The sequence below is a fragment of the Xenorhabdus thailandensis genome, assembly GCF_037996785.1.
Taxonomy (GTDB): domain Bacteria; phylum Pseudomonadota; class Gammaproteobacteria; order Enterobacterales; family Enterobacteriaceae; genus Xenorhabdus; species Xenorhabdus griffiniae.
In genome coordinates this window covers 1-57671 of the sequence record NZ_JBBMXF010000004.1, presented here as the reverse complement: position 1 = coordinate 57671, position 57671 = coordinate 1, and the positions used below count along the sequence as shown (strand labels likewise).

General features: G+C 42.5%; 53 protein-coding genes, 1 other RNA gene and 1 pseudogene (1 of these 55 running past the window's edge). 28 read left to right on the top strand and 27 right to left on the bottom strand.

Going from position 1 to position 57671, the window contains the following annotated elements:
- The 3 genes from AAC853_RS01285 to AAC853_RS01275 form a co-directional block, all read left to right on the top strand.
- Positions 1-1360, top strand: partial view of an efflux RND transporter permease subunit gene (locus tag AAC853_RS01285; RefSeq protein WP_340613455.1) — the 3' end only. It extends 1790 nt beyond the left edge of the window; 1360 of the gene's 3150 nt are visible here — the last part of the coding sequence; its start codon lies beyond the left edge, outside the window; it ends in the stop codon at positions 1358-1360.
- 622 nt (positions 1361-1982) lie between these two features.
- Positions 1983-2351, top strand: coding sequence for an Hha toxicity modulator TomB (tomB, locus tag AAC853_RS01280; RefSeq protein WP_338883218.1), 369 nt, complete (start codon positions 1983-1985; stop codon positions 2349-2351).
- 49 nt (positions 2352-2400) lie between these two features.
- Positions 2401-2604, top strand: a complete 204-nt coding sequence (locus tag AAC853_RS01275; protein ID WP_047766794.1) for an HHA domain-containing protein — start codon at positions 2401-2403, stop codon at positions 2602-2604.
- Between the two features lie 87 nt (positions 2605-2691).
- On the opposite strand, the gene ffs is transcribed toward AAC853_RS01275, so the two are convergent.
- Positions 2692-2788: signal recognition particle sRNA small type (gene ffs / locus AAC853_RS01270), an RNA gene on the bottom strand.
- Positions 2789-3332: 544 nt separating this feature from the next.
- Here ffs and tesB point away from each other — a divergent pair.
- Positions 3333-4187 (top strand): acyl-CoA thioesterase II, encoded by an 855-nt coding sequence (tesB, locus tag AAC853_RS01265; RefSeq protein ID WP_340613454.1) that lies wholly within the window; start codon positions 3333-3335, stop codon positions 4185-4187.
- A gap of 73 nt (positions 4188-4260) precedes the next feature.
- On the opposite strand, the gene amtB is transcribed toward tesB, so the two are convergent.
- The 5 genes from amtB to AAC853_RS01240 form a co-directional block, all read right to left on the bottom strand.
- Positions 4261-5541: an ammonium transporter AmtB gene (gene amtB / locus AAC853_RS01260; protein ID WP_340613453.1), complete on the bottom strand. Its 1281-nt coding sequence runs from the start codon at positions 5539-5541 to the stop codon at positions 4261-4263.
- 13 nt (positions 5542-5554) lie between these two features.
- Entirely contained in the window at positions 5555-5893 is a 339-nt protein-coding gene (gene glnK, locus AAC853_RS01255) for a P-II family nitrogen regulator (protein WP_047766799.1), read from the bottom strand.
- 167 nt (positions 5894-6060) lie between these two features.
- A complete protein-coding gene (locus AAC853_RS01250; protein ID WP_340613452.1) occupies positions 6061-7830 on the bottom strand; it encodes a SmdB family multidrug efflux ABC transporter permease/ATP-binding protein in 1770 nt (589 codons plus the stop codon).
- Positions 7823-9571: a SmdA family multidrug ABC transporter permease/ATP-binding protein gene (locus AAC853_RS01245; protein ID WP_340613451.1), complete on the bottom strand. Its 1749-nt coding sequence runs from the start codon at positions 9569-9571 to the stop codon at positions 7823-7825. The genes AAC853_RS01250 and AAC853_RS01245 overlap by 8 nt, the downstream gene beginning before the upstream one ends.
- Positions 9572-9628: 57 nt before the next feature.
- Entirely contained in the window at positions 9629-10102 is a 474-nt protein-coding gene (locus tag AAC853_RS01240) for an Lrp/AsnC family transcriptional regulator (protein ID WP_338883224.1), read from the bottom strand.
- 122 nt (positions 10103-10224) lie between these two features.
- On the opposite strand from AAC853_RS01240, the gene AAC853_RS01235 reads away from it, so the two are divergent.
- Together AAC853_RS01235 and queC are read left to right on the top strand one after the other, a co-directional pair.
- Positions 10225-11277 (top strand): PLP-dependent cysteine synthase family protein, encoded by a 1053-nt coding sequence (locus AAC853_RS01235; RefSeq protein WP_340613450.1) that lies wholly within the window; start codon positions 10225-10227, stop codon positions 11275-11277.
- A gap of 32 nt (positions 11278-11309) precedes the next feature.
- Complete coding sequence (gene queC / locus AAC853_RS01230; RefSeq protein WP_340613449.1) at positions 11310-12008, top strand: 7-cyano-7-deazaguanine synthase QueC; 699 nt, start codon at positions 11310-11312, stop codon at positions 12006-12008.
- A 75-nt stretch (positions 12009-12083) separates the two neighbouring features.
- Here the strand turns inward: queC and AAC853_RS01225 are convergent, their stop codons facing one another.
- The 9 genes from AAC853_RS01225 to bolA form a co-directional block, all read right to left on the bottom strand.
- Positions 12084-12491, bottom strand: coding sequence for an acyl-CoA thioesterase (locus AAC853_RS01225; protein ID WP_338883227.1), 408 nt, complete (start codon positions 12489-12491; stop codon positions 12084-12086).
- A gap of 146 nt (positions 12492-12637) precedes the next feature.
- Positions 12638-13012, bottom strand: a complete 375-nt coding sequence (locus AAC853_RS01220) for a ComEA family DNA-binding protein (protein WP_338883228.1) — start codon at positions 13010-13012, stop codon at positions 12638-12640.
- Positions 13013-13160: 148 nt separating this feature from the next.
- Complete coding sequence (gene ppiD / locus AAC853_RS01215; RefSeq protein ID WP_340613448.1) at positions 13161-15041, bottom strand: peptidylprolyl isomerase; 1881 nt, start codon at positions 15039-15041, stop codon at positions 13161-13163.
- 174 nt (positions 15042-15215) lie between these two features.
- Positions 15216-15491, bottom strand: a complete 276-nt coding sequence (gene hupB / locus AAC853_RS01210) for a nucleoid-associated protein HU-beta (protein ID WP_479715115.1) — start codon at positions 15489-15491, stop codon at positions 15216-15218.
- A 395-nt stretch (positions 15492-15886) separates the two neighbouring features.
- Positions 15887-18241 carry an endopeptidase La gene (lon, locus tag AAC853_RS01205; RefSeq protein WP_338883230.1) on the bottom strand — a complete coding sequence of 785 codons (2355 nt, stop codon included), beginning with the start codon at positions 18239-18241 and terminating at the stop codon, positions 15887-15889.
- Positions 18242-18444: 203 nt separating this feature from the next.
- Positions 18445-19716 carry an ATP-dependent protease ATP-binding subunit ClpX gene (gene clpX, locus AAC853_RS01200; protein ID WP_338883231.1) on the bottom strand — a complete coding sequence of 424 codons (1272 nt, stop codon included), beginning with the start codon at positions 19714-19716 and terminating at the stop codon, positions 18445-18447.
- A 143-nt stretch (positions 19717-19859) separates the two neighbouring features.
- On the bottom strand, positions 19860-20483 hold the full coding sequence (gene clpP, locus AAC853_RS01195; protein ID WP_338883233.1) for an ATP-dependent Clp endopeptidase proteolytic subunit ClpP: 624 nt from the start codon (positions 20481-20483) through the stop codon (positions 19860-19862).
- Between the two features lie 273 nt (positions 20484-20756).
- Positions 20757-22061, bottom strand: a complete 1305-nt coding sequence (gene tig / locus AAC853_RS01190) for a trigger factor (protein WP_338883235.1) — start codon at positions 22059-22061, stop codon at positions 20757-20759.
- A 394-nt stretch (positions 22062-22455) separates the two neighbouring features.
- Positions 22456-22779 (bottom strand): transcriptional regulator BolA, encoded by a 324-nt coding sequence (gene bolA, locus AAC853_RS01185; RefSeq protein ID WP_340613447.1) that lies wholly within the window; start codon positions 22777-22779, stop codon positions 22456-22458.
- Between the two features lie 249 nt (positions 22780-23028).
- On the opposite strand from bolA, the gene AAC853_RS01180 reads away from it, so the two are divergent.
- From AAC853_RS01180 to AAC853_RS01140, 9 genes are all read left to right on the top strand, one after another.
- Positions 23029-23616, top strand: coding sequence for a lipoprotein (locus AAC853_RS01180; RefSeq protein ID WP_340613446.1), 588 nt, complete (start codon positions 23029-23031; stop codon positions 23614-23616).
- A gap of 71 nt (positions 23617-23687) precedes the next feature.
- On the top strand, positions 23688-25217 hold the full coding sequence (ampG, locus tag AAC853_RS01175) for a muropeptide MFS transporter AmpG (protein WP_340613445.1): 1530 nt from the start codon (positions 23688-23690) through the stop codon (positions 25215-25217).
- A 278-nt stretch (positions 25218-25495) separates the two neighbouring features.
- Positions 25496-26263 carry a nucleoside-specific channel-forming Tsx family protein gene (locus tag AAC853_RS01170; protein ID WP_338883240.1) on the top strand — a complete coding sequence of 256 codons (768 nt, stop codon included), beginning with the start codon at positions 25496-25498 and terminating at the stop codon, positions 26261-26263.
- A 350-nt stretch (positions 26264-26613) separates the two neighbouring features.
- Positions 26614-27579: a cytochrome o ubiquinol oxidase subunit II gene (gene cyoA, locus AAC853_RS01165; protein ID WP_338883241.1), complete on the top strand. Its 966-nt coding sequence runs from the start codon at positions 26614-26616 to the stop codon at positions 27577-27579.
- A 4-nt stretch (positions 27580-27583) separates the two neighbouring features.
- A complete protein-coding gene (gene cyoB / locus AAC853_RS01160) occupies positions 27584-29566 on the top strand; it encodes a cytochrome o ubiquinol oxidase subunit I (protein ID WP_338883242.1) in 1983 nt (660 codons plus the stop codon).
- Positions 29566-30177 (top strand): cytochrome o ubiquinol oxidase subunit III, encoded by a 612-nt coding sequence (locus tag AAC853_RS01155; RefSeq protein ID WP_338883243.1) that lies wholly within the window; start codon positions 29566-29568, stop codon positions 30175-30177. Before cyoB ends, AAC853_RS01155 begins: the two co-directional genes overlap by 1 nt.
- Complete coding sequence (locus AAC853_RS01150; protein WP_074019286.1) at positions 30177-30509, top strand: cytochrome o ubiquinol oxidase subunit IV; 333 nt, start codon at positions 30177-30179, stop codon at positions 30507-30509. The genes AAC853_RS01155 and AAC853_RS01150 overlap by 1 nt, the downstream gene beginning before the upstream one ends.
- A gap of 12 nt (positions 30510-30521) precedes the next feature.
- Positions 30522-31406, top strand: a complete 885-nt coding sequence (gene cyoE / locus AAC853_RS01145; RefSeq protein WP_340613439.1) for a heme o synthase — start codon at positions 30522-30524, stop codon at positions 31404-31406.
- A 141-nt stretch (positions 31407-31547) separates the two neighbouring features.
- A complete protein-coding gene (locus AAC853_RS01140; protein ID WP_340613437.1) occupies positions 31548-32915 on the top strand; it encodes an MFS transporter in 1368 nt (455 codons plus the stop codon).
- A gap of 80 nt (positions 32916-32995) precedes the next feature.
- On the opposite strand, the gene AAC853_RS01135 is transcribed toward AAC853_RS01140, so the two are convergent.
- A complete protein-coding gene (locus tag AAC853_RS01135; RefSeq protein ID WP_189758908.1) occupies positions 32996-33487 on the bottom strand; it encodes a YajQ family cyclic di-GMP-binding protein in 492 nt (163 codons plus the stop codon).
- Between the two features lie 125 nt (positions 33488-33612).
- On the opposite strand from AAC853_RS01135, the gene panE reads away from it, so the two are divergent.
- From panE to AAC853_RS01120, 3 genes are read left to right on the top strand one after another with little or no spacing between them, the layout of a single operon-like run.
- A complete protein-coding gene (gene panE, locus AAC853_RS01130; RefSeq protein ID WP_340613435.1) occupies positions 33613-34524 on the top strand; it encodes a 2-dehydropantoate 2-reductase in 912 nt (303 codons plus the stop codon).
- Positions 34487-35101, top strand: a complete 615-nt coding sequence (yajL, locus tag AAC853_RS01125; protein WP_340613433.1) for a protein deglycase YajL — start codon at positions 34487-34489, stop codon at positions 35099-35101. Before panE ends, yajL begins: the two co-directional genes overlap by 38 nt.
- Positions 35102-35150: 49 nt before the next feature.
- Complete coding sequence (locus AAC853_RS01120; protein ID WP_340613431.1) at positions 35151-35912, top strand: IS5 family transposase; 762 nt, start codon at positions 35151-35153, stop codon at positions 35910-35912.
- A gap of 141 nt (positions 35913-36053) precedes the next feature.
- On the opposite strand, the gene thiI is transcribed toward AAC853_RS01120, so the two are convergent.
- Positions 36054-37502 (bottom strand): tRNA uracil 4-sulfurtransferase ThiI, encoded by a 1449-nt coding sequence (gene thiI, locus AAC853_RS01115; protein WP_340613429.1) that lies wholly within the window; start codon positions 37500-37502, stop codon positions 36054-36056.
- 254 nt (positions 37503-37756) lie between these two features.
- Here thiI and xseB point away from each other — a divergent pair, with 254 nt between their 5' ends.
- The 10 genes and pseudogenes from xseB to AAC853_RS01065 all read left to right on the top strand — a co-directional run bounded on the left by xseB (position 37757) and on the right by AAC853_RS01065 (position 48805).
- A complete protein-coding gene (gene xseB, locus AAC853_RS01110) occupies positions 37757-38014 on the top strand; it encodes an exodeoxyribonuclease VII small subunit (protein ID WP_338883251.1) in 258 nt (85 codons plus the stop codon).
- A gap of 4 nt (positions 38015-38018) precedes the next feature.
- The gene (gene ispA / locus AAC853_RS01105) at positions 38019-38951 is read left to right on the top strand and encodes a (2E,6E)-farnesyl diphosphate synthase (RefSeq protein WP_189758903.1); all 933 of its coding nucleotides are present in this window, start codon (positions 38019-38021) and stop codon (positions 38949-38951) included.
- A gap of 108 nt (positions 38952-39059) precedes the next feature.
- On the top strand, positions 39060-40925 hold the full coding sequence (dxs, locus tag AAC853_RS01100; protein ID WP_340613427.1) for a 1-deoxy-D-xylulose-5-phosphate synthase: 1866 nt from the start codon (positions 39060-39062) through the stop codon (positions 40923-40925).
- A 34-nt stretch (positions 40926-40959) separates the two neighbouring features.
- The gene (locus AAC853_RS01095; RefSeq protein ID WP_340613551.1) at positions 40960-41193 is read left to right on the top strand and encodes a 2OG-Fe dioxygenase family protein; all 234 of its coding nucleotides are present in this window, start codon (positions 40960-40962) and stop codon (positions 41191-41193) included.
- A 17-nt stretch (positions 41194-41210) separates the two neighbouring features.
- Positions 41211-42437, top strand: a complete 1227-nt coding sequence (locus AAC853_RS01090; RefSeq protein ID WP_340613426.1) for an MFS transporter — start codon at positions 41211-41213, stop codon at positions 42435-42437.
- A 343-nt stretch (positions 42438-42780) separates the two neighbouring features.
- Positions 42781-43455 carry a helix-turn-helix transcriptional regulator gene (locus AAC853_RS01085; protein ID WP_340613425.1) on the top strand — a complete coding sequence of 225 codons (675 nt, stop codon included), beginning with the start codon at positions 42781-42783 and terminating at the stop codon, positions 43453-43455.
- A gap of 129 nt (positions 43456-43584) precedes the next feature.
- Positions 43585-44586, top strand: a complete 1002-nt coding sequence (locus AAC853_RS01080) for a LacI family DNA-binding transcriptional regulator (RefSeq protein ID WP_340613423.1) — start codon at positions 43585-43587, stop codon at positions 44584-44586.
- A 40-nt stretch (positions 44587-44626) separates the two neighbouring features.
- Positions 44627-46066: a Na+/H+ antiporter NhaC gene (nhaC, locus tag AAC853_RS01075; RefSeq protein WP_338883259.1), complete on the top strand. Its 1440-nt coding sequence runs from the start codon at positions 44627-44629 to the stop codon at positions 46064-46066.
- 1 nt (position 46067) lies between these two features.
- Complete coding sequence (locus AAC853_RS01070; RefSeq protein ID WP_340613421.1) at positions 46068-47246, top strand: MalY/PatB family protein; 1179 nt, start codon at positions 46068-46070, stop codon at positions 47244-47246.
- An 877-nt stretch (positions 47247-48123) separates the two neighbouring features.
- Positions 48124-48805 (top strand): annotated as a pseudogene (locus AAC853_RS01065) (helix-turn-helix transcriptional regulator).
- Positions 48806-48994: 189 nt separating this feature from the next.
- Here AAC853_RS01065 and pgpA read toward each other — a convergent pair.
- The 10 genes from pgpA to tgt form a co-directional block, all read right to left on the bottom strand.
- The gene (gene pgpA, locus AAC853_RS01060; RefSeq protein WP_338883262.1) at positions 48995-49486 is read right to left on the bottom strand and encodes a phosphatidylglycerophosphatase A; all 492 of its coding nucleotides are present in this window, start codon (positions 49484-49486) and stop codon (positions 48995-48997) included.
- Positions 49479-50525: a thiamine-phosphate kinase gene (gene thiL / locus AAC853_RS01055; RefSeq protein WP_338883264.1), complete on the bottom strand. Its 1047-nt coding sequence runs from the start codon at positions 50523-50525 to the stop codon at positions 49479-49481. Before thiL ends, pgpA begins: the two co-directional genes overlap by 8 nt.
- Before the next feature lie 101 nt (positions 50526-50626).
- A complete protein-coding gene (gene nusB, locus AAC853_RS01050) occupies positions 50627-51043 on the bottom strand; it encodes a transcription antitermination factor NusB (RefSeq protein ID WP_338883266.1) in 417 nt (138 codons plus the stop codon).
- Between the two features lie 29 nt (positions 51044-51072).
- The gene (ribH, locus tag AAC853_RS01045; RefSeq protein WP_189758896.1) at positions 51073-51543 is read right to left on the bottom strand and encodes a 6,7-dimethyl-8-ribityllumazine synthase; all 471 of its coding nucleotides are present in this window, start codon (positions 51541-51543) and stop codon (positions 51073-51075) included.
- Between the two features lie 87 nt (positions 51544-51630).
- Positions 51631-52737, bottom strand: a complete 1107-nt coding sequence (gene ribD, locus AAC853_RS01040; RefSeq protein WP_340613418.1) for a bifunctional diaminohydroxyphosphoribosylaminopyrimidine deaminase/5-amino-6-(5-phosphoribosylamino)uracil reductase RibD — start codon at positions 52735-52737, stop codon at positions 51631-51633.
- A gap of 81 nt (positions 52738-52818) precedes the next feature.
- On the bottom strand, positions 52819-53268 hold the full coding sequence (nrdR, locus tag AAC853_RS01035) for a transcriptional regulator NrdR (RefSeq protein ID WP_338883268.1): 450 nt from the start codon (positions 53266-53268) through the stop codon (positions 52819-52821).
- 122 nt (positions 53269-53390) lie between these two features.
- A complete protein-coding gene (gene secF / locus AAC853_RS01030) occupies positions 53391-54359 on the bottom strand; it encodes a protein translocase subunit SecF (RefSeq protein ID WP_189758893.1) in 969 nt (322 codons plus the stop codon).
- Positions 54360-54369: 10 nt separating this feature from the next.
- Positions 54370-56217: a protein translocase subunit SecD gene (secD, locus tag AAC853_RS01025; RefSeq protein WP_338883269.1), complete on the bottom strand. Its 1848-nt coding sequence runs from the start codon at positions 56215-56217 to the stop codon at positions 54370-54372.
- Between the two features lie 28 nt (positions 56218-56245).
- Entirely contained in the window at positions 56246-56584 is a 339-nt protein-coding gene (yajC, locus tag AAC853_RS01020; RefSeq protein ID WP_189758891.1) for a preprotein translocase subunit YajC, read from the bottom strand.
- A 124-nt stretch (positions 56585-56708) separates the two neighbouring features.
- On the bottom strand, positions 56709-57671 hold a 963-nt coding region (gene tgt / locus AAC853_RS01015; RefSeq protein ID WP_340613415.1), incomplete at its 5' end, for a tRNA guanosine(34) transglycosylase Tgt.

Sequence of the window (57671 nt, the reverse complement as noted above, 5' to 3'; positions counted from 1 at the left end):
CTATACCAAAGAAAAAGATGTTGTTAAATCTGTATTTACAGTTAATGGCTTTGGTTTTAGTGGTCAAGGGCAAAATACTGGTCTAGCATTTATCAGCTTAAAAGATTGGAAACTACGTAAGGATTCGAAAGATAAGGTTCCAGCCATTGTTGCTAGAGCAAATGCGAATTTTGCTCAAATCAAGGAAGGTCTCGTCTTTGCGTTCAATATTCCTTCAATTGTGGAATTGGGTTCTGCCAGCGGATTTGACTTCCAGTTGATTGATAAAGGAAATTTGGGGCATGCAGCACTGACAGAAGCACGTAACCAATTACTTGGTATGGTTGCACAACACCCAGATATGCTGACGAGTGTCCGCCCTAATGGACAAGATGACACACAACAGTATCGTATTTATATCGATAAGGAAAAAGCGGAAGCCCTAGCTGTATCCACGACAAATATCAACTCGACCTTGAGCACAATGTTTGGTGGTGTTTACGTCAATGACTTTATCGACCGCGGTCGAGTCAAAAAAGTCTATATTCAAGCTGATGCTCCTTACCGTATGTTACCAAGCGATATTAGCAAGTTGTATGTTCGTAACTATCATGGGGAAATGGTGCCGTTTTCTGCGTTTATAGATGCATCAAAAGAGCCTTGGATTTATGGTTCACCACGTCTGGAACGCTACAACGGTCTTCCTTCTATGGAAATTGTGGGCGAAGCTGCACCTGGTCAAAGTACTGGCGATGCAATGGCTTTTATGGAGCAACTCGCATCACAATTACCTTCAGGAATTGGCTATGACTGGACAGGAATGTCTTATCAAGAACGTCTATCTGGTAATCAGGCTCCTGCTCTATATGCACTATCATTAATTGTTGTATTCCTTTGTCTGGCAGCATTATATGAAAGCTGGTCTGTTCCGTTCTCGGTCATGCTAGTCGTCCCTCTAGGGGTTATTGGTGCATTGCTGGCAACATCAATACGTGGACTGGGTAACGACGTTTACTTTAAAGTTGGTTTATTAACAACTATCGGGCTATCTGCGAAAAACGCCATTCTTATCGTCGAGTTCGCCAAGGATTTGATAGAAAAAGAAGGTAAAGGATTGATAGAAGCGACTCTTGAAGCAGCCAGAATGCGTTTGCGCCCAATCCTAATGACTTCTCTCGCCTTTATGCTTGGCGTTATGCCTCTGGTATTGAGTAATGGCGCAGGTTCAGGTGCACAAAATGCCGTAGGAACAGGAGTATTGGGTGGTATGATTGCTGCTACATCGTTAGCAATTTATTTCGTCCCTGTATTTTTCGTTGTCATTAAGCGGCGGTTTACGAAAAAAAATGAGGAACTTGAACATATCTCGACCCCTCATTAAATTCAACTATGTTAAAAAGGCCACTTATGTGGCCTTTTTAATGGATAAAAACGCCTTCGAACAACAAATTACAAGATGACAATATCTGTGTTAAAAATCACCCATAACCTAATTAAAATAAATACTTATGAATGAACAGGTAGGTTTAAAAGACAACACTTTCTATTTTTTTATAATAAACAAAAGTTAACTTGGTAATTTTCCTTGTTTTTCTCTTAATTACATCTTTAATGTTAAAAAGTGTTCCATCTAGATAGTGACATATGTAATAATGACGCTATATTGATTTTGAAAGTCGCAATACAATCACCTATAATGATTGCTGTGCTATTGCTACAGCATCTACTGTATTAGTATAATTTAATATAATCATGGTATATGTAGATATTGCTATCTTTCATAGTAGAATGTTAGCACATATCAGAAACGGAACTTTTTCATAACCAAACGTAAATGGGGCATTGTTAAAAAAAACCTAGTTAGCAAGATATGTAAAATAGGGCGTTAACATTAATAAATAATAATCATGTTTTGATAGGCTCTATTCTAAAATAATGACTATAATAATTAGCATGTATAAGCCTTGGTTCAAATAAGCTGTGCGTCGTTTACGGAGGTGATTATGGATGAATATTCACCAAAAAGACATGATATTGCTGAATTAAAATACTTATGTGAAAATTTAATTCATGAGGCGCTTTCTGTCCTGAATCGCACTGATAATCATTGGATTCTCGACCTAACCTCCGAGAAAAGTTTAGAACTAAACGAATTGATTGAACACATTGCAGCTTTTGTTTGGAACTTTAAAATTAAATATTCAGACAATCACACTCTGAACACCTTAATTGATGGTTATCTAGATGAAACATATAATTTGTTTGGAAGCGATAAGATAAGCTTCCCTGAACTTACAAAATGGCAAAAAACAAACGAACACTTAACTAACGTTCTGTTACATGATTTGAACGCTTCTCTAAGCAAAATCTGATAAATATATTTCTAACTATTTTTTATACACCAAATAAGATAAGGCGATTATGACTAAAACTGACTATCTGATGCGTTTAAGAAAATGCACTTCTATTGAAACACTGGAACGTGTAATCGAAAAAAATAAATACGAGCTTTCGGAAGATGAACTCGAATTGTTCTATTCCGCAGCTGATCACCGTTTGGCCGAACTTACCATGAATAAACTCTATGATAAAATTCCATCGTCTGTTTGGAAATTTGTCCGCTAAGCTGTAATGTTCAGATAGAAAGTGACTTGGGCCGGTAGCTATTATCGGCTGACATATAAGCTCATGATGGGCTAGAATTGGTGAGGGCTCTGCCAGCTACATCCCGGCACACGCATCCCTTGCTATGGCTGCTTCTTTCCAGACCTGACCAAGTTAACAAGTTAACGTTGCGGGAGAACCAACAGAGCCCCCATTGATGTTAGCTTCTCAAATTTTGAAGCGGTGGCCATTATCTTTCAAACATGATGAAATAGCAAGAAAACTTCATTTGAATGCTGCTTTATCATCCATAACGTTGTAAAAAACATCAAAACCCTAATGATTTTACTTAACAGAATATCTTTAGCTTTTTTAAATCAAAAATCATAGTAAACAAACAGTAAACAGACTCAATAAACAATAGATATAGTTAATAACTCTAATGAATCATTGTCATATCATATAAAAATCACATAATTTCACAATTTCAACCTCTAAGTTAAATAACAATCTCCCTATCCTTAAAATTTAAAATAACCATACAAATCAAAAGATAAAATTACAAAGAAGCATATTCGCATTATTCGACAATGCATTGATGAGATTAACAGTGATAATTCACATCTAAAATAAAAACTCATGGATAATTTTATTTACAATTTAATCTATTTATTTTCAAATAAATAAAAACTTATTACCCATAATCTTTCATTTATACTTTTCAAATGCTCTAAAAGTAAAGGCATGTTATGAGTCAAGCATTACAAAACTTAATTAACTTGATACATTTAGAAAAAATAGAAGAAGGCATTTACCGAGGACAAAGTGAAGACTTAGGATTTCCTCAAGTTTTCGGTGGGCAAGTCATAGGCCAAGCGCTATATGCAGCAAAACAAACCGTTGCGGATGATAGAATGATCCATTCCTTTCATAGCTATTTTCTACGTCCAGGTGATAGCCATAAGCCCATTGTTTACGATATTGAAGTATTGCGTGATGGAAAAAGTTTCAGTGCACGCCGCGTTAGCGCAATACAAAATGGTCATCCTATCTTCTACATGACCGTGTCCTTTCAAGGACATGAAGAAAGTTTTGAACATCAAAATACTATGCCCTTGGTTCCTTCTCCGGAAGAGTTAGATTCCCAAGAGGAAATGGTAAAAAAAATGGCTAGCTCCCTCCCGGCAAAGTTAAAAAAAGTTTTTTCCACTCCCCCCTTGGAGATGAAATTCGTTCCTCTTAAAAATCTATCTAATCATTCATCCCCAGTCCCTGTGCGTTATATTTGGTTCCGTAGCAACGGAAAAATGCCAGAAGATCCCGTCATTCATCATTGTTTGCTGGGTTATGCGTCAGATTTCAATTTCCTACCCACGGCACTACAACCCCATGGCGTAAAATTCATGGCGGAAAATATGCAAATAGCCACGATTGATCACTCAATGTGGTATCACCGTCCTTTCAATATGGATGACTGGTTACTCTATTCAATCGAAAGCCCATCAGCATCAGGGGCACGTGGTTTTGTCCGTGGGCATATCTATAACCGTGCAGGCGTACTTATTGCTTCTGCGGTTCAGGAGGGAGTAATTCGTAAGTTATAATGAATTGACACCGTATGCCGTAATCAATTTTTCTGTTATTACGGCATACCTATTTTCAAATAGATAAAAATGCTCAATTATAAGCACTTTCACCATGTGAAGTAATATCAAGCCCCTCTCTTTCTGACTCAAGATTAATACGTAGCCCAACCAATTTATCAGCGATCTTAAATGAAATATAAGCCGCTATTGATGACCAAACTATGCAGACCAATATACTAATAGCCTGAATCCCGAGCTGCCTTAACATTGTCATTCCTTCAGTAAATCCTGTTCCACCTAAAGCGGATGCAGTAAAAACACTGGTCAACAAACAACCAACAATGCCGCATACTCCATGTACACCAAACACATCACAAACATCATCAACATGTAGCCATTTCTTCAGTATGACTACTCCCCATAAGCCAGCAATACCTGCAATCAACCCCATCACCAATGCACCACCGATACCCACTGTTGCAGCAGCAGGCGTAATGACTACTAAACCCGAAATACACCCGGAACATGCTCCTAAAAGCGAAGGTTTCTGGCGAAATAGCCACTCACAGAAAACCCATGACAACACGGCTCCCGCCGTTGCTGCCATCGTATTCACTAGGGCCAGCGCCGAAATAGCATTTACTTCACCAGCGGATCCCACATTAAAACCAAACCACCCAATATAAAGGATCGCTGTTCCAATAAAGGTCATTGGTAGGTTATGAGGTTTAAATGCTTCCCGCCCAAAACCTGAGCGCTTCCCAAGTAAATAAGCACCAACTAAACCTGCTGCTGCCGCATTAATATGAACAACCGTCCCACCAGCAAAATCCAAGGCTCCATCCTGAGCTAACCAGCCGCCACCCCACACCATATGTGCCATAGGAATATAAGATGCTGTCAGCCATAACACACTAAAAATCAGCAATGCAGAAAAACGAATTCTTTCACATAACGCGCCTACCACCAAAGCAACCGTAATACACGCAAATGCACCTTGGAAAACAACATGAATTAACTGATAAAAACTACCAGTTAGATCAGTTATGGATATATTTTTTAACATAACCTGACTAAACCCTCCCCAAAAAGAGTTACCCGTCTCAAAGGTCATGCTGTATCCATAAATAATCCAAAGCACACACACCAATGAAAAACTGACAATCACCTGTGACATTAGTGACAACACATTTTTGCTGCGTAGTAATCCCCCATAAAATAAGGCAATGCCCGGTATTGTCATAAAAAGTACAAGTATCGTATTGATTAACATAAAGACCGTGTCTGCTTTATTGGGATTACTTTCCGCAGCAATCGCAAACGAAGGAAAACTGGCTGCAATACACGCTATGGATAAAAATTTATTCTTCATTTTCCCCTCCCATTTACAGTGCTGCATCATTCGTTTCACCCGTCCTGATCCGGACGGCATGCTGCAATTCAAAAAGAAAGATTTTTCCATCCCCCATTTTTCCGGTGAAAGCCGTCTGCTGAACAACATGGATAATTTCTTCAACCCGTTCATCATTGGTCGCAATATCAATCTTAACTTTGGGCAAAAAATTAACGTTGTATTCAGCACCCCGATAAAGTTCGGAATGGCCTTTTTGACGTCCAAATCCCTTTACTTCTGTTATAGTCATACCTTGTATACCTATATCAGCAAGTGCTTCCCGCACTTCCTCCAGCTTAAATGGCTTTATGATGATGGTGATAAGTTTCATATTTCCCCCGTTTTTCACTACGTTGGTACAAGGAAATATGTGCAAGGGATATGCCAAAAGTTAAAAACGATGTGTAATCAGTCTGTTATCGAAAAACATCTTTAAAGAAGGAATAAAAAGGGAACAGAAAATACATCTGCTCCCCCTGTACTGCCTAAATATGCACGCTAAACGTGCACTGATTCATTCAACGTCTCACCAACTTGCTGAAGTTGGTACATTTGATAATAGCGTCCACGTTTTTCCAATAGCTGTTGATGCTGACCTTGCTCAACAATTGCACCACGATGTAGCACTAATATGGAATCAGCGTCAGTAATGGTTGAAAGACGATGAGCAATCACCACCAATGTCGTCTGTTTGCGGATCATTCTCAATGCTTTCTGTACTGATTGTTCTGTCCCAGAATCGATATTCGCGGTTGCTTCATCCAAAATAAGGATCTGGGGCGTTTGCACTAAAACTCTAGCCATTGCTAACAACTGTTTTTGGCCGGCTGAAAGTGTATTCCCTTGTTCTCCCAAAACGAAATTCAAACCATCGGGTAAATGACGAACAAAGTCAGCTAATTGAACTAATTCTAGTACTTCCCATATTTTCTCTTCGCTGATATCCCGCCCTAGCGTGATATTGTTGAGGAATGACGCGGCCAAAACAACAGGATCTTGCTGCACCATTGCCACTCCATTACGCAGCACTGAATGAGAAAGCGAAGATATGGAACGCCTGTCAAGATAGATCTCACCGTCTTGCCACGGATAGTACCCCATAATCAAATTAGCCAAAGTGCTTTTTCCACTCCCTGTATGCCCAACCAAGGCCACAAACCCATGTGGAGGAACATGCAGGTTAATATCGCTTAAGACAAGTTTGTCATCGCGATACGCAAAATTTAAGTTTTCAATATCAATTCTGCCACTTTCTAACGCCCGCAGATCATTGCCATATTGCTGTTGTGGACTATCCATCAATTCGAAAACACGTTCTCCTGACACCACCGCTTGCTGCAATACTGATTGCTGTGAAGTTAACTCAATCAGTGGCTCATTTAATCGCCCAAGATAATTAATAAAGGCATACAGTACACCAACGCCAATAACCTCAGTGCCTTTGATACCAAACAATAAGAGCAAACCACACAATATTGCGGCAGAAAAGAAACTCAATAATGGCCTTAATAACATGCCATCTAACCGTAAAGCCTGCATACGAGCCTGATAATGTGCTCGGTTGGTAGCCAACATTTTCTCGCCAAAACGAGCTTGCTGACGAAACTGCTGAATCACACTCATTCCATTAATGGCTTCATTGAAACCATCATTAATGTCAGCCAGATAACCGCGAACCCGCCTAATTATTGGGGTACTAAGACGCTGATAGATCACCATGACAAGAAAAACTGCCGGAAATATTACAATCGCAACACATGCCATACGCCAATCTAAAACAAACATGGCTATCAGCATGGCACCAATTAGTGCAACACAGCGAAATACCATTGGAATCACATTAACAAACAGATCTTTAATGACTTCAGTATCATTTGTTACGCGGGATATCAGTTGTCCAACGGGTTGATTATCAAAAGCGCTTAATGGTTGACGTAATGCTGAATCCATCACATCAGTACGAAGTTTCTGCACCACGCCCACGGATGCTTGATTAAAAAGTAATGTTTGATAGTAGTGTAAAGCGGCAGCAATAAACTGCAAAATCAAGAACATTGCGGCAAGCCCACCGACAATATCGAGCGGTAAGTTTCCCGTTGCAACCATATTGTCGATAAAATAGCTCACAAGCAGAGGTCCGCTTACCTCTGCCAATGCAGCAATCCACAACATCAATACAGCAATGAGCATCGGTTTACGGTAATTTTTACCATAAGAAAGCAAGCGCTTTAATGACGGCCATAGCTTACCTATATGAGTTTTAGTCATTTTCCCCACCCAATGCAGCTTCTAGTTGTTGGTAATGGTACATATCGGAATACCAACCTGATTGGGAGATAAGCTGTTTATGCTGGCCGTGTTGTGTAACCGAGCCATGTTGCATAACTAAAATATTATCCGCTTCCGTTAATGCCGACAGCCGATGCGCACTGATAATAACAGTGCGCTGTTGCCGCCATTGGCTAAGATTTTTCATAATCTGGTGTTCCGTGTGACCATCAACGGCTGATAGGGCATCATCAAGGATTAAAATCTCCGTCTCTAACAACAAGGCCCTAGCAATGGATATACGCTGTTTTTGTCCCCCGGAAAGCATCACACCGCGTTCTCCAACTTCCGTTTGATAACCTTGAGGTAATCGCAAAATATCATCATGTACACTTGCTAAACGAGCGACTTCTTCTATTTGCTCTTGAGTTGCATCAGGTCGCCCCAACGCAATATTACCTGCAACCGTATCCGAAAACAGGAAAGGAATTTGATTGACAATAGCCAATCGTGAACGCCATTCTTCTATTCGAAGCGCCGAGATATTTTTTGACTGGAAAAGAATAGTTCCATCGGTTACATCAAACTGCCGTTGTAACAACGCCAATAAAGTACTCTTCCCTGCCCCCGTTGATCCACAAAGCCCCAATAACTGACCAGGTTCTAGTTGGAAATGGATATTTTCCAAAACAGGTTTATCACTTTGGGGATAGGTAAATGTGTTGATATTTGCCTGAAAACTCCCTCGCTCTGAAGACAAAGACAACACACCATCTTCGGTTACCAGAGGTTCCTGCAACAAACTGCGGATACGTGTATAAGCAGCACTTCCTCTCTCAACAATGTTGAACATCCACGCCAACGCCAACATAGGCCAGATCATCAATCCCAGATACATGACAAAACTGGTCAGTTCACCAAGGGTCATGGAACCATTCACCACCATCCAACTCCCTCCGCCGACCGCTAAGAGGTTTGCAACAGTAATAGCAATGAAAATGGTAGGGTCAAAACGCGCATCTACACGCGCAACATGCATATTCTTACGCCCAGCTTCAATAGCAACTTCTTCGAACTGATTAGATTGCAGTTTTTCCAATCCAAACGCTTTTATCATGCGGATACTCGTCAAACTTTCCTGCGCATGGTTATTCAGTACAGAGAATGCGCCTTGCGCAGATTTAAAACGATGATGAAGCTGATTACCATAATGCTTAATCGCCAAGGCCATAATGGGCATCGGCGCGAGGGATAACAAAGTTAATTGCCAACTGATCTCCACGCTCATGACAATGAGGACAGAGCACCCCATGACTAAAGCATCAACCAAAGTAAGGACTCCCTCACCTGCGGCAAAAACAACTCTGTCAACATCATTTGTTGCGCGCGCCATGAGATCGCCTGTTCTGTGACGCAAATAAAACTCAGGGTTCTGACTACTCAGGCGCTTGTAGAAGTCACCACGCAGCTTAACAGCTAGCCGATAAGAAGCACCGAATAGCCATACACGCCAAACATATCGCAGGCCATAGATAACCAAAGCAATGAACAGCATTAACCCCAGCAACATGAAGAGCTGACGAAAAGTCATTGTTTTTGTGCTAATGCCATCAACGATAATCCCAACTAAGTAGGGAGGAATGAGTTGCAGCACCGCAATCAAAACGAGAAAAATGACAGCTCCCAGATAACGCCGCCATTCACGAATAAAATACCAGCTTAATTGTGAAAATAATCTCACACACCTATTCCCAAGGTAAAAAATGAAAGAGTTAGCACCTACCGACCAAAGGGATCTTTATGATGTTATTGAATCTGGTATTGGCAGCGCCGTTGTATATTTGATCTTTTCCATGGCAAAGTTAGAAGTCACATCAATCAAACCAGAAACCCCATTTACCATACGTTTGTAGAAATGATCATAACTCTTCATATCAACAACTTCTATATGCATCAGGTAATCATATTCACCCGCCATGCGATAAAATGTTAAGACTTCTGGCATCTCTTTTATAAAGCTGACAAACTGTTCATACCACTCACTGCTATGTTGCTGGGTTTTAATCATCACTATCACTGTCAAACCCAGACCGAGTTTTTCCCCATTTAACAAGGCAACCCTGCCAACAATATAACCTTCATCTTCAAGTCGCTTAAGGCGCTTCCAGCAAGGTGTCGAAGTCAAATTAACGGCTTCAGCCAGTGCGTTCAAGGATAGACTACAATCCTGTTGGAGCAGTTCCAGTAGCTTACGGTCTATTTTATCTAACATATCTATATCCTATAGAAATATTTTCCAAATATAACGGATAATTACAGAAAAATAACAACCTATTTCTCCAAACGTAAGAGTAATCTATATGCCACTACAGTATTATTATTTAGGGTCAATTTATGTCGTCTTTATGGGCTAAAAATGCCATAAAAGCTATCCAAGCTGATTATCAACGCAGCGCTGATACACATCTCATTCGCCTGAATCTCCCAATGTTTCCGGGTATTCATCTTTATCTCAAAGATGAGAGCACTCATCCCACCGGTAGCCTCAAACATCGGCTTGCACGTTCCCTATTCCTGTATGCACTCACGAATGGTTGGATCCAGGAAGGAACACCTATTATTGAAGCTTCATCTGGAAGTACCGCTGTTTCGGAAGCTTATTTTGCCCGCTTACTGGGTTTACCATTTATTGCAGTTATGCCTTTCTGTACTGCTAAACGCAAAATTCAAGAGATTGAGTTCTATGGTGGTAAATGCCATTTTGTAGAGCATTCTGCCTTGATTTATCAAGAATCAGAGCGCCTGGCAAAAGAGCTTAATGGCCATTACATGGATCAGTTTACCTATGCCGAACGAGCAACTGACTGGCGAGGAAACAATAATATTGCAGAAAGTATTTTCCGCCAGATGCAACTAGAGCCCTTTCCTGAACCAACTTACATCGTTATGAGTGCAGGAACGGGTGGCACATCTGCGACACTTGGTCGTTATATCCGCTACCAAGGATATGACACTAAACTCATTGTTGTCGATCCAGAGAACTCCGTCTTCTACGATTGCTACCACCAGAACCGCCATGATATTTGCAGAGGTACGGGCAGTAAAATAGAAGGAATTGGCCGTCCACGCGCAGAACCTTCTTTTATTCCTACGGTTATCGATGACATGATCCAAGTTCCCGATCTTGCCACAATGGCTACCATTTATTGGCTTGAAAAACTCATTGGTAGAAAAACGGGAGCCTCAACAGGGACTAACGTCTGGGGAGCTTTACAACTCGCCAAGCAGATGCACGATAACAACCAACAAGGGGCAATCGTGACATTAGTCTGTGACAGTGGGGAGCGCTACCTTGATACTTATTACAACCCAGAGTGGGTTCGCAATAATATCGGGGATATCACACAGTATCTAACACAACTACCCAAGTTAAACGGTTATGAGTAACATATCTCCTTCAATTTATTGAGGTAAATATCATGAAACGAGCCGTTGTTGTATTCAGTGGTGGACAGGATTCCACCACTTGTTTAATTCAGGCACTCCACCAATATGACGAAGTTCACTGTGTCACCTTTGATTATGGACAGCGTCATCGTGCTGAAATTGATGTAGCTTGTCGTATAAGCAAAGAATTGGGTGCTGCCGCCCACAAAGTACTTGATGTGACTTTATTGAACGAGCTCGCAATCAGTAGCCTGACAAGAGACAGTATTCCTGTACCCGATTTCTGTGAAAGTGAAAAAAGTGGCCTCCCAAGTACTTTTGTACCTGGCCGTAATATATTGTTTTTAACTCTGGCAGCAATTTATGCTTATCAGGTTGAAGCTGAAGTCGTTATTACTGGCGTTTGTGAGACAGATTTTTCGGGCTATCCAGATTGCCGTGATGAATTTGTCAAAGCCCTTAATAAAGCAGTTAGCCTTGGTATCGCTCGTGATATTCGTTTCGAAACTCCTCTGATGTGGTTAAACAAGGCGGAGACTTGGGCATTGGCCGATTATTATCAAAAATTAGATTTTGTTCGCAATAGAACCCTTACATGCTACAACGGTATCCAAGGTGACGGATGCGGTGAATGCGCTGCCTGCCACCTCAGAGCTAAAGGATTAAATGATTATTTAAGCAATACCCAAGCCACGATGTTAGATATGAAATCCAAAACACATCTCAGTTAGTCAAAACATTTTATTTCATTAATATTATCCATGAGAGGTTCCCCGAGCCTCTCATTCCACATTTTTGTCTTATCGTTATTCGGCATTGTTTTTATAAAATTCCATTTTTTCTCGTAATTCGCCTTCTAAAACTAACGCTTTTTGCGTTTTCAAATCAATACAAGCAAATGTAGTTAAAGCATCTACAATAATTTGGTTATCACTTCTACGTATAATTTCCTGGAAAAATGTACCGCTTTTGTTACGTAACTCTCGCATCGAAGATTTCACTTCAAGTTCATCTGTAATCATGGCTGGATGGCGATAATTAATATTGATATTCACCACAACAAAACCAATATTCTTACGATTTAACCATTCCAACGTGTTATTTTCAGTAAGTAAATCCCAGCGAGCGGCTTCCATAAATTCCAAATAACGGGCATTATTCACATGCTGAAAAATATCAATATGGTAACCTCTGACTTTGATAATTGTGCTCATTGCTATTTCGCCCCACACTCATCCGACCAGATAAAATGTAACAATAGCAAAACAATTCAATTACAATAGTATTTAATCAATTATTCTTGATCGATATCACAGCCCTCTTGATTAAATGACTGGCAATACACAAGAGGGCACCACACTTAGTAAGTCAATTTATCTCTATTTTTCTCTATAAAAATCGGACCAATACCTTGTACTTCCTGTAATTGTTCTATTGCTGTAAAAGGACCATATTTTTCACGATATTCAATGATCGCCTGTGCTTTTTTAGTGCCAATCCCATTGAGTTCTTTCGCTAACTCTTCAGCATTGGCTGTATTAATATTAATTCCTTCTTTTCCCTGTATCTGCTGGCCTGAAACTTGCTCTCCCCCTTCTTTCACCTTACCGTTTTCAACGGTGGTTTTAACAGGTTGTTTCACAGTAGACTCATTAACGGTATCGGCATGGGTTAATGGTATGCTGATACACAATGCCATCATGAGTGAATTAAATAATATCCTTAAATTTTTCATGTAAATCTCTCCATGTTTTGTTGGTGAAAGAGAGATTGCCACAACGATATTTCCAGGCAACAGGCAAAGTTTAGATATGCGAAAGGCCACGAAAGTGGCCTTTTTCAATTACTATTTTGCAAAAACAGATGCGAGTAACTTCGCAAGTTTATTCAAGTTGACCGAATTTAATATCCGCATCATCACGTAAATTCATTATTAGTGACTCCAGCATGATATTGCCGGTCTGATACTGATAACCCGCCATATATTGTTTGAGCAGATCATCTGTAACAGTTCCAGGAACAACTTTATCCAATTGGATAAGCACAGCGTTACCAAGTTCATCTTGAGCTAACCCATATACTGGCTTACCCTCTTTAGGATGAGGTAAAGTGAATGCCACATCGGTAGCCTGATTAGTTTGTGGCAGATGTTTTATCACGGTAGGTTGCTCGAACTGAATTCCCTCGGTTTTCAACGCTTGCTCACCTTTGCCTTCTTTCAGGGCAGCCAGTAGTTTTTCACTTTCAACCTGAATTTGTTTTTCTGCTTTCTGGCGTTTCACCAATTCAGTAACTTCAGGTTTAGCCTGTTCAAACGATTGGACTGTCTCAGGCTTAACACTATCAACACGCAGAATAAAAGCCCTATCGCCTTCAACCGAAATGACATCAGAGTTAATGCCTGTCGCGCCTTTATCATCAATCAAATTACCAGAGAAAATAGCCTGAACAACTTGGTTGAAATTAATATCAGCGGGAACATGATCGCGATCAAACCAGTCCGTAGTCACAGCTTGATAACCAGCCGCTTTTTCTGCAGCTTCTAAAGACTCATTATCATTAGCGGCAGCATCACTCACTTTCCGTTGTAATGCATAGAAAGCATCAACCGCTTTTTCCTGCTTAACAATTTTTTCTATTTCCGAACGTACATCCGCCAACGGTTTGACTTCCTGAGATTTAATATCATCTAAACGGAAAATGGCATATCCATTAGACAATTTGACCACATCGGAAAGTTGCCCTTTCTGAGTCAAATTCGCTGATTTGAGCTCCTTAGGCTGAGAACTTTCTTCCATCCACCCCAAATCTCCCCCTTTTTGAGCAGAAAATTTGTCAGTCGATTTTTCTGACGCCAATTGGCTAAAATCAGCCCCTTTCTTTAACTCATCCAAAACCGATTTAGCGGCAGAGTCTAAATCCTGTTGAATAAAACTATACTTCTTCTGTTCAGGTTTAGTGTATTTTACCAAGTTGCTTTTATAATATTTCTCAATATCAACATCAGATACAGTGACATTTTCCAGTTCGTTAGCAGCATCCATTTTGATATAACTGACTTTCACTTTTTCTGGCACAGTGAAATGCTGACTATTTGTGTCATAGTATTTTTTCAGCTCTTCATCGGTAACTGTTTGCTTCTCTTCAATTGACTTCAATTCAAGAGTCGCAAAACGCACTGTCCTTTCTTGCAGAAGTAATGCCACTTCCCGTTTTATTTCTGACGGTAATGCAATTTCCGCATCTATAACAACTTGCTTCAATTGACGATTAATCAGCTCCTGACGAACCTGTTCCGCAAAACTATCAGGACTGATGTTTGAATGGGCAAGCCAGTTTAAATACTCCTGATATTTTTTATTATCAAATTGGCCGTCAGTCTGGAGAAACGGTAGATTACGTATCTCTTGTGCAACCTGATTATCGCTTGCTGATAAACCCAGCTTACGGGCATATTGTTCAATCAAAGTAGCATTGATAAGTCTTTCCAATGATTGGCGCCGAAGCTGCTGTAGCATCTGTTCATTGCTTAACAAAGTTGAGAATTCATCTCCCAGCTTCTCCTGCTGAGCATTTTTTTCTTGCAAAAATGCCTGCTCTAGCTGAGCACGACTAATGGTTTGGCCATTCACTTTGGCAGCATAATTACCCCCTTCGCTTGACAAGTAACCCGTTACACCCGTCACCAAGAAAGTCAGGATAATTAGAGCCAACACAATTTTGAGCACAGGACCGTTCGCCGCCGTGCGTAGGTTGTCCATCATAAAGACGTAAAACTCCGCTTTAGTGAAAAAGAAACTGTCATATTACGACAATTCAAACGCTAAGAGAAAAAAAGCGCACCAATCAATTGATGCGCTTATATTCTAGCCTATCAACACGACCTAGTCAGTTGAAGTTTATTGCAATAACAAAAACTAAGGCCTGTTTTTTGCTCATTAACCATTAACAGCGTCTTTCAAACCCTTTCCAGCCCGGAAAGAAGGTAATTTCGCTGCTGCGATCTTGATTTCTTTGCCTGTTTGAGGGTTACGCCCTATACGCGCAGAACGCTTACGCACAGTAAACGTACCGAACCCTACTAAAGCGACATCATCACCGTTTTTCAATGTACTAGATACGGAAGAAATGAATGCATCTACTACACGTCCAGCTGCTACCTTAGAAATATTGACATCAGCCGCAATTTTGTCGATCAGTTGTGACTTATTCACTCTTATCATCCCCATTTTAGTATTACCATCGTAACGGAACCAACTTACAACGGATAACACGACAGTTCTACTGCCATATCAATCCTTTTCCAGTATTAGCAAGAAATCATGGAACGGCAAAAAATTTAAACAAATAATTAGCAAAATCCTTGTATCTTAAAATTTGACTACACTATTTCACACAATGGCTTGTACGCTTCAGGCTGAGTTAATGGGGTGAATCGTATCATCCTATTAACTCATAAAAATATCGCTTAAGACAATTACTCACCCGATAGGACGAGGAACAGTCACATTAGTCTAACTTGATAATAAAAAAGGCTGGTGAGACTGAATTTACTCACCAACCTGAATTTTATATACAGTTATTATCGAATTAGCTCACTATTCTTGTATTATTTTAGTGATACTACTTCTGCGCCAAATGCTGGTTCCTGCAAAGCAATAGATAAAACATCTTCTATACGCTTAACGGGATGGATCTCCAAATCTTGGATTACGTTCTGCGGGATCTCTTCTAGATCTCGTTTATTATCATCTGGGATCAAAACCGTTGTAATTCCCCCACGATGCGCTGCCAGCAGTTTCTCTTTCAGGCCACCGATTGGCAGGACTAAACCACGCAGAGTAATTTCCCCTGTCATAGCTACATCAGCACGAACTGGGTTACCTGTCAGGCAAGAGACCAACGCTGTGCACATTGCAATACCTGCACTTGGGCCATCTTTTGGAGTCGCTCCTTCCGGTACATGAACATGAATATCACGTTTCTCATGGAAATCAGAACTGATACCCAGTTTATCAGCACGAGCACGAACAACTGTCAATGCCGCCTGGATGGATTCCTGCATCACTTCACCCAATGAACCGGTATAAGTCAACTTACCTTTACCTGGTACACTGGCTGTTTCGATCGTCAGCAAATCTCCACCTACTTCTGTCCACGCCAAACCCGTTACCTGCCCAACTCGATTCTCTGTATCAGCACGGCCATAATCCACTTTCTGCACACCCAGATAATCTTTCAAGTTATCCGCGTTAATTTCAATGTGCTTCAGTTTCTTATCCATCAGTAATGCTTTGACCGCTTTACGACACAATTTAGAGATTTCACGTTCCAAACTACGAACGCCAGCCTCACGCGTGTAGTAACGGATAATGCCAATAATTGCACCATCATCGATAGTTAATTCATCTTTCTTCAGTGCATTACGCTCGATCTGTTTTGGCAACAGATGACGTTTGGCAATATTCAGTTTTTCATCTTCGGTATAGCCCGATAGGCGAATGACCTCCATACGATCCAACAGTGGAGCAGGAATATTCATGGAGTTAGATGTTGCCACAAACATGACATCGGAAAGATCGTAATCAACTTCAAGGTAATGATCGTTAAATGCTACGTTTTGTTCAGGATCAAGCACTTCTAACAATGCTGAAGCAGGATCACCACGCATGTCGGATGACATTTTGTCGATTTCATCCAACAAGAATAATGGATTTTTAACCCCTACCTTGGACATTTTCTGGATTAATTTGCCCGGCATTGAACCAATATAAGTACGACGGTGCCCACGAATTTCCGCTTCATCACGTACACCACCCAATGCCATACGCACATATTTACGCCCTGTTGCACGTGCGATAGAACGACCCAATGAGGTTTTTCCCACACCAGGAGGCCCCACTAAACAAAGTATCGGCCCCTTAAGCTTACTAACGCGACTCTGTACCGCAAGATATTCAAGAATACGCTCTTTGACACGCTCCAAACCATAATGGTCTGTATCCAGCACTTCCTGAGCTTTTATTAAATCTTTTTTTACCTTGCTACGTGACACCCAAGGAACTTGCACCATCCAATCAATGTAACTACGAACAACCGTTGCTTCAGCCGACATCGGAGACATCATTTTTAATTTCTGCAATTCTGCTTCAGCTTTTTCGCGTGCCTCTTTCGGCATGTTCGCGTCTTCGATCTTGCGTTTCAGCGTCTCATATTCATCAGGTGCATCATCCATCTCACCCAACTCTTTTTGGATCGCTTTCATTTGCTCATTCAGGTAATACTCGCGCTGGCTTTTTTCCATCTGTTTTTTAACGCGATTACGGATACGTTTTTCTACCTGTAGCAGATCGATTTCTGATTCCATCATTGCTATCAGATATTCAATACGTTCAACAACATTAGACATCTCTAAAACTGTTTGCTTGTCGTTGATTTTCAAAGGCATATGTGCAGAGATGGTATCTGCTAATTTTGCCGCATCTTCAATACTGTGCAACGATGTCAATACTTCTGGCGGGATCTTTTTATTCAGTTTGATGTAACCTTCAAACTGATTAATAACCGTTCTTACCAGAACTTCTTGCTCACGTTCATCAACCTCAGGGGATTCAAGGTATTCAACTTGTGCATAAAAATACTCGCCATTATCCGTCAACGTGGTAATGCGAGCGCGCTGTAAGCCTTCAACCAGAACTTTCACTGTGCCATCTGGCAACTTTAACATCTGTAAAACAGAAGCCACTGTACCTACGGAGAAAAGATCATTGACTCCCGGCTCATCAGTAGATGCTTCTTTTTGCGCGACCAACATGACTTGTTTGCCATGCTCCATTGCTGCTTCTAGGCAATGAATCGACTTCTCACGCCCAACAAACAGAGGGATCACCATATGTGGGTAAACCACTACATCGCGCAAAGGCAATACAGGGATTTCTATGCGTTCGGAACGCTCAGGATTCATAGAGCTCTCTCTTCGTTTAGCTTTCGCCAGTTTTAGGAATCTCGTGAAACACGGTTTTCACGAGTTTCACTTCAAAGAATATAAAATATATGGGGACGGGAATCTGACATTCAATAGCCTATGTTTGTAAAAAACAAAATGAGGGAGAACCCCTCATTTTTTTACAATGCGTATTGATAATCAGCACTTACTACCCCATTTCTTCACTCACCAGAAACTTGGGCATCCGGCTTGCTATATATCAATAATGGTGCGGAGTTATCTTCAACAACTGTTTCATCAACAACAACTTTCTCTACATGTTCCATCGATGGCAGATCGTACATTGTATCCAGTAAAACACCCTCAACAATTGAACGAAGACCACGAGCACCTGTTTTGCGTGCCATTGCTTTTTTCGCTATGGCAGTCAATGCTTCTTTTCTGAACTCCAGTTCCACACCCTCAAGGTTAAACAGGGCCTGATACTGTTTGGTCAGTGCATTTTTCGGTTCCTGTAGGATCTGGATCAATGCATCTTCATTAAGTTCAGTCAGTGTCGCTACCACTGGCAGACGACCAATAAACTCAGGAATTAACCCAAATTTAATTAAATCTTCCGGTTCAACCTGAGCCAGCAATTCACCTTCAGTTGCTTTCTCCGATTCTCCCCTAACTGTAGCACTAAAACCGATACCTGAACTGACGTTCAAACGCTGGCTGACAACTTTATCCAAACCGGCAAACGCCCCTCCACAGATAAATAGGATCTTGGAAGTATCAACTTGTAAGAATTCCTGCTGTGGGTGCTTACGACCACCTTGAGGAGGAACCGCTGCCACAGTACCTTCAATCAGCTTCAGCAGAGCCTGCTGAACCCCTTCTCCCGATACATCACGAGTAATTGACGGGTTATCAGACTTGCGGGAAATTTTATCTATTTCATCAATATACACGATACCACGTTGTGCTTTCTGCACATCGTAGTCACATTTTTGCAGAAGTTTCTGGATAATATTTTCTACATCTTCCCCAACATAACCCGCTTCGGTTAATGTCGTGGCGTCAGCCATAGTAAACGGAACGTCTAAATAGCGAGCAAGTGTCTCTGCCAACAATGTCTTACCGCTACCTGTTGGGCCAATCAACAGAATATTACTTTTGCCAAGCTCCACACCGTTAGTGGAGTCACCATTACGCAGTCTCTTGTAATGATTATAAACCGCAACCGCTAACACTTTTTTCGCTGCTTCCTGGCCAATAACGTAATCATCCAGATGTTGGCGAATTTCGTGAGGAGTAGGTAATGCGCTACGTTCACGATGTGGTACCAGTTCTTTAATTTCTTCGCGAATGATATCGTTACATAAATCGACACATTCATCGCAGATATACACTGACGGGCCGGCTATTAATTTCCGTACTTCATGTTGGCTTTTTCCGCAGAAAGAGCAATACAGCAGCTTTCCTGAACCGTCTTTGCGCTTATCTGTCATCAGTCAACCTCACTTTATGAACTGTTATCCCAGTCTGTCCGGCATAACAGAAAAAACGCTATTACTCCACCTAGTTTGGCATCAAAATCAAGCTTAGAGAAAAGGCCAGCATTGTTCGGAGTAATAAAGTAACTATTAAATAATTAGCTGCGTTGGGTAAATATACTATCAACCAGCCCGTATTCTACGGATTCTTCGGCTGACAAGAAACGATCGCGTTCTGTATCCTTGACGATCTTCTCAAGTGGCTGCCCAGTATGTTTCGCCATCAATTCGTTCATACGCGCTTTAACCTTGAGTATTTCCTGCGCATGAATCTCAATGTCAGTTGCTTGTCCTTGGAAACCACCTAGTGGCTGGTGAATCATAACCCTGGAATTTGGTAGACAGAAACGTTTCCCTTTTGCTCCAGCAGTCAACAAGAATGCCCCCATTGAACAAGCCTGCCCCATACAAATAGTACTCACTTCTGGTTTGATAAACTGCATAGTATCATAAATAGACATACCTGCTGTAATAACCCCACCAGGTGAGTTAATATATAAATGAATGTCTTTTTCTGGGTTTTCTGCTTCCAAGAATAGCATTTGGGCAACAATCAAGTTCGCCATATGATCTTCGACAGGCCCCGTCAGAAAAATAATACGATCCTTTAATAAGCGGGAGAAGATATCAAATGCACGTTCGCCACGTGCTGTTTGTTCAACCACCATCGGCACCAAAGACATGTTAGGTGCATATTGATCTTGCTTGCCACTGTATGACATTTCCGTCTCCTAATAGAACTCACGCTGGTGCCATTCATAACTGATTCTACTTGAGATAAGCGATGATGACCATGATCCAAAGTTAACTAACAAGGGGCATTCCCCCCCTCTAAAAAGTAGTAAGCTCTTACATAATAGTAAGAAAGGATATGCGGTTAAATCTGTTTTTTTCAAGAAAAATAAAAAAACCCGCAAGCAGAGCCTGCGGGTTTACTTTAGTTCACTTCATTGAGAATCGAGGTTTTATCATCTCAGGTAATCAATAAATGAAACTTATGCCAACTGATTTTGATTCATAAGTTCATTGAAGCCAGTTTCTTTTTCAGAAACTTGCGCTTTACTCAGAACAAATTCAACAGCCTGCTCTTCCAGAGCAATGTTGCGAATGTTGTTCATCATTTCTTTATTTTTGCTGTAGTATTCAACAACCTCTTTCGGATCTTCATAAGCTGCAGCCATATCTTCAATCAACGCAGTAACGCGATCTTCTTCGACTTTCAGCTCATTGCCGCTGATAACTTCACCTAACAGCAAGCCAACAACAACACGACGTTTAGCCTGCTCTTCGAACAGTTCACGTGGCAGTTCCAGGGCTTGTTTTTCACTACCGCCAAAACGCTGAGCAGCCTGGCGACGCAGTACATCGATTTCACTATCAACAACAGCCGCAGGAACTTCAATTTCGTTAGCCTTAACCAGACCATCCAGAACCTGAGTTTTGATGTTGTTACGAACAGCGTTTTTCAGTTCACGTTCCATATTCTTGCGAACTTCAGCACGCAAACCTTCAACAGTACCATCAGCAATACCAAAGCGCTTGATGAACTCTTCAGTCAGCTCCGGTAATTCACGCTGCTCAACTTTTTTCAAGCTGATCGCGAACTTCGCAGCTTTACCTTTCAGGTTCTCTGCATGGTAATCTTCTGGGAAAGTCACATCGATAGTAAATTCTTCACCTGCTTTGTGACCAACGATACCGTCTTCAAAACCTGGGATCATGCGACCCTGTCCCATTGCCAGAACGAAATCAGTTGATTTACCGCCTTCGAATTCTTCACCATCAATGGAGCCTGTGAAATCAACAGTGACACGATCTTCCGCAGTCGCTGCTTCATCGGTTTCTTTCCAATCTGCCTGCTGTTTACGCAGCGTTTCCAGCATGTTGTCAACGTCTGCATCTTTTACTTCAACAACAGGTTTTTCAACTTCGATTTCTTCCAGACCTTTCAGTTCAATTTCTGGATATACTTCAAACTCAACTGCGTAAGCGAAGTCTTCACCTTCTTTAAACTGTTCAGGTTTGTAGCTTGGTGCACCTGCTGGATTGATTTTCTGCTCAATGATCGCATTGATGAAATTGCGCTGCATCAAATCACCCAGAACATCTTGAAGAACAGAAGCGCCATAACGCTGCTTAACGATCTTCATTGGGACTTTGCCCTTACGAAAGCCGTCGATACGGACTTTCTTTGCTACATTAACCAGTTCACTGTCAACTGCTTTTTCGATATCGGCAGCAGGAACGGTGATTGACACACGACGCCCAAGGCCTTGAGTGGTTTCAACAGAAACTTGCATCTTGTTACCTCAAAAAAATCATAGTGCTCGGTCAACTTCAGAACGGCTGCAAGGCTTGAAAAAAGCTGATTGCAGTACTCTTTAAGAACCGGGGCGGTCGCATTTAAAAACCGAGAATCCCTGTGATCAGAAGCGTCCCGAAACCATTCTAAAAATTTAGACGCAGCATTATAGCGGCGCAGACAGTATGAGTCGAGAATTGCAGACAAAAGCCTGCATGATTCGTTGACTTATGTGATAAACGTTGCTCAATGACTGCGTCATAATATTGTTTATGATGATACTGCTTATGCAATATGCATATAAACAAAAATACAGCCCAAAGGCTGCTAGCTAAAATTAAATCCAGATTAATAAAATAGAGACAAACAAGCTATGAGATTAACTCGAAAAATCATAAAGTTGATGTCGTTGTACTTCCGCCTCGACACGCCGGAGAAACCAGAATAGTATCTGCTAATTCTGTCCACTCCTTCTCCGTATAAGTATGAAGAGCCAATGCATGTACACCTTCCTCTAATTCTTTAGCCAAGACACTATATACTGAGCGGTGACGGCTAAGCATTCTTTGTTCAACAAATTCATTGCTTATGATAACAATTTTAAAATGGCTTTCAGAACCCGCTGGCACATTGTGACGATAACTTTCATCGGTCACTTCCAGATGAGAAGGCTTAAATGCCGCCTGTAACTTTGTTTCTATTTCTTGACGAACCATCCCACTCTCCTAAATCACCAAAGGTTATTTATCAACCATATCATTGATTCTAGTTTATTTCCCGTAACTTATAACATCGGGATAACCAAATCGCTTTAACAGTATTTATGTCAGGTATTTCTCACGATATTTCAAACTGTGTTTCAATCATCAGGGATATGCCGCTACCAATGGCGATGCTATGATTACAGCGGTTTAAACTACCTGTATTAGTATTGAATATCCGAATCTTGAATTGAGAAAACCTAAATGCTAAAGAAAATATTTATTCCATTGATCACGCTTTTCTTTTTATCTGGGTTATCTGGCTGTGCAGACTCAGGTAATACATTAGCCATTCAACCCAAAATTACCCTGCCACCAGCAGATCCAACCATGAAAGCGATCACAGTCAGTATTAGTGGGGTCGACCATCGTCAATCTCAAGCCTTGGCCCAAATTAACCGTAATGCACGATTAGTCACCTTGGTTCCTTCCCGTGATTTACGCTTCTTACTACAAGAAGCGCTAGAAAAACAAATGGTGGCTCGCGGCTATATGATAGGCTCTCCTGCTAATGCCAACCTGCAGGTCATTGTTAATCAACTCTACGCTGATGTGAAAGAAGGTAGTCTGCGTCATGAGATTTCAACCAAAGCTGAAATCTCTATCATTGCTTATGCTCAAGACGGTAGTAAACAAATTAAAAACTATCGTACCAGCTACAATGCCCAAGGACCATTAGCAGCAACAAACGCAAAAATTGCTGACGCAGTCAATACTGTCTTATCTGATGTAATTGCAGATATGGCTCAGGATGCGTCAATCAGCACCTTTATCAAACAAAACGTCCACTAATAGGATAATGAACAAACTTTCTGCCTAATTCTGACAAAATTAGATAGTATGCAGAAAGTTTTGGGAGGCCCATGACTAACCACCGTTATTTAAACCTGTCTGCATTACGCAACTATCGAACCCTTCTATTACTGGGCTTTGCCTCAGGTCTGCCTCTTGCCCTCACGGCTGGAACACTACAAGCATGGATGACCGTTGAAAACGTCGACATCCGAACTATCGGTTTTTTCACTTTGGTTGGTCAAGCCTATGTTTTTAAGTTTCTTTGGGCGCCCACAATGGATCGATATACCCCCTCCTTTTTAGGTCGCCGACGAGGGTGGATGCTCACTACGCAAATTTTATTGATCGTCAGTATTGCAGCAATGGGGTTCCTTCAACCTTCCCAGCATTTATGGTGGCTTGCTGCATTGGCTGTTGCTATTGCATTCTTTTCAGCTTCCCAAGATATTATTTTTGATGCCTACAAAACCGACTTGTTATCACAAGAAGAACGCGGATCAGGTGCCGCCATTTCCGTATTGGGTTACCGGTTGGCTATGCTGGTTTCTGGTGGATTAGCTTTGTTACTTACCACCTATATTGGCTGGCAAAGTATGTATTGGGTTATGGCTGGACTGATGCTGATCGGTGTATATGCCACGTTTAAAGCCAAAGAACCAGAAATCAATATAGCACCACCAAAAACATTACATCAGGCAGTATTCGAACCATTGTTTGATTTTTTCAGCCGTAACAATGCCTGGCTTATCCTGCTATTGATTGTACTGTACAAACTGGCAGATGCCTTTGCTCTCTCACTCAGCACACCTTTCCTTATCCGTGGTGCTGGTTTCAGTCCGGCTGAAGTCGGTATGATCAACAAAACTCTCGGACTTGCGGCAACCATTGTCGGTGCATTGTACGGCGGTTACTTGATGCATCGATTGAGCTTGTTTCGTGCCTTGATGATCTTTGGCATTCTCCAAACTGTTTCAAACTTCGGTTATTGGATACTTGCGGTTACCCCTAAAGATATCTACCTAATGGGGGCTGCGATTTTTCTGGAAAATATCTGTGGCGGCATGGGAACAGCAGCTTTTGTTGCTCTTCTAATGACCTTATGTAATAAATCATTTTCAGCAACACAATTCGCGTTGCTTTCTGCATTATCAGCAGTTGGCCGAGTTTATGTTGGCCCAGTAGCAGGATGGTTTGCAGAATCCTATGGTTGGCCAATGTTTTATCTATTTTCTGTTATTGTCGGATTACCGGGGCTCGTGTTGTTGTTCGTCTGCCGTAAGACACTGACTTACACCGAGAAAAATGATGATTTTCTACCTCGAACACTATTCAAAAACGCTTATAAATTTGCCTTCACGATAATGATATTGTCCGCCCTGATATTCATAGTTTGGTTAATTATCAATAGCGTACTATTTATCATCATTCATTTAGTGTCTCTGGTATACACGATATCGTCAGAATACATGCTATATCTGCATAAAATCAGTGAGTGGATATCTCCACTATTATCCTGGAGTGTAATCATTGGAACCTTGGGCTTTCTTTTAGGTGGAATACTAGATTATTTGGCTTTGAAGAAAAGTAAGCTCACTTAGGTTACTGTTCCCATTCAACGCCCCTTTCGCACTTGCCTACAGCAGAAGGTTGACACAGCTCAGCCTTCTGTTACCAGTTTATATTGCTGGCTTATCGGGTTTATATAGTGACAAACTTCACAAGAAGAGTAAAAACCTACAATTAGGTAGCCTGAAAAACATTTTTTTCAAAGTGAGATTATTTATATTTGAACTAACAAATATTATTATTTGAATGCATATTATTTCGAATTATTCGAAATATCGTTAACCACCTTAAAATTATATAAAGGGAATTTATGAAAAGACGTATTTTGACACTCACCGCAATTGCCGCAGCCTTAGTTTCTGCTTCAGCTAGCGCGGAATACCAGTGGGGATTTGGCAATGTCAGCATGAACTACCTTGACTGGAGCAAACATACCACTCATAAGACTGGACAAACCTCACATAAGGATGATTTTGCTTATTTAGAACTGGAAGGTGGAGCAGGATTTAGCTGGGGCGAACTCTATGGCTTCGCTGATCTAGAGAATCCTTTTAACAGTAAAACAGCTCAGCCGGGTGATAACCAACGTTATACTTTCAAGACAACAGGCCGTTTCTATTTGGGTGATACAGGTTTCAACCTTTATGGTCATGTTTATGGAACCTATTCATTACCAGGAAAAGCAAACGGTGGAAACTTCCATGAAGTTAATACACTCTATGGATTAGGCTATAACGCTAATATTGCTGGCCTGTGGTTCAAGCCTTTTGTCGCATTGCATTATGTTGACCAAACTTTCTATTCAGGAAATAACGGTTATGTCGTAGGCTGGGTTGCAGGATACGATTTCAATCTTTGGGAACAAAAATTCAGTGTTACAAACTGGAATGAAATTGAATTGAATCGCAATGAACGCTACGGTAACGGCGGACGTAAAGGCATTAATGGCGCTATTGCATTATGGTGGACTCCACATCCTTCTTTTACAACTGGAGTACAATACCGCTATGCGGATAACAAACTAGGGGAAGACTTCTTGCAGGATGGTATTGTTTATAGTGTGAAATATAACTTCTAATAATTAGTTTAATCGGTGAGTAGCTTGATGCTGCTCACTAAAACCGATAAATAATAGTTATCTCATCGATAATAAAGCCTGTTTTGAGAGTTTTTATTTGATTATTATCAACTTTTTTCTTTTTAAAATAGAGTGTTATTTGAAATTAATTGTCAATTCTGATTTTTTGGTTAAAATAACCAGCCGAAATTAACGTTTTGTTAAATTTAGAATTACATGTGATCCCTCTAACATAAAAAGCCTACAAGCCAACCTGCTTCTATTACAATTGTTTACACTCCGGTAACCTTACCGTAGAATGCCCGCACTGATGAAACGACAATAAAGCTTTTGTTATCTGGGGTCGCTCAATGAGACTTATGAAATACAAAAAAACTATTGGGTTATCGTCATTACTCGCAGCCACTTTAATGCTAAGTGGTTGCGATATGGTATTGATGAATCCCAAAGGAGCAATCGGCGTCGAACAAAAAACGCTGATACTGACAGCGTTCGGTTTAATGCTGATCGTTGTTATACCGGCTATTGTAATGGCAATTGTTTTTGCCTTACGTTACCGAGAAACCAATAAATCTGCAACTTATCGTCCAAACTGGGCACACTCAAATAAAATTGAGCTTGTCGTTTGGACTGTGCCTATCCTGATTATCATCACTTTGGCAACGATTACATGGAAAACAACTCATGCACTCGATCCCTATAAGCCATTAGACAGTGATGTAAAACCGGTGACGATTGAAGTTATTTCGCTTGACTGGAAATGGCTGTTCATCTATCCGGAACAGGGTATCGCAACCGTAAACGAAATTGTATTCCCGAAAGATGTTCCAATTAACTTCAAAATCACCTCAGACTCTGTGATGAACTCTTTCTTCATCCCACAGTTGGGTGGTCAGATTTATGCAATGGCGGGCATGCAGACAAAATTGCACCTGATTGCTAACTCAGCGGGTAAATACAATGGATTCTCAGCAAGTTACAGTGGTCATGGTTTTTCAGGCATGAAATTCACTGCAACAGCAACTGATGATCGTGCAGGTTTTGAAGAGTGGGTGCAGAAAGTGAAAGCATCACCGAAAACCCTGGATACCGTACAAGCATTCAATGACTTGGCTAAACCTAGCCAAAACAATCCAGTTGAATACTTCTCAAGCGTGAAACCAAAACTGTTCCAAGAGACTATCGCCAAATTCATGGGTGACATGGGCCATGGTGGTATGCATGGTATGGCTGGTCACGGCAAAACAGAACATGGTGAAGCTGCAGATCATAATATGAATATGAGTCAGCCGGCTCATTCAGGTGTTGAGGAATAAAGGCATGTGGGGAAAATTAACACTGGATGCGATCCCATTACATGAACCCATTATTGTGGTGACATTACTTGGGATCTTGATTGGGGGACTGGCGGTTGTTGGTTCCTTGACTTATTTCCGTAAATGGAAATGGCTGTGGAGTGAATGGTTAACCAGCGTTGACCATAAGAAAATTGGTGTCATGTACATCGTCGTTGCCATGGTGATGATGCTCCGTGGTTTCGCTGACGCCATCATGATGCGTGGACAGCAAGCCCTAGCTTCCGCTGGTGAAGCCGGTTTTCTGCCCCCACACCATTATGATCAGATCTTTACCGCCCACGGCGTTATTATGATCTTCTTTATGGCGACGCCTTTCGTCGTCGGTCTGATGAACATTGTTGTTCCTCTGCAAATCGGCGCACGCGACGTTGCATTCCCATTCTTGAACTCTTTGAGCTTCTGGTTATTTGTTGTTGGTGTCGCACTAATCAATATCTCTCTGGGTGTAGGTGAGTTTGCACAAACCGGCTGGTTGGCATATCCACCTCTATCTGGTCTGGAGTACAACCCAGGAGTCGGTGTTGACTACTGGATATGGAGTCTTCAGCTCTCTGGTGTCGGTACATTGTTGACCGGTGTTAACTTCTTTGTGACCATCCTGCGCATGCGTGCACCAGGTATGTCCATGATGAAAATGCCAGTCTTCACCTGGACTTCACTGTGCACCAACATCCTTATTATTGCTGCGTTCCCAATCCTGACAGTAACCATCGCGTTGCTAACCTTGGATCGTTATCTGGGCACCCATTTCTTTACCAACGATATGGGCGGCAACATGATGATGTACATCAACCTGATCTGGGCTTGGGGCCATCCTGAAGTTTACATTCTGGTTCTACCTGTCTTCGGTGTTTTCTCCGAAGTCACTGCAACCTTCTCGAAAAAACGCCTGTTTGGTTATACTTCATTGGTATGGGCAACAATCGTTATTACCATCCTGTCGTTCATTGTCTGGTTGCACCACTTCTTTACCATGGGTTCTGGCGCGAACGTCAACGCCTTCTTTGGTATCGCCACGATGATTATCTCTATCCCAACTGGGGTTAAGATCTTCAACTGGTTGTTTACCATGTACCGTGGTCGTATTGAATTCAAAACTCCAATGCTGTGGACTGTTGGCTTCTTAGTTACCTTCTCCATTGGTGGTATGACCGGCGTTCTACTCGCTGTACCAGGCGCAAACTTCGTTCTGCATAACAGTCTGTTCCTGATCGCTCACTTCCATAACGTTATTATCGGTGGTGTGGTATTTGGCTGTTTCGCAGGTACAACTTACTGGTTCCCGAAAGCATTTGGCTTCACACTGAATGAAAAATGGGGTGTCCGTGCATTCTGGTTTTGGATCACTGGTTTCTTCATTGCCTTTATGCCGATGTATGCGCTGGGCTTCATGGGTATGACTCGCCGTCTGAGCCAGGATATCAACCCAGAATTCCATCCTCTGCTGGTTGTTGCCGCGGGTGGCGTAGTCTTAATCGCCTTGGGTATTCTGTGTCAAGTTATCCAGTTCTACGTCAGTATCCGTGACCGTAACCAAAACCGTGATCTGACAGGTGATCCATGGGGTGGCCGTACTCTTGAATGGTCAACTTCATCTCCACCTCCATTCTATAACTTTGCGGAAGTTCCACACATTCAGACTCGTGATGCATGGTGGGATATCAAAGAAAAAGGCGCTGAATATAGACAACCTACGAAATATGAAGAAATTCATATGCCTAGAAATACCAGCGCAGGTGTGATCATCAGTGCTTTCTGTCTGACCTTAGGCTTTGCTTTGACTTGGCATATCTGGTGGATGGCTATTGCAAGCTTCGCTGGCATCATCATCAGTTGCATCGTGAAAAGCTTTGACGAAGACGTTGATTATTACGTTCCTGTAGCTGAAATCGAAAAAATTGAAAATCAGCGTTATGAAGATCTGAGAAAGGCAGGTGTGAAATAATGTCGACTCAAACCCTTAACAACACAGCCGCCCATGATGCTCATGGGCACCACGATACAGGGGCCAACAAGATATTCGGCTTCTGGGTCTACCTGATGAGTGACTTGATTCTGTTTGCAAGTCTGTTCGCTACCTATGCAGTGTTGGTTAACGGCACTGCGGGTGGTCCATCTGGTAAGGATATTTTTGAACTGCCATTTGTACTGGTAGAAACCTTCTTGCTACTATTTAGTAGTATCACCTATGGTTTCGCCATGCTGGGCATGAACAAAGGTAAAGTTGGTCAGGTTAATTTGTGGCTATTCATTACCTTCCTATTTGGCCTTGGCTTCGTTTCAATGGAAGTTTATGAATTCCATAAACTGATCACAGAAGGCTTTGGTCCTGATCGTAGTGCGTTCCTGTCTGCCTTCTTCGCACTAGTTGCTACTCACGGTCTGCACGTAACCTTCGGCCTAATTTGGATCGTCATCCTGATGATTCAAGTTTCACGCCGTGGCCTGACTGATATGAACCGTATGCGTCTGAACTGCCTGAGCCTGTTTTGGCACTTCCTTGACGTTGTCTGGATCTGTGTATTTACTGTCGTTTATCTGATGGGAGCTATGTAATGAGTCATCCAAATACTTCTCATTCCGGCGCAAGCCACGGTAGCTTCAAAACCTATCTAATTGGTTTTGTTCTGTCAGTCATACTGACCGTGATCCCATTCTGGATGGTGATGGATGGCACTGCTTCACACAGCACAATACTGGTGACAGTAGTTGCTATGGCTGTTATTCAGATTTTTGTTCATTTCATCTGCTTCCTGCACATGAATACATCGTCTGAAGAACGTTGGAACCTCGTTGCCTTAATATTCACATTAGTGGTCATCGCTATCGTTGTTGTTGGCTCCCTGTGGATTATGTACAACCTGAACATCAATATGATGGTTGATTAAGGGTTGATTTGAATGATTAAGCAATACCTGCAAGTGACCAAGCCAGGAATTATTTTCGGAAATCTAATTTCTGCGATTGGTGGTTTTCTACTCGCTTCCAAGGGCGTAATAGATTACCCCTTGTTCTTTGCAACGATGGTCGGGGTATCGCTGGTGGTAGCATCCGGTTGTGTATTCAACAACTATATCGACCGCGATATTGACCGTATCATGGAAAGAACGAAAGAAAGGGTCCTTGTGAAAGGACTTATCGATCCGAAAATCAGCCTGATTTACGCCTCAGTGTTAGGTATTGTTGGCATAGTGCTGCTCTATGTAGCAGCCAATGTCTTAGCAATGCAGTTAGCTCTCATCGGGTTTATCGTTTATGTCGGGGTTTATAGCCTCTACATGAAAAGAAAATCTGTTTATGGCACGCTGGTTGGTAGCTTGTCAGGCGCAGCACCTCCCGTGATTGGTTACTGTGCAGTAACAGGGCATTTCGATACAGGCGCGTTAATCTTGTTGCTGATTTTCAGTCTGTGGCAAATGCCCCACTCTTACGCCATTGCTATTTTTCGGTTCAAAGATTATCAAGCGGCTAACATCCCAGTATTACCGGTGATTAAAGGTATTTCCGTCGCGAAAAACCACATCACTTTGTATATTCTGGCCTTCATGGTTGCCACATTGATGCTGACCATCAGTGGTTATGCGGGTTATAAATACCTTATCGTCGCTGCCGCAGTGAGCATCTGGTGGTTAGGTATGGCATTATCAGGTTATAAAACCTCTAATGACCGTATTTGGGCCCGTAAGTTATTTCTGTTTTCTATTGTCGCTATCATGTCATTAAGCGTCATGATGTCTGTAGATTCAACAGCATCTCCAGAAAACCTACTGACTTACGTCTGGTAATATTTAGATGGCAGGGTAACCCTGCCATCTTTTTCCTTTCTTTTATCTCTATTCAGTGACAACTTATTTGGTCACAAACGCTTCTTTATGCGTTTGCTCTCACTTAATTGAAATGTCATACCAGATTTTTTTGAGGTATCCATGAACGATAATAAAATGACTCCGCTTGAACTTCGGGCAACATGGGGCTTAGGTTCTGTTTTCTCTCTGCGCATGTTAGGCATGTTCATGGTTCTGCCGGTTCTGACGACCTATGGTTTAGCGTTACATGATGCAACTGAAGCGCTTATCGGAATTGCCATTGGCATCTACGGCTTAACACAGGCAATATTCCAGATCCCATTTGGGCTTCTTTCAGACAAAATTGGCAGAAAACCTTTAATCATCGGCGGGCTACTCATTTTTGCATTAGGCAGTGTTATTGCCGCCTTAAGCGACTCTATTTGGGGAATTATTATCGGGCGAGCCTTGCAAGGTATGGGAGCAATATCTGCTGCTATTATGGCATTACTTTCAGACCTGACTCGTGAGCAGAATCGAACAAAAGCGATGGCATTTATCGGCATTAGCTTTGGCATTACATTCGCCTTTGCAATTGTCGTCGGCCCTATTATCACCCACCAAATCGGTTTAAATGGCCTATTTGGAGCAATTGCAATCTTGGCTTGCTGCGGAATACTTATCACCTTGTTTGCTGTACCCAATACACACAAGCATTTATTAAATCGTGAATCAGGTATCGCGCGCGGCAGCTTCAAACGTGTGCTTTTCGATCCCCAACTCATCAAACTCAATTTTGGTATTCTCTGCCTGCATACCTTATTGATGTCGAGCTTTGTTGCCCTTCCCCTTATTATGGAAAAAGTGGGTTTTCCTCCACAACAACACTGGAAAGTGTATTTAATTACGACACTTATCTCTTTTGTCGCTGTTCTGCCTTTCATTATTTACGCAGAAACAAAACGTCGTATGAAACAGGTATTCTTGCTATGTATAGCTATGTTATTCATCGCCGAAGCTGTTTTATGGTCTCAGGGATCGCATCTTTGGGGGATCTTTGCAGGCATTCAAATTTTCTTCCTTGCATTTAATATCATGGAAGCTATCTTGCCTTCACTCATCAGTAAAGAAGCACCTGCGGGTTACAAAGGCACAGCTATGGGCGTTTACTCGACCAGTCAATTCCTTGGCGTTGCATTGGGAGGCTTCCTTGGGGGGATACTTTACGAATGGCAAGGCGCATCACTCGTCTTTATGGGAGGCATCGCGCTGACCGCACTCTGGTTTATTATCAGCCTGACCTTACAGCAGCCTCCCTATGTCAGCAGCATCAGGCTTATTTTGCCAGAACAACTAAGCAATGCTGAGATTTTAGAGAAAAAGATATTAGCGCAAGCGGGTGTAAAAGAAGTTGTCATCGCACCAGAAGAACTCAGTGCATATATCAAAGTCGATACTAAACTAACCAATCGCAAGCAGTTAGAACAACTTGTCTTATCCCATAAATAGCTTGAGTATTTATAACAAGTACGGTGTTACCAGACACCGTACTATGATTAATTATTCACTCTTGGTGATAATGACGGAAATTAATCGCGGAAATTAGTAAACTGGAAAGGCTGCCCCAATTCTGCACCACGAACCAATGCCATGACACTTTGCAAATCATCGCGCGCCTTACCTGTTACCCGCACTTGCTCACCCTGAATTTGGGCCTGTACCTTCAGCTTACTGTCTTTAATCAGCTTCACGATCTTTTTCGCTAACGGCGTATCGATACCTTGCAGCAAGGTTGCTTCTACACTGTATGTTTTACCGCTATGAACCATATTTTCAGGAATATTAATTACAGAACCATCAATTCCACGTTTAGCGAACTTTTCACGCAGAATATCGACGAGTTGGTTCACCTGAAAATCAGATTCGCTGGCAATTTTGATCGATTCATTCTTTTCGTTTAATTCAAAACTCGCAGGAACGTTACGAAAATCCCAACGATTGCTTAACTCACGCTGTGCGTTTTCTACTGCATTACGCACTTCTTGCATATCAACTTCAGAAACAATATCAAATGATGGCATTACCCGTCACCTCCAGCTAATCAATAAATCGGCATGATAACCGCTTTCCATTATTGGCAAAAGCTCTATACTCGGAAGCCCAACGCTCTTTTTGTAATTGCCCTATTTTCAGATCAGGAAGAAATATGAAAATAACCGTTCTTGGCTGTGGTGCTATAGGCAAACTTTGGCTTGCTGCCTTATCTCAACAGGATCATAGTGTTCAAGGATGGCTAAGGGTTCCACAGCCTGTTATTTCCGTCCAGATTGAAAACTTTAATGGTCAGGCTTTTAGCCAACAATTTCCTGCCAACGACGAAAAACATCTTGCTGAAAGCAAGTTACTCCTCGTTTGTTTAAAAGCATGGCAAGTTTCTGACGCGGTCAATCACCTTGCTGACAAACTTCCCCCCCATTGTCCAATCCTGTTATTGCATAATGGAATGGGAACCCAGACAGAATTCGCGCCCCTATCAAACCCTATTTTACTTGGCGTGACTACGCATGGAGCCTATCGGAGCAATGGCATTGTGCATTATAAATCACAAGGGATGACTCACATTGGCGCCATAACAGCCAATGCCGCCAAACTCAGCGATCTGGCCGATATTTTACACAGCGCCCTGCCCGATGTAGCATGGCACAATGAAATACATGCTATCAGTTGGATGAAACTTGCCGTCAACTGTGTCATTAATCCCCTCACCGTCATTTATGACTGCAAAAATGGTGAGTTACGGCATCATCAGGCACAAATTCAGGCATTATGTGGTGAAATTTACCAGGTTATGGAACATGATAGTATCCATACAACCAAACAAACATTGATTGATTACGTCATGGACGTGATTGAGCAAACCGCTGAAAATTACTCATCCATGCTGCAAGATATACGGGCACAGCGGCATACAGAAATAGATTACATCACTGGTTTTTTAATGCGTAGAGCTCGCATTCACGGCTTACCAATCAAAGAAAATACGGCTGTTTATCATTATATTAAACGCAAGGAGGAAGAATATGAGCGCTTCAGCCCTTATTTGTCTCGCCCACGGTAGTGAAGAAATCGAGGCTGTCACGACAATTGATTTACTTGTTCGGGCGGGAGTTAAGGTTACTGTAGCCAGTACGGAATCCGATGGTTCCCTCACTTTAACCTGCTCACGTGGCGTCAAAATCCTTGCTGATGTTCCCTTAGTTAATGTCGTTGATGAAGATTTTGACGCCATCATTCTGCCGGGAGGCATAAAAGGTGCAGAATGTTTTCGTGACAGCTTACTCGTAGTGGAAAAAATTCGAACCGCCCAAAGTCAGGGCAAAATCATTGCAGCAATCTGTGCGTCCCCAGCGATCGTATTGGAATATCATCAACTTTTCCCTGTCGGAAATATGACTGGCTATCCCAGTATGCAGGATAAGATTGCACCAGAAAAATGGATTAATAAACGGGTTTATTTTGACGAAAGGGTTAATTTACTGACCAGCCAAGGGCCTGCTACTGCTTTTGACTTCGCCTTGAAACTGATTGAATTGTTGAAAGGAAAAGAAAAAGCCGCAGAAGTTGCTGCGCAACTCATCTTACCCCCCGGTATTAGGGGCTGTGGATGTTTTGTGAGGGGAATTGGAACGGCATGATGATCTGGTATCCTTGTTTTCGCCAAAAAACCGTTACCTTGAGAACATCATGCCAAGAACTATGTTACCAGCTCCTTTGTGGAATAAGCTATTTTTATTCATGCAACAAAATGAGCTTATCTACAATAAAGAGGAACACCGACTGACTTTCGAAGGCATTCTTTACCGGATGAGAACGGGTATTCCATGGCGTGAATTGCCGGATGAATTTGGCAAATGGAACACCGTATTCAGACGTTTTAATGCTTGGTCAAAAAAAGGCATTTTTGATTTATTATTCAAAATGTTGTCTGAAGACACGGATACTGAATGGTTGTTTATTGATGGCAGTATTATCCGTGCACATCAGCATAGTGCGGGCGCCGCCTCAGAGGAGAATGAGGCCATAGGTAAAAGTTGTGGCGGACTCTCAACCAAAATCCATTTAGCCGTAGACAGTTACGGTTTTCCTGTCCATTTTGAGCTTTCCGAGGGACAAACACATGATATCGTTCATGCTGAAAGTCTCCTTGCACAATCTCCAACTTCAGATTTTGTTATTGCGGATAAAGGATACGATAGTGAAGCTTTCAGGGAAATCGTCAAACGAAAAGGCGCGACACCGGTCATTCCCTACCGGAACAATAGCCGAAAATCGGATAAAAAGATTGATAAGGGTTTATATCGTTATCGTCATTTAGTGGAAAATGCGTTTGCCAGAATCAAGCATTTTCGTGCAATCGCAACAAGATACGATAAATTAGCACGGAATTATGCCAGTATGGTGGCACTGGCATTTATCATCGTCTGGCTACCCATGTGGTCAGAATAAATGATGAACACAAAACGTCAACAGACTCTAATAATTACCAAAATATCCAGTAATTATCTCACTCTATAAAGGGGAAAAAGATACAACATAGGCTGCCTATCGGAATCAGTTCCATAAGCAGCCTTGTGCTTTCAGAACAAATTAAGGCCGATACACCTTCACATTGCCGAAACCTTGTTCACGCAGATAAAGTGCCTGTAAACGGCTCATCACACCACGCTCACAATAAAGCAGATAAGTTTTTTCTTTTGGCAAATCACCAAACTGCGTGCCCAGTTTATAGAAAGGCAATGACTGAATTTCAATACCCTCTATATTTAACGGACGATTATCCTGCTCATCGGGAGAACGAATGTCCAATAACACATCATTAAGGGAAAATGCAGATACCATTTCCACTTCCACCACTTGCTCACTGGATTGTTCTGCAATTTGGCGGATATCCAGATTTTGGGCTTCACTAACCACACGTTCTAAGATCTCAAAGTCAAAATTGTTTTCCTCTGCTTCAATTTTGGCTTTAACAGCTTTCACTGTTGGGCTTTTTGAGATAACCCCACAAAATTCCGGCATCGTGCGGGCAAAATCTTCGGTGCCAATCTCACGAGCCAGCTTAATAATGTGTTCTTTATCATGGGAAATCAGGGGACGGAGGATCAACGTATCTGAAACATTGTCAATCAACCTTAAGTTAGTCAAAGTCTGGCTAGACACCTGTCCCAGAGCCTCTCCGGTTACAATCGCCTGTACACCATAGTGTTCCGCAACTTTAGAAGCCGCTCTGACCATCATTCTTTTCAGCACAACCCCCATCTGCCCGTCATCGACTTTTTCCAGAATTTCAGCAACGACAGGTTCAAAATTGACAGCAACGAAACGGACTTTATGCGAGCTGCCAAATCGGTTCCACAAATAATGGGCAACCTGCTTTACGCCAATTTCATGGGCTGCGCCACCGAGATTAAAGAAACAGTAGTGCACACGGCAGCCACGACGCATCAACATATAGCTGGAAACACCGGAATCAAATCCACCGGAAATTAATGACAAGACATCTTCCTGCGTACCGATAGGAAAGCCGCCAATCCCTTCATGACGGGCTTTAACCAGAATCAGCTTATCCTGATCAATTTCCAGACTCACAGTGACATCAGGCTTGGTCAGTTTCACCTTGGCTGATTCAATATGCTGGTTCAAGCCGCCACCGACATAGCGTTCAACTTCATTGGATGTAAAACTGTGTTTACCACGGCGCTTTACGCGAACACAAAATGTTTTACCCTGCAATAAATGGCCGTAAGTTTCGTAAGTTTGTTCAAAGATATGATGTAGATCACGAAAATCCCGCTCTTCTACTTGCAGGATATGGTGAATACCTGGAATACGTGTCAGCGCGTCACAAATTTCCGCACCGAGGTTATCATCCTTAACCCGAACTTCGATATTATCCCAATGGCGAACCACAGCAATGCCTTCTCCAAAGGTCTTCAACACATTGCGGATATTGCTGGCAAGAATTTTAATAAAGCGCAACCGGACGGTCTGGCTCTTAATCGTAATTTCTGGGAATAATTTAATGATAAACTTCATAATAAGATATAGTAGTTATTCAATATTGAACTCTCATCAACAACATCAATGATTGTTCTTAAGTGTTCAGTTGGATAGGGCGCAGAGTATAACACCATCTGGCTTATCACCTGTAAAAAATCGACTGCAAAAACCGACTATAAAAAAATAGTGGTAACACATGATTTATTTTTCTTGGTGTAGTAGGGTACTCAGCAATTCTGTCACGAACTTGCTTTGCTGTAATTCGTTAAATAACCATATGTTAAGTCATTATGCCTAAAGCAAATCAAACATCAGCAACCGAACAAATGCCAGCATTCGAAACCGCTCTTAAAGAGTTAGAGGAAATTGTTATTCGGCTGGAATCCGGGGAACTCCCATTAGAAGATGCGTTGAATGAATTTGAACGTGGTATTCAACTTGCAAGACAAGGACAAAAAACGCTTCAACAGGCGGAGCAACGAGTGCAAATTTTACTAAACCATGATGCACAATCGCCTCTTGATGAATTTTCGTCCGACGCTGAGTAAATTTATGTCTGAACAATATAAGGCTCTTTTTGAAGAGCAATCTTTTGAAGAAAGGCTGAGTGCTTGTCAGCAACACATTAATGCCAAACTGATGGCAATATTTTCTTCATTGCCCTTTTTAAACAGCCCATTAGGTACAGCAATGCAATATGGTGCTGTATTGGGTGGAAAACGGCTGCGTCCTTTTTTAGTTTACAGCGTGGGAGAAATATTTGGCCTCCCTAAAACAAGTCTTGATGCCGCAGCCATCGCGATAGAGTGCATTCACGCCTATTCATTGATCCACGATGATTTACCCGCAATGGATAACGACGATTTACGTCGTGGGCAGCCTACCTGTCATATCAAATTTGGTGAAAGTCAGGCTATTTTAGCCGGTGATGCCTTACAATCTCTGGCTTTTGAGATCCTGGCAAAACAGGATATGCCCAATGTGACCTTATCTGATCGCCTTGCTATGATCGCTGAACTGGCAAGCGCCAGTGGCTTTGCCGGTATGTGTGGTGGACAATCACTGGATTTGGAAGCTGAAGGTAAGCAGATCGATCTTGCTTCACTAGAACAGATCCACCAACATAAAACAGGCGCATTAATACGTTCAGCCGTCCGATTGGGCGCTTATAGTGCGGGACAACGTGGCCGCGAAGTGCTGCCTTTGCTGGAGCAATATGCCCAAGCCATCGGCCTGGCATTTCAGGTACATGACGATATTTTGGATGTCATTGGCAATACTGAAGTTATTGGTAAGCGTCAGGGCAATGATCAGCAACTCGGTAAAAATACTTACCCTGCATTATTGGGTTTAGAGCAAGCCCAACAAAAAGCCAGAGATCTGTATGAAGAAGCGCTCGCCGCCCTTACAGAGCTGGAAAAACGGTCATATAACACCGCAACCTTGAAGAAATTGGCTGGTTTTATCATTGAGAGAAACAGCTAAAAAACCGGTAAAGCGCCTTACGGGGTGAACCCAGAAATTACACACTGATAATAACAGGGTTCTTAATATTCAACTTCTAACGGATATAGCATTTTACACAGGCATAGCATGAGCATTGATATAGCGAAATATCCAACATTGGCATTGGCTGAAACTCCAGAAGAGCTTCGCCTGCTACCCAAAGAAACCTTGCCAAAGTTATGCGATGAACTGCGTCAATTTTTGCTGAACAGTGTCAGCCGATCCAGTGGTCACTTTGCTTCCGGCCTTGGCGCTATCGAATTAACCGTCGCACTTCACTATGTTTATAAAACCCCTTTTGACAATTTAGTCTGGGATGTTGGTCATCAGGCCTACCCACACAAAATTTTAACTGGACGTCGTGATCGCATTAATACCATTCGGCAAAAAAATGGCCTTCACCCCTTCCCCTGGCGAGAAGAAAGTGAGTACGACACTTTATGCGTCGGCCACTCATCCACATCAATCAGCGCTGGCTTAGGTATGGCTATTGCTGCCGAACACGAAGGTCAAGGCCGCAAAACGGTATGCATCATTGGGGATGGTGCCATTACTGCGGGCATGGCTTTTGAAGCTATGAACCATGCCGGCGATATCGATCCCGACATGCTGGTTATTCTCAATGACAATGAAATGTCTATCTCTGAAAATGTGGGAGCATTGAATAACCATCTGGCACAGATTCTGTCAGGCAAACTGTATACAACCCTACGTGAAGGCGGCAAAAAAGTTTTTTCCAACCTGCCGCCTATCAAAGAGTTGTTGAAAAAAACGGAAGAACATCTGAAAGGCATGGTTGTTCCCGGAACGCTGTTTGAAGAACTTGGGTTCAACTATATCGGTCCTGTTGATGGCCATGACGTACTGGCGCTAACCCAAACGTTGAAAAACATGCGCGAACTGAAAGGACCACAATTCCTGCATATCATGACTAAAAAAGGTCGTGGTTATGCACCAGCGGAAAAAGATCCTATCAGCTGGCATGCTGTCCCCAAATTCGATCCTTCAACGGGTTCTTTGCCGAAAAGTGCTGATACTCGCCCGACATTTTCCAAGATCTTCGGTGATTGGCTGTGCGAAGAAGCCGCATATGATAAAAAACTGATGGCGATCACTCCAGCCATGCGGGAAGGTTCCGGTATGGTGCGCTTTTCCCGCGAATATCCTGAACAATATTTTGATGTCGCGATTGCCGAGCAACATTCGGTCACTTTTGCCGCAGGTCTGGCTATTGGCGGCTACAAACCTATCGTTGCCATTTATTCGACCTTTCTGCAACGCGCTTATGATCAGGTGATCCACGATGTCGCCATCCAAAACTTACCAGTCTTGTTTGCTATCGACCGTGGCGGCATTGTCGGTGCAGATGGTCAAACCCATCAAGGTGCTTTTGATCTTTCTTTCCTGCGCTGCATCCCGAATATGGTAATTATGGCACCCAGCGATGAAAACGAATGCCGCCAGATGCTACATACCGGCTATCATTATCAAGCAGGCCCTGTTGCTGTTCGTTATCCTCGCGGTACAGGGACAGGTGCTGAACTCCAACCTTTGGAAACATTGCCAATCGGCAAGGGCATAATCCGTCGTCAGGGAAAGCGCATTGCGATCCTTAACTTCGGTACATTATTAGACTATGCGCTGCAAGCGGCTGAAAACCTGAATGCAACTGTTGTGGATATGCGTTTCGTCAAACCACTGGATAAAGCGCTGGTGCTGGAAATGGCAGCCAGCCACGAGTTGCTGGTGACTTTAGAAGAAAATGCCATCATGGGTGGTGCAGGCAGTGGGGTTAACGAATTAGTGATGCAGAAAAAATTGTCAGTTCCTGTATTAAATCTGGGTTTACCCGATAACTTTATACCACAAGGAACACAACAAGAGCTTCATACTGATTTAGGGTTGGATGCGACAGGTATCCAAAATAACATCGAGAAATATCTGGCTGAATAATTGCTAATAAAAAATGGATGGGTGTTTTTATTAAATATTCATCCATTTTACTTCCTATAAAAAATTTAATCTTGCTTCGGCCATTTTAGTATTTTTCCTCAATAAAGCGCCGCCCTTGCTACACATCGCACTGGAACATTTTCTTGAAACACTCGCAATAAATGATAAACGACTTTATCATCGAGCAAGCAGTATTCGACAAGTATCTCATATAAACACAGAATTTCGGGATCTATTGCTGGTAACTTTCCGACAATTCCCTAAATAATAAGTGAGCGAATAATCATGCCAAGCCAGGAAAATAGTTTGGTTTTGCGTTGGTCTAGCCTTAATGCCTTATTAATCGTTAGTGCTCGATTCGTTTCCGATTTTGGTGCATTCCTGAATATGGTAGCACTCTCCACTTATGTTTATCTGCTCAGTAATAGCGTCATGCACGTCAGTATTTTTCTTGCCTGTCGTGTTGCTGGCGGTATCATTGCCAGCTTGATCGGAACCCCTTTTTTCAGACGATTTACAGGCCGATGGCCGCTGGTCTTTTTTGATCTGGTACGTGTCATTGTACTCTCCCTGTTATTGCTGCTCCCCACATCACAGCAGCTACTGATTTTACCCGTGATCGCCTTCGGCATTGGCTTAGGCAATTCAATGTTTGCTATCGGGCTAAACAGTCAACTGCCATATTGGGTTCATACCTCCCAACGTATATCAACTAATTCCTGGCTTACCTCTGTCGCCGCCACGGGAGCCGTATTTGGCAGCCTTGTATCGGGGCTTTTGGTCGCAAGCAGTGGTTATGAAATAGTATTTACCGTCAATATCATGACTTATCTACTGGCTGCGATCCTGATTATGCCCCTTCGTTTTCTCTCCTTGCCAGAGCTGAAAATATCGAGAGAACTGGGTAACGAGTGGCGTGAATTGCGCCACGGGTTGCGCGGTGCGCCCATGCTGGCAGGTATGCTATTTCTCAGTCTGGCAGATACATTGGGTAGTGCTGCCCATAACGTCGGTTTTCCCATCATTTCGAAACTCCTTACCCCCAATAACGCCAGTACCACAATGGGATTATTACTGGCAACATGGGCGATAGGAAAATTCGCAGGCGCGCGATTGGCGAGTTACCTGCTACGTAGCCGCAACCTGTTGAGGATGGAGAAACTATTCTTTATCGGTGTTGCTCTGATGTCGACAGGGTTTATCCTCACTTTCCAGCAAAGCAGCGTATTCTGGCTACTGCTATTCGCCATCTGGGCAGGAATAGGGGATGGGATCGCGGAAGTGAGCCTAATATCACGGGCACAAAGTGAACCGGAAAATTTACGTCTGCCAATTTTCAGTTTACTGACGCTGTTACAGATGACGGGCTTTGGGATAGGAATGTTGCTGGTTGCCCCGTTTTATGTTTGGCTACCACCTTCCATTGTCATTCTGATATTCCACGGCTTTCCACTGACAATATTAGTACTGATCTTGTTGTGGGTACAGCGTTTTACTACAAGCAAAGTGTAATTATTACAAATTAAATAATCAGCACTGATTGGTAATGTAATTCTACGGTGCTGATTTTTTCCAGTGATAAATAAGGCAAAAAAACAACGAAAGTCACATTTTTACACTCCATGAAACCGGTTACATGAATAGCAAGCTCTTCTCACATTCCATTTGAAATAAATTCGTTACATTTTCCATAACGATCAATTCAAAAGCACACAGATTACTAGAATGAATTGTAACCTTAAAGCATCAACAGCCTCTACTATGCTATGTGATTAGGGACATGCTTGAGGGGTGAGTGGAGCTAACCAAGCAGTAATTTGAAAAATAAAGAAAATATCATTATTGAAGGTTATATATGAGTCAAATCACTCCTCAATTAACAAATATGTGGGATAAAAGTCATGAATCTTGGTTTGTAAAAGATCATAAACTCCGTTTTATATATGCAAATAAAACGTTTATGACGTTAAATAACTTACCTGAACAGTTTGATGTTACAGGATATACGGAAAAAGAGTTACGGACACCATTTAATCATCTTGTTCATCTGTTTGAAGAACATGATCGTAAGGTTTTACAATCGATGCAACGAGTATCATCTATTGGAGCTTATTTTCAACAGAGTGATCAACAACTCAAACCCTATTTCTGTGAAAAATACCCATTAATGGATGAAAATAATCAGTGCATCGGAATAATTGGCCATGCCAAAGAAATGAATCATTTTTCCGTACATTATTATATCAAAAATGATATTTCCACATCTATTAACCTTAACCCGCCTAACAATATATTGACAGAGAAGGAATGGTTGATCATTTTTTTGTTTTGCCGTGGCGTTAGTAATAAAGACATTGCTAATGAGCTGAAAATCTCATATCGTACCTTGGAAAGGTATTTTAATGTTATCTATGAAAAATTCTCAATTAGTTCAGTTATTGAATTGAAAACTCTTTGTGAAAAAAATAATTATGATCTCTATATTCCACCCAACTATTTAAAATCCATAGACCATGCTTTGCTATATTAAGGGGGATATCTGCGTGCTAAACCCTCTGTCGCTTAATCAAAAAGGTGATTTAAGCCTTCATAAAAGCTTAAATAAATGGGGATATGATCCCACATCATACTTATCTCACATAATTGCCGAGGAAATAACATGGCCACTATGAGAGATGTAGCACATCGAGCTGGCGTGTCTGTAGCCACGGTTAGCCGTGTTATTAATAATACAGCTTACGTCGAGCCGGGTACCCGTGAACGGGTAGAAAAAGCGATGCGTGAATTCGACTACCGTCGTAACTCTGCCGCGCTTGCATTGGCAAAAAGATGTGGGAATATGCTGGGCTTACTGACGGGTAATTTGGCTGATCCTTTTTTCTCCCTTTTGGCTCGTGGAGTTGAAAAAATTACGCGAAAAAAAGAAGCCAAACTCATGGTTTGTAGTGGCGGGCATCAAGCTGAACTCGAAAAATCTGCATTGAACTTTTTAATCAACCAAGGATGTGAAGCAATCGTTGCCCATATCAGCAGAATGAGTGATGCAGATGTATTACGTTACGCAGCCCATACTCCAGGGTTAGTGATTATCAATCGATATATCCCGGCCATCGCTAACCGATGCATTTGGTTAGATAATGTCAGCGCTTCCCAAACTGCAACCAACTATCTTCTCCAAAATGGCCATCGCAAAATTGCTTGTGTAACGGCAAATTTACCTATCGATGATAGAAGGCTCCGCTTAGAAGGATACTATGCCGCAATGACTAATGCGGGTATCACAGTACCTAGCAATTGGATTATTAGCGTTCCATTTAATGAAGAAGGTGGGGAACAAGCAGCAGAAAAACTCTTAAGCAGTGGCATCAACTTTACTGCGGTAGTGACATTCAATGATGTTATGGCTGCCGGTATGATGAAATACCTGCATCGGCGGAAAATCAACTTACCTGAACAACTATCAATCGTTGGATTTGATGATGTCGTTACAGCCCGGTATCTCTACCCTACCTTAACGACTGTACGCAACCCAATCGAACAAATGGCTCAACGGGCAGCGAACCTCGCATTACAACTCAGCGCCAAAAAAGAACTACCTCCACAAATGAATATGTTCTCAGCGGAACTGGTCATAAGAGATTCCGTATTTTCAATTAAATGACTTTTTATCTCAATAAGCTACATAAAGCTGGAATTTTTATATGGATGATAAGAAAAAACTAAACCTAGGACTCGCGATACTGCCAATTGCAGCAATGCTCCTTCTGCTAATTATTGGCTATGGTCAACTCAGTCTGCGCATCGAAGCCTTATTGCTCTTTTCAGCGGCAATAGCAGCAACCTTGGCATATTGGCAAGGCTATCGCTGGAATGACATCATTGATGCCATTGTGGCAAAGCTAGCCAAAGCAATGCCAGTGATTATGATACTAGTTTGCGTTGGAGGCTTAATTGGCACCTGGATGTTCAGTGGAACCATACCTTATATGGTTTACTGGGGCTTAAAACTGATTAGTCCTCAATACATACTCATTGCCGCCTTCTTTATCACAAGCTTAATTTCAGTTTGTACTGGCACATCATGGGGATCAGCCGGAACAGTCGGCGTTGCCCTAATGGGAGTCGCTGCTGGCCTTGATGTGTCTTTAGCGGCGGCAGCGGGCGCGGTTGTCTCAGGGGCATATTTCGGTGATAAAATTTCGCCGTTATCTGACTCAACTAATTTTGCTGCAATCGTTGCCGATACTGATCTTTACAGTCATATTCAACACTTAATGTACACCACTATCCCAAGCTTCATTTTGGCCACCATTGTTTATTTTATTGCGGGTCATACAAGCTTAACGGATAACGTAGCAACCCCCGAAAAAATTACAGAAATCCTGTACTCTCTTGAAAATCTGTATCACTTCAATTTATTGTTGATCTTACCTCCAATACTGGTGTTGTGGGGAGCAATAACAAAACGCCCAGTGATACCAACCATGTTAGCGGCTTGTGTATTGGCTATTGCCATCGGCATAGGTCTTCAGGGGTTCACGCTTAAACAAGGCCTTAATGCCTTAATTGATGGTTTCAACCTCTCCATGTTCTCTGATCAAGGACACAATATCACCGGGATCGTTAGCGATGTCCCTCGCCTACTCAATCGCGGTGGTATGTTCTCAATGATGGGTACTATACTGCTTGTATTCTGTGCATTCGCGTTTGCCGGTGCGTTAACGCTCACTGGCGCTTTAACCGTTATTATTAATCGGCTTCTGCAAGCTGTTCGCACAACCGGGCAACTCATCGCTGCAACCCTATCCACAACCATTCTACTCACTGGCGCAACCTGTGATGGCAAGCTGGCCCTTCTCATCCCGGCAGAACTATTTAAGGGAGCTTATTGCCGGATGGGACTAGATAACAAAAATCTATCACGCACCATAGAAGATGGCTGTACAGTCATCGAACCCCTGATCCCTTGGACGTCTGCGGGCATTTACATGGCGACTACATTAGGTGTCAGTACGCTTGATCTACTGCCTTGGGCAATCCAATGTTATGCAGCCGTCTTTTTGGCTCTCATTTATGGCTTTACTGGTTTCGGTATTGCAAAAAAACCATCGGAAAATGCCCTAAAGAAAAAGGAAATTTAACGTGGAATCACCTGATTTCAACCAGATAATCGATCGCCATAATACAGGTTCTGTTAAGTGGGATTTTTTAGATCGTTACCTACATTTAAATAAAAATGATCTGCTACCTATGTGGGTTTCTGACTTCGATTTTCAATGTCCCAAAGAAGTCCTGCAAGCCCTATCCTGCCGAATTGATCATGGCATTTTCGGTTACAGTGAGCGCGACGATCTCTACTATCAAGCAGCAATAGACTGGTTTTCAAGGCGTCATAAACTAACTTTACACAGGGATTGGTTCACCTCAATAGAAGGTGTCATACCTGGATTAGCTTTACTGATACAAATGCTGAGTAAACCAGGTGAAGGGGTCATTATACAGGGGCCTTATTATTCTTCGTTTGCCAAAATTATTACTATGAACGGCAGGGCAGTTATTGAAAACCCACTTATCGAAGATCCCAAAGGCTATAAAATTGACTATGGTCATCTAGAACACATATTGGAGCAGCACAAACCACCTTTGCTGTTGTTATGCAACCCGCACAATCCCACTGGCCGCTGTTGGGATCGTGACGAATTGCTCCAGCTATTGGTACTCTGCAAAAGATACGGTACGACGATAATTTCCGATGAAATTTGGGCTGATTTAATTTTGCCTTGGGGAAAATTCACCTCAATATTGCATCTTGGAAGTGAATGGCATAGCCACGTGATTGCGGCCACCTCAGCCAGTAAGACGTTTGGGCTTGCATCGCTGCGTATATCAAATTTCCTTATCCCAGATCCCACTCTCCGGCAAGATTTTAATGATCGGTTAAACGCTCACGGGTTAGATGTATTTAATTCATTATCTATGACTGCCGCGACAGCAGCCTACCAGCATGGAGATAGGTGGCTTGATAAACTACAAGATTATCTGGCTGAAAATCGTAGCTGGTTCGAACAGGCTTTGGCGTCTTCTGTCCCCTGGTGTCGCATGATCAAAGCGGAAGGCACATATCTGGCCTGGCTGGATTGTCGCGATTTAGGTTTAGATGATAATACCTTGCAACAGCTATTAATACAAAAAGCCCAAATTGCCGTTTCGATGGGATACAGTTTTGGTGATAGAGGAAAAGGATTTATCCGAATAAATTTAGGTTGCCCTCGTCAATACCTCGAAAAAGCGATTAATGGTTTGGTTCAGTTAAGAACATAAGGTTAATACATAAAAATAAAAAGGTAACCGAGAAATTGTTCCTGTTTTAATTCTATAATCGTACCTGAAACTTTTCACCAGAAAAGTTTCAGGTAATTAACCATAGCTATTTACTAAAATACATATCCTTCTTTTCCCTTATTTTAGTTATTAAAAGCACTATGTTTATACGCATTAAATTTCAAGTTGCAATTTACAACACGATATGAAACCTGATTTCTCCCCGCTTTGCGGGGGGAAAAATCACAAGCATCTTGAAGTTAGATTGGTATATATCCTATTTAAGGTTTATTTTTATATTATTACAGGTTGTTCCCTGGAGATGGCGCTCGTGAAAAATACTAATAATAAAACAAAAGATATTCGTATAGATTTTTATAACCGATAACACTCTCAAATAGTTTAGTTATTTTTTGGAATGTTGGAAGCGTATGAAATACTTTAATGAACATCTTTTACCTTAGGGCAAATAAATAGTACTAAGCACTTATCCTCAATTAGATAACATTAAAATGTTAATATTGCGTTAATTAATGGTGAAGGCTTTATAATGCTATCCATTTTCTTCAATTGTAACGTAACATACATTGAACCTTAACCTTATAAAATACTATTTTTCATGTAAGTAATTAATATATTAAAATTAATAAACACCCAATCTTTGGCTGGCTAATTGTTGTACCATATCATGTGGTCAACTTATTTCAACCATAATCAATCAAAATAATAAGTTAATAGTTAATAACATGAAAAAACAAAATAATATCACCTGGAAATTAATTTAATTGACCACTATCTCTTTGAAAGAGTTGCCACGATTGGTAGTAGAAAAATAAGCTTATTCTATATGCCCAAAATATAAAAAAGGAATAATAACATGAGTAATAAACCTATCATTTCACCTCAAATAATTAACACGCTAGCAATAAGTCACGATCCTTGGGGAATAAAAGATAAAAACTCATGCTTTATCTACGGTAACAAAGCGTTGAGTTCCATTAAGGGATTTTCTGATTCTTTTGATTTTGAAGGGCTTTACGATGACGAACTTCCCTGGGATGGTGCCGAGTTTGCAAAAGCATATGTTCATCATGACCAAAAAGTCATGCAAGATGAAAAATCATATATTTCTCTCGAAACGCATATTTGGGGAAATACCAAAACATTATCTTCTTACTTTTGTGAAAAATCACCACTTTATCATGAAAATGGGGAATGTATCGGAATTATATATCACCTATGGAAAGCTCAGGATTATTCATTGACTCGCTTATACTATGGTAAACTCCCTGCTTCCATTATGTTTCAACCACCAACTCAACTATTTACCCAACGAGAATGGGACGTCATTTTTCTCTCCTTTGCACAAATATACCAGTAAGCAAATTGGTAGAATATTAAATATTTCTTATCGTACTGTCGAAAACTATACAGCTCAAATATATAAAAAAGCTGGTGTTAGCTCTGCTCAACAATTGGAAGAATATTGTCGCTTTAATAATTTCGATATCTATGTGCCAGAAAGATTTTTACGTCCTGAAAGCAGGCTTTTTATTTAAATCTCAAATGTTGTAGTAACCCACGTTAATACCGATATTTAATGCCCGTACGGTATCATGGATATCGGTTTTATCCCTTTTGGTCTCCAATTCCCTTTTCATCCAATAAATGTTTTTCATCCAAGATTACCATCGCTGGCGGAACAACAAGCTGAAAAAATAGCCACTGGTATTCAGTGGCTATCTAATTTAGAAAGGTAACAGTTGGTAGAAATTCAGTAACCAAATGACAACAACCGCAAAAATTGCCGCGATAATGTCATCCAGCATGATGCCAATACCACCTTTCACATAGCGGTCAAACCAGCGGATCGGCCACGGTTTCCACATATCAAAAATACGGAATACCACAAAGCCAACCAAAATCCATTGCCAGTTGAGTACAGGGATCGCCATCAGTGTGATCCACATTCCGATGAATTCATCCCAAACGACACAACCAGGATCTTCCACATTCATGGCATCGGCAGCTTTCTGGCAAATCACACAGCCAATGATGGTTCCCAACACAATAACCAACCAGATTCCCCATGCCGGTAGCTGCGCCAACAGTAACCAGAAAGGGATCGCCGCCACTGAACCCATTGTGCCCGGAATAATCGGCGATAAACCACTACCGAATCCCGTAGCCAATAGATGCCATGGATTCCTCATTTTTAAGTGGCGTTTTGCGTCATCCATGCGTTCCCTCTGTTTGATCATTTTCTTCTTGGTGTGCAGCCGGACAAGGTACTACCGATTTTTCATCCGTTTTAAAGTGGTCAAAGCCGTTCAAATCCAGCTCAATTTCTTTGTTATTGTTAAAATAGCGGATACCTTCTGATTCAGGCCTGATTTGCCCAATACAGCAGAAACTTGCCCCTGAATGGGCCAATGCCATATTTAACGCACCACGGTTAAGCTCAGGTACTGTGAAACACAACTCATAATCTTCTCCACCACTCAGTGCCCATTTCAACGCCTGCTCAGCGGGAATATATTGCTGCATCGCTTCCGAATACGGCAGTGCATCCAGATTAATACGCGCACCGCATTGGCTGGCCGTCAAAATATGGTTGAGATCAGAAATCAACCCATCCGACAGATCAATCGCGGAAGAAGCCAGATCACGCAGCGCCTGTCCTTGTAAAACGCGTGGTTGTGGACGGAGATGACGCTTAACCAGCCAATGGTGGATAGCAGGATCCTCCACGGTCAGATGCTCCTGCAACAAGGCAAGCCCTGCGGCACTATCACCCAGTGTTCCGGTGACATAAATCCAATCACCGTTCTTCGCGCCTGCACGACGCAACGCCCTGCCAGCCGGCACCAGTCCATGTACGGTTAACGTCAAACTCATGGGGCCTTTTGTTGTATCTCCACCAATCAACTGCATACCGTAATAGTTCAGTTGTTCAAACAGGCTATCACTAAATCGTTTTAACCAATCCTCATTGACGTCAGGCAACGTTAACGCCAACGATGCCCAGGCAGGATCTGCCCCAACGGCAGCCAAGTCACTGATATTGACAGCCAGTGCTTTATAAGCCAAATCTTCCGGTGAGATATCAGGAAGGAAATGAACACCGGCCACCAACGTATCCGTTGTTACCGCTAATTCTTGCTTATCCGCAACGGTCATCAGTGCACAATCATCACCAATCCCTAGGTTTACATCACGTCGGCGGCTGAGAGGGCGATTGAAGTAACGTGCAATGAGGTCAAATTCACCACATGCCATAATAGAATTCCAAAAAGTGACCAACGATGAGCACATGAGGCCGGATTTCCGGCCTCATGTGTAAAATCATTGAGTTATAATGGGGAACTCCTGACAAGCAATCACTTTTTCTTACGTGCTGCCGGGCCAGCTTTATCCAACACCCCATTGACGAATTTATGGCTATCTTCAGCACCAAACGTTTTTGCCAGTTCGATACCTTCATTAATAGCCACTTTGTAGGGGACATCATCACGAAAGCTTAGTTCAAACATCGCAACGCGCAAGATGGCTTTTTCTACCTGACCTAACTCTTCGAGCTGGCGGGAAAGATAAGGCGCCATCAAGGCATCCAATTTTGTAGCATTGACTGCTACCCCGGACAGCAATTCACGAAAATAGGTGATATCAACACCGGTTACGTCCTGCTCTGACAGAAACTGCAATTCAACATCAGCAATGCTGTTTTTGGATAATTGCCATGAATAAATTGCCTGAACAGCACACTCACGAGCACGACGACGAGCAGCAGGTTTCACAAAATTCCCCTTAATTAAAACTAAAAAATTCAGCCTTTAATGGCTTTGATTACATTGATCATTTCCAACGCGGTCAAGGCAGCTTCCGCACCTTTGTTGCCCGCTTTAGTCCCAGCGCGTTCAATCGCCTGTTCAATATTTTCTGTTGTCAAAACACCCAATGTAACAGGAATGTTGCTGGACATTGCCACGCTGGACAAACCTGAACTACATTCGCCGGCAACATATTCGAAATGGGCGGTTCCACCACGGATAACAGTACCTAAAGCGATAACCGCATCATATTTTTGGGACTCAGCCAACGCCTTGACCGTCAATGGCAGTTCATAAGCACCCGGTACCCATACTACGGTGATATTGTCTGAAGAAACCTGGCCGATGCGTTCTAACGCATCAACGGCCCCTTCCAGCAGGCTGTCATTAATGAAGTTGTTAAAGCGGGCAACTGCAATGGCAATGCGGGCTTCAGGAGCTGCAACAACACCTTTGATTACGTTCATAGCCTTCCTTATACTTTATTCATATCCGCAGGGGCGCGGATCTTATCACATTATTTTTGATTTAGGGCTATCCCAAAATCAAAACACTTAACACGGCCGTAAGCGGAGACGCACATCAGGACCAATCTGTTGAACATCAAACAGAGTAAATTCAGGAGCATCCGATAATTTTTGCAATTCAGGGATATCGAACAATCCACGGGCACTATTTCCCAATATCTTAGGCGCGATATACAGAATCAATTCATCGACCAACCCTAACGACAACAAAGCCCCAGCCAAAGCAGGGCCACATTCCACCCACACAGAATTTACCTGACGCTTTCCAAGTTGCATCATCAGCAACACTAAATCAACACCAACACCATGTTCTGGCAATAAAATCTGTTCGGTATTATCAGGCCATTTTTGCTGATCTTGCTTAGTACGAGCTAACCAACATTCCCCTGGTTGCTGGACAACTTGATGCTGTGGAGTTACACGATTTTGGCTATCTGTAATGATACGGATTGGTTGGCGAAGCCATTCTTGCGGATAAACCGCTTGGGTTTCAGCATCCAGTTCATTCCAACGGACAGTCAGGGAAGGATCATCTGCCAGTACCGTTGCGCTAGAACTCAAAATAGCACTGCACTGCGCCCGTAGTTTCTGTACATCCTGGCGGGCTTCCGGTGAGGTAATCCACTTGCTTTCCCCTGATGCCAACGCAGTTCGACCATCCAATGATGCGCCCAGTTTCAATTGCAGGTACGGGAATCCTGTACGCATACGTTTAAGAAACCCCTTATTCAAGGTTTCCGCCTGTTCCATCATTAAACCATGTTCAACTGCAATTCCGGCCTGCTGCAATTTATACAAACCACGCCCAGCAACTTGAGGATTGGGATCTTGCATCGCTACCACAACACGGCTTAAACCTGCGGCAATTAAAGCATCAGCACAAGGGGGTGTTTTACCGTGATGGCTGCATGGTTCAAGGGTAACATAAGCCGTAGCGCCTTTCGCTTTTTCACCGGCCATACTCAGAGCGTGAACTTCTGCGTGAGGTTCGCCCGCCCGTAAATGAAAACCTTCCCCGATTATCTGCTCATCCTTAACGATGACGCAACCTACATTCGGATTTGGGGATGTTGTAAAACGTCCTTGATACGCCAGTTCCAGCGCTCTGGACATATATATTTCATCAAGTGTCATAGCGTTTAATCAGTGTTCTAGTTTTTAGTAAGAGTAACAGCGTTTAAGCAGTGTTCTGGTTTTTAGTAAGAGTAACAGCGTTTAGTCTTGTAATCTGGCGATCTCTTCACCGAATTCGCGAACATCTTCAAAACTGCGATAAACAGACGCAAAACGGATATAAGCCACTTTATCAAGTTTCTTCAGCGCATCCATGACAAAATTTCCGATCATTTTGGACGGAATTTCACGCTCTCCTGTAGCCCGGACCTGTGATTTAATGTGACTAATTGCCATCTCTACATCATCAGAACTGACAGGACGCTTTTCCAGTGCTTTCTGCATTCCACGACGCAATTTTTCTTCGTCGAAAGACTCTCGAATATCATCACTTTTAATGACTCGTGGCATTACCAGCTCTGCAACTTCAAACGTCGTGAAGCGTTCATGACATTCCAGGCACTGACGGCGACGGCGCACTTGTGAGCCATCCCCTACCAAGCGGGAATCAATAACTTTAGTATCAACGGCTGCGCAAAATGGGCAATGCATATCGTTTCCTGACAGTTAACCGAAGGGATAACAGTTTACCTTGAAGTGATGACGAAAAACACCCTGTCAGTAAGTACTCACAGGGTGTTTAAGCGATATCAGTGCTCGATCATGCAAAATAATTAAGGAAGAATGGAGGGTTGATCTGCCCCTTCTTTCTCAACTTTCTGCTGGATCAGATGATCACGCTTCATACCCAATTTCAAAGCCAGGGCAGAAGCAACATAGATAGAAGAGATTGTACCGATAGAAACACCGATTAACATGACCAGTGAGAATCCCTTCAGCATTTCGCCACCGAAAATATACAGCATCAATACAACCAACAATGTGGTTGCGGAAGTCATGATGGTACGGCTCAGGGTCTGAGTCAGGGAAATATTGGTGATTTCATACGACGTACCACGGCGTATCTTACGGAAGTTCTCACGGATACGATCCGACACTACGATACTGTCGTTCAATGAATAACCGATAACGGACATCAATGACGCAACAATAGTCAGGTCAATTTCGATGTGGAACAACGACAGAATACCCAATGTAATAATCACGTCATGCGCCAGTGCAATAACTGCCCCTAATGCTAGACGCCACTCAAAGCGGAAACCAACATAAATCAGGATACAGATCAGTGCAACCAGTAATGCCATCGCTCCGGTTTGTGCCAGTTCGTTCCCGACACTGGGGCCAACGAATTCGACACGTTTAACCTTGGCATCTTTATCAATATCCTGGTTAATCACCGAGATAATCTTATTGCCAAGCTCTTGCCCTGCATTACCAGCCACAGGTGGCATACGAACCATAACATCACGGCTGCTGCCAAAATTTTGCAAAAGAGGATCAGCAAAACCATTCTGGCTCAGGCTCGCACGCATCTTGTCCAGATCCGCAGGTTGACTCAGCTTCACCTCAATGACCGTACCACCGGTAAAATCAAGCCCCCAGTTAAAACCACGAGTGCTTATCATGACGATGGAAGCGATCAACAGCAGGAACGAAATCCCAAAGGCAACGTTGTCCCAGCGCATAAAGTCGATAACTTTACGCCCATAGTTTAATTGTTCAACAGTATAATCCTGTGCCACAACGTGCTCCTTAAATTGACAACTTATTGATACGCTTGCCACCATACAGCAAGTTCACGATTGCACGTGTTCCCACAATAGCAGTGAACATTGAAGTCGCCACACCAATACTGGTGGTGATCGCGAAGCCCTTGATAGAGCCAGTACCCACTGCATACAAAATAATAGCCGTAATCAGCGTAGTCAGGTTTGCATCAATGATACTGGAGAACGCCCCTTTATAGCCTTCGTGAATTGCCTGCTGTACCGTGCGGCCATTACGCAATTCTTCTTTGATACGTTCGTTGATCAATACGTTCGCATCCACGGCGACGGCAAGCGTTAAGACGATACCCGCAATCCCCGGCATGGTCAGAGTCGCTCCCGGCAACAGAGACATAATACCGACGATCAGCACTAGGTTAGCCAGCAACGCAGAACTCGCAATCAAACCAAACTTGCGGTAGTAAATCACCATAAAGACGACAGAAGCAATCAACCCCCACAAACACGCTTCAAGACCCTGCTCAATATTCTGCAAGCCCAGAGTTGGCCCAATCGTACGCTCTTCTACAATCTGGATGGGCGCAATTAACGCCCCTGCCCGCAGTAACAGTGATAACTGACGAGCTTCTGTCGGATTGCTAATGCCGGTAATACGGAAACTGTTACCCAAGCGTGACTGAATAGTGGCGATGTTGATAACTTCTTCTTGCTTAACCAAAATCGCACGACCGTTGGCATCTTTCTTACCGCTGTCCTTATATTCCACAAACAACGTTGCCATTGGCTTGTGCAGATTATCTTTGGTGAAATTAGACATGGCCGTGCCGCCAGCGCTATCCAGGGAAATATTCACCTGTGGATAACCATTTTCATCAGCACTGGAAGTCGAATCGGTGATATGGTCACCCGTCAGGATAACGCGCTTATACAGTACAACCGGATTACCATCACGGGTATATTGCACTTCTGAATCAGCCGGAATACGGCCATATTGCACAACATTTTGGTCAACATTGGTATTGACCAGACGGAATTCCAGTGTTGCGGTTGCTCCAAGAATTTCTTTTGCACGGGCAGTATCCTGAATACCAGGCAGTTCAACCACAATGCGGTCTGCACCTTGACGTTGAACCAGAGGTTCTGCAACGCCCAATTGGTTAACACGATTACGCAAGATAGTGATGTTCTGCTGTACCGCATAAGAGCGAGCTTCACGCAGACGTTCATCACTCATCACCACTTTCAACGTGCTGTTAGCTTCATTAGAGAACACCAAATCACGGTGACGAGGTTCAAGATAACTTTCCGCTTTAGAGCGTGCATCGTTATCACGGAAACGAACTTCGACGCCATAATTATCCGTTTTACGGATAGTCGAATAAGGGATACCCTGATCACGCAGTTCAGAGCGCAGGCCATCAATATTCTGTTCCTGCAATTTACCCAGCGCGGTTTCCATATCCACTTCCATCAAGAAATGAACACCACCACGCAGGTCAAGCCCCAGTTTCATCGGCTCAGCACCGACGGCTCTTAACCAGACAGGCGTTGCAGGCGCAAGGTTTAATGCCACAACATATTGTTCACCCAGTGCAGAGACCAAGGCTTCACGCGCACGGAGCTGCACATCCGTGCTATTGAAACGAGCAAGGATTACCCCATTTTCCAACGCAATGGACTTGCTCTTGATTTGATCTTTTTCTAAAACATTACGGACTTGGTCCAGCGTTTTTTCACTGGCGGCGATACCTCGCGCGCCAGTAATTTGTACAGCCGGATCCTCACCATAAAGGTTGGGAAGTGCATAAAGCAAACCGATGAGGATCGCAGCGATCAGCATCAGATACTTCCACAAAGGATAACGGTTCAACACGGCAGTTCCCTTCGGGAAAATCGGAAAATTAAATAGCCTTCATTGTACCTTTCGGTAAAATGGCAGCAACGAAGTCACGTTTGACAGTTATTTCTGTGGTGTCATTCAAGGCAATAACCACGTAGCCGGTATCAGACACTTTAGAGACACGTCCCACCAAACCACCAGAAGTCAGCACTTCATCCCCTTTGGAGATGGAATCCATCAGTTTTTTATGTTCTTTGGTGCGTTTTTGTTGTGGACGCAGGATCATGAAATAGAAAATCAAACCGAAAACAACCAGCATGATAATCAGAGAATATGGGCTTCCCTGAGCTTGCGCGGGTGCGCCAGCAGCTGCCGCAGCTTCAGAAATAAAAAAACTCATCAAATTTCCCTCATTGTTATCGAAAATATGCCTGCCGAAAACATTACTATTGCAAATCGACAGTGGCTCGATCAAAAACCAGCCCAATATGCTACACATATTGAGACTGATTAGTCACGATAAATTATATATTTAACGGCGGAACGGGTTTACCGATCTGCTGATAAAATACTTCAACAAACTGTTCCAGCTTGCCTTCTTCAATGGCCTGACGAATTCCAGCCATCAAACGCTGATAATACCTTAAATTATGTATCGTATTCAGCCTTGCACCAAGAATTTCGTTACAACGATCAAGGTGATGGAGGTATGCCCGGCTATAATTGCGGCAAGTATAGCAATCACAATGCTCATCCAAGGGAGATGTATCCTCTTTATGTTTAGCATTGCGGATTTTAATAACTCCTTCGGTCACAAACAGGTGACCATTGCGGGCATTACGTGTTGGCATCACGCAGTCAAACATATCGATACCACGGCGAACACCTTCAACCAAATCTTCCGGCTTGCCGACTCCCATCAAATAGCGAGGCTTATCCTGTGGGATCTGAGGGCAAACATGCTCCAGAATACGGTGCATATCTTCTTTCGGTTCACCGACGGCCAGTCCCCCTACAGCGTAGCCATCAAAGCCGATTTCCACCAGCCCTTTTATGGAGACATCACGCAAGTCTTCGTACACACTGCCCTGAATAATACCAAACAAGGCATTTTTATTGCCTAGCTCATTAAAACGTTGACGACTACGGGCAGCCCAGCGCAATGACATTTCCATGGAACGCTTGGCATAATCCCAATCCGCAGGATATGGCGTACATTCGTCGAAAATCATGACAATATCGGAACCCAAATCATATTGGATTTCCATCGATTTCTCTGGGCTGAGGAACACAGGGGTCCCATTAATTGGGTTACGGAAGTGAACCCCTTCTTCTTTGATTTTACGCATGGCGCCGAGGCTGAACACCTGAAAACCGCCAGAGTCAGTCAGAATAGGGCCTTGCCACTGCATAAAATCATGCAGGTCACCATGCAATTTCATGATTTCCTGCCCCGGGCGCAACCAAAGGTGGAAAGTATTCCCCAA

Coding starts and splice junctions, on each gene's coding strand:
- tomB (WP_338883218.1), top strand. CDS start 1,983: ATGGATGAATATTCACCAAAAAGACATGATATTGCTGAATTAAAATAC.
- AAC853_RS01275 (WP_047766794.1), top strand. CDS start 2,401: ATGACTAAAACTGACTATCTGATGCGTTTAAGAAAATGCACTTCTATT.
- tesB (WP_340613454.1), top strand. CDS start 3,333: ATGAGTCAAGCATTACAAAACTTAATTAACTTGATACATTTAGAAAAA.
- amtB (WP_340613453.1), bottom strand. CDS start 5,541: ATGAAGAATAAATTTTTATCCATAGCGTGTATTGCAGCCAGTTTTCCT.
- glnK (WP_047766799.1), bottom strand. CDS start 5,893: ATGAAACTTATCACCATCATCATAAAGCCATTTAAGCTGGAGGAAGTG.
- AAC853_RS01250 (WP_340613452.1), bottom strand. CDS start 7,830: ATGACTAAAACTCATATAGGTAAGCTATGGCCGTCATTAAAGCGCTTG.
- AAC853_RS01240 (WP_338883224.1), bottom strand. CDS start 10,102: ATGTTAGATAAAATAGACCGTAAGCTACTGGAACTGCTCCAACAGGAT.
- AAC853_RS01235 (WP_340613450.1), top strand. CDS start 10,225: ATGTCGTCTTTATGGGCTAAAAATGCCATAAAAGCTATCCAAGCTGAT.
- queC (WP_340613449.1), top strand. CDS start 11,310: ATGAAACGAGCCGTTGTTGTATTCAGTGGTGGACAGGATTCCACCACT.
- AAC853_RS01225 (WP_338883227.1), bottom strand. CDS start 12,491: ATGAGCACAATTATCAAAGTCAGAGGTTACCATATTGATATTTTTCAG.
- AAC853_RS01220 (WP_338883228.1), bottom strand. CDS start 13,012: ATGAAAAATTTAAGGATATTATTTAATTCACTCATGATGGCATTGTGT.
- ppiD (WP_340613448.1), bottom strand. CDS start 15,041: ATGATGGACAACCTACGCACGGCGGCGAACGGTCCTGTGCTCAAAATT.
- lon (WP_338883230.1), bottom strand. CDS start 18,241: ATGAATCCTGAGCGTTCCGAACGCATAGAAATCCCTGTATTGCCTTTG.
- clpX (WP_338883231.1), bottom strand. CDS start 19,716: ATGACAGATAAGCGCAAAGACGGTTCAGGAAAGCTGCTGTATTGCTCT.
- clpP (WP_338883233.1), bottom strand. CDS start 20,483: ATGTCATACAGTGGCAAGCAAGATCAATATGCACCTAACATGTCTTTG.
- tig (WP_338883235.1), bottom strand. CDS start 22,061: ATGCAAGTTTCTGTTGAAACCACTCAAGGCCTTGGGCGTCGTGTGTCA.
- bolA (WP_340613447.1), bottom strand. CDS start 22,779: ATGGTTCGTCAAGAAATAGAAACAAAGTTACAGGCGGCATTTAAGCCT.
- AAC853_RS01180 (WP_340613446.1), top strand. CDS start 23,029: ATGCTAAAGAAAATATTTATTCCATTGATCACGCTTTTCTTTTTATCT.
- ampG (WP_340613445.1), top strand. CDS start 23,688: ATGACTAACCACCGTTATTTAAACCTGTCTGCATTACGCAACTATCGA.
- AAC853_RS01170 (WP_338883240.1), top strand. CDS start 25,496: ATGAAAAGACGTATTTTGACACTCACCGCAATTGCCGCAGCCTTAGTT.
- cyoA (WP_338883241.1), top strand. CDS start 26,614: ATGAGACTTATGAAATACAAAAAAACTATTGGGTTATCGTCATTACTC.
- cyoB (WP_338883242.1), top strand. CDS start 27,584: ATGTGGGGAAAATTAACACTGGATGCGATCCCATTACATGAACCCATT.
- AAC853_RS01155 (WP_338883243.1), top strand. CDS start 29,566: ATGTCGACTCAAACCCTTAACAACACAGCCGCCCATGATGCTCATGGG.
- AAC853_RS01150 (WP_074019286.1), top strand. CDS start 30,177: ATGAGTCATCCAAATACTTCTCATTCCGGCGCAAGCCACGGTAGCTTC.
- cyoE (WP_340613439.1), top strand. CDS start 30,522: ATGATTAAGCAATACCTGCAAGTGACCAAGCCAGGAATTATTTTCGGA.
- AAC853_RS01140 (WP_340613437.1), top strand. CDS start 31,548: ATGAACGATAATAAAATGACTCCGCTTGAACTTCGGGCAACATGGGGC.
- AAC853_RS01135 (WP_189758908.1), bottom strand. CDS start 33,487: ATGCCATCATTTGATATTGTTTCTGAAGTTGATATGCAAGAAGTGCGT.
- panE (WP_340613435.1), top strand. CDS start 33,613: ATGAAAATAACCGTTCTTGGCTGTGGTGCTATAGGCAAACTTTGGCTT.
- yajL (WP_340613433.1), top strand. CDS start 34,487: ATGAGCGCTTCAGCCCTTATTTGTCTCGCCCACGGTAGTGAAGAAATC.
- AAC853_RS01120 (WP_340613431.1), top strand. CDS start 35,151: ATGCCAAGAACTATGTTACCAGCTCCTTTGTGGAATAAGCTATTTTTA.
- thiI (WP_340613429.1), bottom strand. CDS start 37,502: ATGAAGTTTATCATTAAATTATTCCCAGAAATTACGATTAAGAGCCAG.
- xseB (WP_338883251.1), top strand. CDS start 37,757: ATGCCTAAAGCAAATCAAACATCAGCAACCGAACAAATGCCAGCATTC.
- ispA (WP_189758903.1), top strand. CDS start 38,019: ATGTCTGAACAATATAAGGCTCTTTTTGAAGAGCAATCTTTTGAAGAA.
- dxs (WP_340613427.1), top strand. CDS start 39,060: ATGAGCATTGATATAGCGAAATATCCAACATTGGCATTGGCTGAAACT.
- AAC853_RS01090 (WP_340613426.1), top strand. CDS start 41,211: ATGCCAAGCCAGGAAAATAGTTTGGTTTTGCGTTGGTCTAGCCTTAAT.
- AAC853_RS01085 (WP_340613425.1), top strand. CDS start 42,781: ATGAGTCAAATCACTCCTCAATTAACAAATATGTGGGATAAAAGTCAT.
- AAC853_RS01080 (WP_340613423.1), top strand. CDS start 43,585: ATGGCCACTATGAGAGATGTAGCACATCGAGCTGGCGTGTCTGTAGCC.
- nhaC (WP_338883259.1), top strand. CDS start 44,627: ATGGATGATAAGAAAAAACTAAACCTAGGACTCGCGATACTGCCAATT.
- pgpA (WP_338883262.1), bottom strand. CDS start 49,486: ATGGATGACGCAAAACGCCACTTAAAAATGAGGAATCCATGGCATCTA.
- thiL (WP_338883264.1), bottom strand. CDS start 50,525: ATGGCATGTGGTGAATTTGACCTCATTGCACGTTACTTCAATCGCCCT.
- ribH (WP_189758896.1), bottom strand. CDS start 51,543: ATGAACGTAATCAAAGGTGTTGTTGCAGCTCCTGAAGCCCGCATTGCC.
- ribD (WP_340613418.1), bottom strand. CDS start 52,737: ATGACACTTGATGAAATATATATGTCCAGAGCGCTGGAACTGGCGTAT.
- nrdR (WP_338883268.1), bottom strand. CDS start 53,268: ATGCATTGCCCATTTTGCGCAGCCGTTGATACTAAAGTTATTGATTCC.
- yajC (WP_189758891.1), bottom strand. CDS start 56,584: ATGAGTTTTTTTATTTCTGAAGCTGCGGCAGCTGCTGGCGCACCCGCG.